Source organism: Streptomyces sp. 130, assembly GCF_007096885.1.
In the GTDB taxonomy this organism is placed as follows: domain Bacteria; phylum Actinomycetota; class Actinomycetes; order Streptomycetales; family Streptomycetaceae; genus Streptomyces.
In genome coordinates this window covers 113260-169137 of record NZ_VJNO01000007.1, presented here as the reverse complement: position 1 = coordinate 169137, position 55878 = coordinate 113260, and the positions used below count along the sequence as shown (strand labels likewise).

Here is a 55878-nt window from a genome sequence, read left to right as displayed (position 1 = left end):
GGCGGTGGCCGGGGTCAGGCCGGTGACGGTGGCGGAGGTGGCCGCGGTGGCGGAGCCGACGACCTTGCCGCCCGCCAGGATGTCGTACGAGGCCACGGGGAAGTCGCCCGCGGTGGCGGCCGTCCAGGACAGCGACGCGGTGCGGGCGGTGACATCGGTCTGCTTCAGCCCGCTCGGCGCGCCCGGGGGCGCGTCGGCGGAGCCGTCGCACTTGTCGCCGTTGATCCGGCACCCGGTCGGTGCGGTGATCGGGCCGGTGGCGACGAACCAGAAGCTGTACGGCTCGGTGCTGCTGTGCGCGGCGACCGTGCCGTTGTAGTGCGCGTTGACGGCGGTGATGTGGCTGCCCTGGGTGGTGGTGGTCCCGTTGTACGAGGACTGGATCGCGACCCCGGCGGGCAGGTCGAACTCCAGGCTCCAGCCGGTGACGGCGGTGTCCGTGTCGTTGTGCAGGACGTAGGTGCCCTTCCACCAGGGGCCGTTGTCGGCGGAGGTGAAGGTCGCCGTGAGCTTGCCCGCCGCGTGCGCGGGGACGGCCTGCAGGGACAGGAGCGCGAGGAGGAGGCCGAGGACGGCGAGCAGCGCGGTCGCCGTTCTCCGTCTGAGTGGCATGTGCTCGAACATGGTTCTCCCTTACGGCAGGGACCGGTGAGGCGGTCCTCGGGGAGGTGCGGATGTCGTGCCATGGAGCATCCGGGAAGGTAATTGGTCTGGACCAAGTCGTCAATAGGTACAGACCACTTGGGATTCGCGCGCTTTCCGGCCGCCGGCGCCCGCGCAACTGTTGGTGCAGGTGTGCGAATTGATCGACATCATGGTTAGGATCACCGACGGCAAGGCTGTAGCGCAGAGGTCGTCGCGCCCTAGCAGCTAGCTGGAGGACGTCGGTTCGAATCCGACCGGTCTTGCCGCCTTTTCGCAAACGGGGGTAACAGATGTCGCAGCCGATGCCGGTGCGCTGTCCTGCCATTGACCATCCTGACCTGCCCCTCGCCGATCCGGCGCTGCTCGGGCCGCTGCTCGACCGGCTGGTGGCCGGGGAACCTGTCGGGGCCGACGAGACGTTCCCGCTGGGCGCGCTGCGCGCCGACGGGCGCGTGGATCTCTGCAAGCAGGGCCTCGGCGCGGCCGGCGCCGCCCTGGTCATGCCCGCCGCCGCCCGTTCCCCGCACGCCACCCACGTACTCCTCGGCACCAACTCCCTCGGGGACGAGGGCGCCGCGGCCGTGGCCGCGGCGACGGCCGGGTCCGGACACGGGCTGCACACCCTCTACCTCGGCTGCAACCGCATCGGCGCCGAAGGGGCCGCCGCCCTCGCCGCCGCCCTGGCCGACGACGCCACCGTCCGGGCCCTCTGGCTCAAGCGCAATCCCCTCGGCGACGCGGGCGTCCGCGCCCTGGCCCCGATGCTGCGCCGCAACACCGCGCTGCGCACCCTCGACCTGGTCAACACCGGGGTCACTGCCGACGGACTCGCCGCCCTGCTCGACGTCCTGAGCACCCGTCCGCGCCCCGTCGAACGGCTCTTCCTCGGCGGCAACGGGCTGGGCGCCGACGCCGCGCCGCTGCTGGCCCGGCTGATCCTGGACGCGGGGGTGCGGGAGCTCTACCTGCCGTCCAACCACCTCGGCGACGCGGGCGCCGCCGTCCTCGCGGGCGCCGCCGACCCGGCCCGCCCGGTCCGGCTCGGCCTGGGCGGCAACGGCATCGGACCCGGGGGAGCCCGCGCCCTGGCCGGCGCGCTCGACGGCATCGAGGCGCTGGACCTGGGCCGCCCGCCCTCGGAGCGCTCCCTGGGCGCCCCGGCCAACGTCACCGGGGACCTCGGGGCGCAGGCGCTGGCCGAGGCGCTGCCGGGCAGCCCGCTGCGCCGCCTCGGACTCAGCCACACCGGGCTGACCGGCCGTGGTGCGAAGACCCTGCTCGCCGCCGTCGCCCCCGGGTCGCGGCTGGAGTACGTGGGCCTGGGCCCCGGACTGCCGCGCCGGGTGAAGCGCTCCTTCGCGGCGCTGCTGCGTCCGGACGGCGGGGCCCACGCCGATCTGCGCGCGGTCAGGAGCCTGTACCGGTGAACCGGCGGGACGTCCGGCTGTTCCTGTCCGCGCAGGAGGCGTCCAGTTGGCGCCAGGTCCGCCGCTACGCGGTGCCGCGCTCCATGATCGAGGAGTCGGCCGCGCGCCGGGAGGCCGGGGACTGGCGCGGGGCCTGCGCGGCGGCCGGCTTCGATGTGCGCGTCGACCCCGACCGGGTCTCCGCCACGTACGGCGCCGGGGTCGCCGAAGCCCTGCTCGCCGACCTCCGGGACCTGGTGCCGGACCTGCTGCGCTGGCACCTGCCCCGGATTCTCGCGGGCCGCTCGACCCTGGCCACCGAACGGACCGTCCTCCTCGCGGGCTACGGCTCCGCGCCGGACGCGTATCTCCAGGTGTCCACCCCGCCCATGATCGACGGCCCCCAGCGCCTCCCGCTCCGCTTCGGCCCGCTGCGGCGCCGGGCCACGCCCGACGTCACCGACGACTGGCGGTCACTGGGGCACCTGTGGCGCGCGAGCCTCGCCGGTGAGCTGCGCGCCCGGGCCGGCGGCGCGGACCGGCTGCCGTTCCTCGCGGCCGACGGCACGCCGCTTCCGGTGGACCGGCTGCCGCACGGCGACCCGGGCGCCGGCGACCAGGTGGCCCGTGCCGAGTGGCTGCATCTGCTGCACCACGAGGGCCGCGTCACGGAGGCGCTGGCGGCGGCCGGGATCGAGTGGGACCCGGAGCCCCCGCAGATGCCCTCGTACTACCGGACCGCCCCCGAGACGATCGTGGCCGGTCTCGCGCTGGACGTGCCCCGGCTGGAGACGGAGGTGCGCCGGTTCGCCGCGCTCGGCACGGCGGAACGCTTCCAGATCGGCCACGACTGGCGGGCCCGCGTCCTGCTCGGCTTCACGGGGCCCGGACTCGCCGGCCGGCTGCGGATCAAGGTCGTCAGCCGCGAGACCTCCACCGGCGCGGCCTTCCTCCCCGAGGCGCTCTGGCGCAGGCTGCCCGACCTGGACCTGCTCGGCGACGGCCTCCTGACCCCTTCGGACCTGCATCCCCTGGTGGCCCGGTCGCTCTTCCCGGACCGCACGGGGCCGTTCGGGCCGCCCGGGGTCACAGCGCCCGCTCCGGTGCGGGTGCGCTGCCGGGGCGACTGGCACGAGGTCCGCTTCCGGGACGGGATTCTCGGCTCCCCGCACACCGCGCGGGAGCGGCAGCGGGAGAGCGCGCTGCGCGCGTTCGGCGGGGCGGTGACCGGCTGCTTCGCCGTGGAGCACGCCTGCCTCACCGGCACGGGGCGGCTGCCCAGGGCGCTGGCCGCCCAGCGGCGCGACCTCTTCCTGCGCGCCCAGCACGGGGACACGGCGGGGGTCGTGGCGCTGCTGGACGCGGGCGTCGATCCGCGCATCCGGGACGGCGGCAAGCACACGCTGCTCCACGTCCTGCCCCTGCTCGACCACACCGTGCTGCTCCCCCGGCTGCTGGCGGCCGGCCTCGACCTGGAGGCCCGGGACCACCGCGAGCGCACCCCGCTGAGCGTCGCCGTCTCGGGGCGCGGGTCGGCGGCGCTCGTCCGGGACCTGGTCGACGCCGGCGCCCGGATCGACGTGAGCGACCAGACGGAACTCTCGCTGGAACAGATGATCCGCAAGTACCGGCGGACCGATCTGCGGTTCCTCGCGGAACGGGTGCTGCGGGAGCATCCGGACGCCGGCTCGGAGTGGTGGGACGAGTGGAACGAGGACGAGGGCGGCTACGACGACGAGGAAGGTGAGGACGCGTGAGCACCGTGGCCCCCGGCGCCCCCGCAGCAGCGCCGACGCATCCCCTGGACGCCGCCGACGCGCTCGGCCGGCGGCTGCGCGCCACCCGGACCGAGACGGTCGCCAGCCCGCAGCTGGAGGCGCTGGCCCTGGCGGTGACCGCCAATCAGCCGGTGCTGCTCTGGGGCGAGCCGGGCATCGGGAAGTCGGCGGGGCTGGAACAGCTCGCGGCGGGCCTCGGCCTGGACCTGGAAACCGTCATCGCCAGCGTGCACGAGCCGTCCGACTTCGCGGGGCTGCCCGTCGTCGGGGACGACCCGGCCACGACCGGGGTCCCGATGGCCCCGCCGGACTGGGCGGTCCGGCTCGCCCGGAAGGGCCAGGGGCTGCTGTTCTTCGACGAGTTGTCCTCCGCTCCCCCGGCCGTGCAGGCCGCCCTGCTGCGGGTCGTCCTGGAACGCCGGGTGGGCAGCCTGAAGCTCCCCGACTCCGTGCGCATCGTCGCGGCGGCCAATCCGCCGTCGAGCGCGGCGGACGGCTGGCACCTGAGCCCGCCGCTCGCCAACCGCTTCGTGCACCTGCAGTGGACGCACGACCCGCGCACCGTGGCACGCGGCATGGCCGGCACCTGGCCCGAGGCGCCCGTCCCCGTGGTCGATCCCGCCCGGGCCGCCGGGGCCGTGGCCCGGGCCCGGGGCGCGGTCTCCGGGTTCCTCACCGCGCGCCCGGGTCTGGTGCACCACCTCCCGGCCGACGCGGAGGGCCGGGGCAGGGCCTGGCCGTCGCCCCGGACCTGGGACATGGCGCTGCGGCTGCTCGCCACCGGCTACGCGACCGGCACCGGCCGGGACGCCGTCGCCGCCGCCCTGGCGGGGGCCGTCGGGGACGGGGCGGGCATCGAGCTCCTGTCGTACCTGGAGAATCTGGACCTGCCCGACCCGGACCGGGTGCTGGCCGATCCGGACGCCTTCGCCCTGCCCGAGCGCGGCGACCGGCAACTGGCGTTCCTGATCGCGGTGGTGGCCGCCGTCCAGGCCGAACCGACCCGATCGCGCTGGGAGGCGGGCTGGGCGGTGCTGGCGAAGGCCGTCGCGGCGGGCGTGCCGGACGTGGCGGCCCGGGCGGCGATGGACCTGGCGTCGATGCGGGACACCGACTGGCCGGTCCCGGAGGGCATCGACGCCTTCCTGGAACTCCTCCAGCTCTCCGGCGCGCTGCCGGGGAGCGCCTGAGGTCATGCCCGTACCGGAGCGGCTCCCGCTGGACCACACCAAACTGCTCGCCGCGCGATACCGGGCGGCGAGCGACCGGCCGTACCTCGCGACCGCGCTGTACGCGCTGTCGGTGGTGGCGAGCGACCGGGTGCCGACCATGGGCGTGGACCGGCACTGGCGCTGCTACGTGTCGCCCGCCTTCGCGGAGCGGACGCCGGTCGCCGAGCTGGCCGGGGTGTGGGTGCACGAAGTGGCGCATCTGCTGCGCGACCACCACGGCCGGGCCGCCCGCCTCCCGGCGGCCGACCAGCGCGACGCGCACCGGGTCAACGTCGCCCAGGACTGCGAGATCAACGACGACCTGATCGCCGACGGGCTGCGGCTGCCGGAGGGGCGGATGGAGCCCGGGCTCTTCGGGCTGCCGTCCGGCCGGCTCTTCGAGACGTACCTGCCCGCGCTGCCGCCCGGACCGCCGCCGCACAACTGCGGTTCGGGCGCGCACGGCCGCCCCGAGCCATGGGAGCTGCCCGGTGCGCAGGGGCCGTCCCCGCTGAGCGCGACGGAGGCACAGGCGCTGCGGCGGCGTACGGCCGAGTCGATGCGCGCCCACCAGCGCACCCGGGGCAGCCTTCCGGCGGGCTGGCGGCGGTGGGCCGAGGAGGTCCTGGAACCGACCGTGGACTGGCGGCAGGCGCTGGCAGGCGCGGTACGGGAGGCGGCGGCCTGGGCCTCCGGCGCGGTGGACTACACCTACCGCCGCCCGTCCCGGCGCGGCGCGGCCCTGCGCGGTGTCGTGCTGCCGACGCTGCGCCGCCCGCTGCCCCGGGTGGCCGTCGTGGTCGACACCTCGGGCTCGATGGGCGACGACGAACTCGCGGCGGCGCTGGGCGAGGTGACGGGGGTGCTGCGGGAGGTGGGCATCCGGGGGAACCGGGTCTCCGTGCTGGCCTGCGACGCGGATGTGCACGCCGTGTCGCGGGTGACCTCCGCCGACCAGGTGGAGCTGGGCGGGGGCGGCGGCACCGACATGCGGGTGGGCATCGCCCGGGCCCTGGCCGCCCCGGAGCGGCCCGGCATCGTGGTGGTCCTCACCGACGGGCACACCCCGTGGCCCGACGAGTCGCCCTCGTGCCGGGTCGTCGCCGCGCTCATCGGGGCGGACGCCCCGCAGCCACCGCCGTGGATCGAGACGGTCCGGGTCCCCCTCTGACGCGGGCTCACTTGCCGAGGACCACCGTGAGCGGCTCCGAGAAGTCGCCCCACTTGCCGTCGGGCAGCTGGGCGCGCAGCGTGATCGCGTGGCTGGTGCCGCGCGGTTCGGCGGTGGTGTACTGGTAGGTCGCCCGTTCGGTGGGCGGTTCGGCGCCCCAGGCGATGGTGGTGGTCATCTTGCCGTCCAGGTAGAGCTGGTAGGTCTTGATCTCGCCGTACGCCTTGGGCGGTGCCCACTCCAGGTCGACGGCGTACTCCTTGCCCTGGACCTCGGTCCTGGCCCGCAGGCCGGTGGGGGCGGTGCTCGCCGGGGCGCCGGGGGCGGACGCGGTGGTGAGGTGGAAGGCGTTGCTGTCGGGCGACGAGGTGTTCGCGGCGTCGCGGGCCCGCACGGTGAAGGTGTAGGCCGTGCCGGGGCGCAGCCCGGTCAGCCGGGCCGTGGTCGTCATGCCCGGCACGGTGTGGATGCGGGTGCCCTCCTGGTAGACGTCGTACGCGGTGACGCCGACGTCGTCCGTGGAGCCGCCCCAGGAGAGGGTGGCGGCCCGGTCGCCGTCGGCCTTGCCGCGCAGCTTCACCGGACGGCTGGGGGGCGCGTGGTCGGCGGGCGCGGGGGCGGGGGTGGTGACGCGGACGGCCTTGCTGGGCGCGGAGAGGTTGCCGGCGGCGTCGCGGGCGCGGACCGTGAAGGTGTAGGCGGTCGAGGCGGTGAGCCCCTCCACGTCGATCATCACCTTGGCCGCGGGGACGGCCTTGACCTTCTTGCCCTCCCGGTAGACCTCGTAGCCGGTGACGGCCGTGTCGTCGGTGGCGGCCTTCCACATCACGTGCGCGGAGGTGGCGCTGCTCGCCTGCACGGTGACCCCGCGCGGTGCGGTGGGTCTGCTGGTGTCCCCGTGGGTCTCGGAGCCGGAACCCGACCCGGAGCCGCAGGCGGTGGCGAGTGCGGCGAGGAGCAGGGCGGCGGCGCAGGCCGGCGCGCGACGCGTGTGAGGGGATCGCACGGTGTTGCCTTCCGTCCGGAAGCAATGGTCCAGACCTGTATCGCATGTGCCGGGGCCCGCCGACAAGTGCCCGGAGCCGAACCTTCCGCAATGTGCCGGTGTGCACCCGCCGTTCGGCGCGCGCGGCGCCTGACGTACCGTCTGCGGATGCTGTGCATACGAGGTGTGGTGCTGCCCGAGCGCGAGGAGCGGACCTTCTGGATCGAGGGCGAGGTGCTCCGCGAGGGCGCCCCGCCGGGCGGGTTCGCCGGGCGGCATGCCGAGACCGTGGTCGACGGCGGCTGGCTGCTGCCCGGGCTGGTCGACGTACACACGCATCCCGGGGCCACCGACCCGGGCACGCCCTTCGACGGGGAGCTGCTGCGCGAACACCTGCGGGCGCACCGGGACGCCGGGGTCCTCGCCGTCCGCACCCCGGGCACGGCCGCGCGGATGCCGGCCTGGGTCGACGAGGACCGCGAGCTGCCCCGCGTCACCTCGGCCGGCCGGTGGCTGGCCACACCCGGCAGGTTCTTCCCCGGGGCCGGCCGGGACGTGAGCGAGGCGGACCTCGTCCGGGCGGCCGTGGAGGAGTCGGCGGCCTCCTCCGGCTGGTGCAAGGTCATCGGGGACTGGCGGCTGGACGAGCCCCCGGTGCCGCTCGCGCTGCTCACCGAGGTGGTGGCCGCCGTCCATGCGGCGGGCGGCAAAGTGGCGGTGCACTGCCAGACCGCGGAGGGCTCCCGCAACGCGGTCCTCGCGGGGGCGGACAGCCTGGAGCACGGCATGCATCTGGACCCCGGGCTGCTGGACCGGATGGCGGCGCGGGGCACGGCGTTCGTGCCGACGCTGGCGGCGTTCGGCAGGGGCGTGGACGCGATGCGGGCGCGGCAGCCGAGCCGGCGCCGTGATCTGTGGCTGGCCGGCTGGGAGGCCATGTCCGGCAACGTCCGGGCCGCCCACGAGGCGGGCGTCACGGTGCTGGCCGGCACCGACTCGTTCCCCTGCGGGACGGTGGCGAGCGAGTCCGCGTGGCTGGCGCGGGCCGGGCTGCCGGCCGAGGCGGCGCTCGGGGCGGCGTCCTGGACGGCCCGGTCGTGGCTCGGCCTGCCGGGACTGGTGGACGGGGCGCCGGCCGACCTGGTCGCCTACGACACCGACCCGACCGCCGATCCGGCGGCGCTGGACCACCCCCGCCGGATCGTTCTGCGGGGACACGTGGTGCGCTGACCGATGAGACGGGGGCGGTCCGGCAGTCTGCACGGGTATGGACACACAACCGCTCGACCTCGAACCGGCCGCGCGCCGGATCACCGCCCAGCTCGACGCCGTGGACGACGGCGCGCTGGGAGCCGCGACACCCTGCCCCGGCGTGACCGTGGGCGCCCTGCTCGCCCACATCGAGGGCCTGGCCGTCGCCTTCCGCGACGCCGCCCGCAAGGAGCCGGGGCCCGCCACCGACTCGGCGCCCTCCGTGGAGTCCGGCGTCCTCGCATCCGGCTGGCGCACCACCCTGCCGGCCGCGCTCGACGCGATGGTCGCCGCCTGGCGCTCCCCCGCCGCCTGGGAGGGCATGACCAGGGCGGGCGGCGTCGACCTGCCCGGCCAGGTCGCGGGGATGGTCGCGCTCAACGAGCTGGTGCTGCACGGCTGGGACCTCGCGAAAGCCACCGGGCAGCCCTTCGACGCCGAGGAGGCGCACCTGCGCAGCACGCTCGCGCTGCTGGCGGACCAGGGCGACGGCCCCTCGGCCGACTCCCCGTTCGGACCGCCGGTGCCGGTCGCCGATGACGCGCCGCTGCTGGACCGGGCGGTGGCGCGGGGCGGGCGGCGGCCGGACTGGCGGCCCGAAGGCTGAAGGGGGCGGGCCCGGGGCGCACGCGCCGGAGCGCGCCCCGGGCCGCCCCGCCCCTCAGCTCGTGAAGAACTCCGTGATCCGCTGGGCCGTCTGCTCCGGATCGGCCTCGTGCGGACGGTGGCCGCCGCCCATCGTGACCAGGTGGCAGTCGGGGATCATCGACGCCATGTCCTGGAGGCGCGCCTGCGGCATCGTGCTGCCCGGCCCCCCGGCCAGCATCAGCGTCGGCGCCACGATCTCCCCGAGGCCCCGCGCCCAGGCCGGATCGGGGTCCGCCAGCTCGCCGTTCACCGCCGCGAGCACCGCCTCGTCGTAATCGGCGGGCCCCTCCGGCTCGACGGCCGGGCCCGCCGCCCCGGGGAACGGCGGCGGGGTCTCCACCAGCACCAGCCGCTCCACCCGGTCCGGGTGCTCCTGGGCGAGGAGGTGGGCGACGACCCCGCCCATGCCGTGGCCGACCACGCCCGCCCGGTCCAGCTCGCACTCGTCCAGGAACCCGAGCACGTCGTCGCGCATCAGCTCCAGGTCGTACTCGTCGGGCCAGTCGCTCTCGCCGTGGCCGCGCAGGTCGATTCCGTACACCCGCCACTCCCGCCCCAGCAGGCTCCCGGCCGCTTCCCAGCTCGCCGCGCTCGCGCCGAGGTCGTGCAGCAGTACGACGGGGGACCCGAACGGGTCACCCCAGCTCCGGTAAGCCAGCCGCACGTCGCCGACATCCACCACAGACTGATCATCCATGCCCCCGACGCTACCGCCGAATGCGCCGGCATCACGCCCCTGGCCTGGCAGGCTGGAGCGGTGAAACCCATCCCGCGTGCCCTGGTCACCCCGTTCGCCGCCCTCCTGATGTCCGTCACCGCGCTCACCGGCTGCGCCGAGGCCGGGGGCACCTCCGGCAAGGGGCCGCAGGGCGGGCTCGCCGCTCCGGCGAAGAAGGACATCGCCATGCGGCTGGTCTCCAGCGCGGAGAACTCCACGCTGGACTGGAAGGCGCAGTACGAGTACATCGAGGACATCGGGGACGGACGCGGCTACACGGGCGGCATCATCGGCTTCTGCTCCGGCACCGGCGACATGCTCCGGGTCGTGGAGCGGTACGCGAGCTCCCGGCCGGGCAACGCGCTGGAACGGTTCCTGCCCGCGCTGCGGCAGGTGCGGGGCAGCGACGCGCACACGGGGCTCGGCGGGCCGTTCACCCGGGCCTGGGCCGAGGCGGCGAAGGACGCGCGGTTCCGGGAGGCGCAGGACGCCGAGCGGGACGCCTCGTACTTCGATCCGGCGGTGCGCCGGGCGCAGGAGGACGGGCTGGGCACGCTGGGCCAGTTCGCCTACTACGACGCGTATGTGATGCACGGGGAGGCGGACGCGGACGGCACCACCGGTTTCCGGACGATCCGGAGCCAGGCGCTCGACGCGGCCAGGACCCCGGCGGACGGGGGTGACGAGACCGCGTATCTCGACGCCTTCCTCGACGCCCGCGTCGCCGCGATCCGCGAGGAGCCGTCGCACAGCGACACCAGCCGGGTCGAGACCGCGCAACGGGTGTTCCTGAAGAAGGGCAACCTCGACCTGGACCCGCCGCTCGACTGGAAGGTCTACGGCGACAGCTACCACATCGGCTGAACCACTCGTGGCGCGTACGGCCATCCCCGTACGCGCCACGCTGTGCCGGCCGCACGTCAGTGAGCCGCGACCTCCATCGCCTTGACCGGGTCGTGGCCGCCGGGGGCGGTCCCCGCCTCCGGGTCCGCTTTGCGGCCGAGGTGGTTGAAGGCCAGGTTGAGGACGATGGCGACCACGCAGCCGGTGGAGATGCCGGAGTCCAGGACGACCAGGAGGTCCTTCGGGAAGGCGTGGTAGAAGTCCGGCGCCGCGATCGGTATCAGGCCGACGCCGACGGCCGCCGCGACGATCAGCGCGTTCTCGCCCTTCTCCAGGGCGGCACCGGCCAGGGTCTGGATGCCGCTGGCGGCCACCGAGCCGAACAGGACGATCCCCGCGCCGCCGAGCACCGGCAGCGGCACCAGCGCGATGACGGACGCGGCCACCGGGAACAGGCCCAGCAGGATGAGGATGCCGCCGCCGGCCGCGACCACGAAGCGGCTGCGCACCTTGGTCATCGCGACGAGGCCGATGTTCTGGGCGAACGCGCTGCACATGAAGCCGTTGAACAGCGGGCTGACCGCGCTCCCGAGGGTGTCGGCGCGCAGTCCGCCCTCGATGGTCCGTTCGTCGGCGGGGCGGTCCACGATCTTGCCGAGGGCCAGCATGTCCGCCGTGGACTCGGTCATGCAGACCAGCATCACGATGCTCATCGAGACGATCGCCGCGATCTCGAACTGCGGGGCGCCGAAGTGGAAGGGGGTGGGGAAGCCGACCGCGTCGGCGTTCTCGATCGCGCCGAAGTCGGTGATGCCGACGGGGATCGCGATGAGTGTGCCGATGATCAGGCCGAGCAGGATGGCGATCTGCTGGAGGAAGCCGCGCAGCAGTTTGCGCAGGGCCAGCACGATGACGAGGGTGACCGCCGCCATGGTGATGTTGGTGGTGGAGCCGTAGTCGTGGGCGGTCGCGTTGCCGCCCTGGGACCAGTTGAAGGCGACCGGCAGCAGCGAGACGCCGATCAGGGTGATGACGGTGCCGGTGACCACGGGCGGGAAGAAGCGGACCAGTTTGCAGAAGTAGGGGGCGAGGACGAAGCCGAGGAGGCTCGCCACGATGATCGCGCCGAAGATGACGGCGATCCCGTCGTGTCCCCGGTCCTTGCCGATCGCCACCATCGGGGTCACGCCGGCGAACGAGACGCCGTTGACGAACGGCAGCCGGGCGCCTATCCGCCAGAAGCCGAGCGTCTGGAGCAGGGTGGCTATGCCCGCGGTGAAGAGACTCGCCCCCATCAGGAACGCGGTCTCCTTGGGGCTGAGGCCCACGGCGGGCCCCACGATCATGGGCGGCGCCACCACGCCCGCGTACATCGCGGCCACGTGCTGGAGGCCGCTGGTGAACATCTTCAGCGGGGGGAGGGTCTCATCGACCGGATGCTTCCGGTCGGACGGGGCCGTCACCGGCGCGCCGTCGGGGTGGGGGGTCGCACTTGCGTCGTCGCGAAACCTGGGCGTAGCTGCCACGGCGGTTCCTCCGGTCGGGTACACGTCGGCGGTGACGTGGGTGTCAGGGAGGTGGTGCCGGGGTCCGGTCCGCCGGACCGGACCCCGTGTCCTGCGGTGGTGCGGTGAGGCAGGTCGAACGGCTGGTGCGGGCAGCCGGGATCGCCGGTGCGGGTGGCGTGTGCGCGTGGGCGGCGCGCCACCCGCACCGGGTGCCGCGGACCCCGCTCGGGCCCGCGGCGGCCGGGCCGCGGGCCGTCCCCCGCGGCCGGCCGCGTTCGGGGCCGCCGGGCCGGCAGGCGCCGGCGGCGCGCTGGGCGAGGCGGCGGGCCGCGGCACGGGGGGCGCGGGCGATGGCCTCCTCGTCCGCGGTGACCAGGCGGCCGGACTCCACGACCGGCTTGCCGTCGGCCAGCGACAGGGTGACCGGGGCGGCGGCGCCGAAGACGAGCGCGGTGACCGGGTCGGCGATGGAGGCGTGGGCGAGGGTGTCCAGCTTCCAGAGGACCAGGTCGGCCAGCTTGCCGGCTTCCAGCGAGCCGGTCTGCGCGGCGCGGCCCAGGACCTGGGCGCCGCCGTAGGTGCCCAGGCGCAGTGCCTGACGGGCGTTCAGGGCGCGTTCGCGGTGCGGGCCGAGGCGGTTGATGAGGAGGGCGTTGCGCAGTTCGGTGTGGAGCTCGCCGGACTCGTTGGACGCGGTGCCGTCGACGCCGAGGCCGACCGGGACGCCGGCGGCGAGCATGTCCGGGACGCGGGCGATGCCGGCGGCGAGACGGGCGTTGGAGGACGGGCAGTGGGCGACACCGGTGCCGGTGCGGGCGAAGGCGGCGATGTCGGAGTCGTTCATGTGGACGCAGTGCGCCATCCACACGTCCTCACCGAGCCATCCGGTGGACTCGAAGTAGTCGGTGGGGCCCATGCCGAACAGCTCGTGGCAGAACTTCTCCTCCTCCACGGTCTCGGAGCCGTGGGTGTGCAGCCGCACCCCCTTGCGCCGGGCCAGTTCGGCGCCCTGGCGCATGAGTTCGGTCGAAACGGAGAAGGGCGAGCAGGGCGCGACGGCGACCTGGGTCATCGCGTCGAACGAGGCGTCGTGGTGCGCGTCGACGGTCGCCTCGGTGGCGGCGAGCGCGCCTTCCAGGGTCTCCACGGCGAAGTCCGGGGGCAGCCCGCCGTCCTTCTCGCCGCGGTCCATGGATCCCCGGGCGAGGGTGAAGCGTACGCCCAAGTCGCGGGCGGCCCCGATGATGGCGCCGGACAGGTCGCCGGAGCCCTTCGGGTGGACGTAGTGGTGGTCCATGGCGGTGGTGACGCCGCCGAGCGCCATCATGGCGAGCGAGCCCTGCGCGGCGGCGCGGACCATCGGCTCGTCGATGCGCGCCCAGGTCGGGTAGAGGGCGACCAGCCAGTTGAAGAGGTTGTGGTCGGTGGCCAGGCCCCGGGTGATCCACTGGTAGAAGTGGTGGTGCGTGTTGATCAGGCCGGGGGTGGCCAGGTGGCCGGTTCCGTCGATCCGGCGTACGACGTTCTCCAGGCCCTCGGGTGCCCGGCCGGCGCCGACGGACTCGATGCGGTTCCCGGCGACGACGACATGGCCCGAGGCGTACTCGGTGTCGGCGGCGTCGACGGTCGCGATCGAGCAGTTCTCGATGACGATGCGCTCCACCCGGTCCGGGGTTGCCGGTGCTGCCATGGTGCTTCCTTCTCTCATCTGGGATGTGGGCACGGCAGGACCCTAGGAGGATTTGAGTGCCACGGCGGTGCGGCCGTGGGTGCCGAGATGGTGGAAGAACAGGTTGAGCAGGACCGCGACGAGCGCCCCCGCACTGATCCCGGAGCCCAGGACGGTCTGGGCCCAGGACGGGAAGTCCGCGTAGAACCCGGGCGCGGCGAGCGGGACGATGCCCGCGCCGAGGGCCACGGCGACCAGGATGATGTTGGAGCTGTCGTCCAGGCCGGCCTCGGAGAGCGTACGGATGCCGCTGACGGCGATCGAGCCGAAGAGGACGATGCCGGCGCCGCCGAGCACGGGCATCGGGACGAGCGAGACGACCGCGCCGAGCACCGGGAAGAGGCCCAGGACCAGCAGGGCCGCCCCGGCCGCGGCGACCACGTAGCGGCTGCGGACCTTGGTGAGCGAGACGACGCCGACGTTCTGCGCGAACGCGCTCGTGGGGAAGCCGCCGAAGACGGGGCCGACGAGGGTGGCGATGCCGTCGGTGCGCAGGCCCCGGGTGAGGGTGCGTCCGTCGGTGCGGCGGTCGCAGATCTCGCCGACGGCCAGCATGCCGGCGGACGACTCGGTCATCAGGACGAGCATCACGATGCACAGCGAGAGGATCGCGGCCGGCTGGAACTCGGGCGCGCCGAAGGCGAACGGCGTCGGCACGGCCGCCAGCGGTGCGTCGCCCAGGGCGGAGAAGTCGGCGAGGCCGAAGGGTACGGCGGCCAGTGTGCCGATCAACAGGCCCATGAGCAGCGCGACTTGCCGCAGGAAGCCGCGGCCGAAGCGCTGGATGAGCAGGATGACGGCCAGGGTGAACGCGGCGAGCGCGAGGTACTTCATGTCGCCGAAGTCGGTGGCGTTCTTGTCGCCGCCCTGGGCCCAGGAGACCGGTACGGGCATCAGCGTGACCCCGATGAGGGTGATGACGACGCCGGTGACCAGGGGCGGGAAGAAGCGCAGGAGTCTGCCGAAGAACGGCCCGACGGCCAGACAGAACACCCCGGCGACGAGCACCGCGCCGTAGATCGCGGGGAGTTGGTGGCCCGGTGCGCTGGTCTCGGCGATGGCGAGCATCGGGGCGATCCCGGCGGAGGATGCCGCGTTGACGAACGGCAGCCGGTTGCCGGCGAGGCCGCCGATGCCGAGGGTCTGGAGGAGGGTGGCGCAGCCGGCGATGAGCAGGCTCGCCGCGATGAGCCGGGTCATGCCCGCCGCGTCGAGGCCGACGGCCTGGCCGATGATCAGCGGAGGGGTGACGACACCGGCGTACATGGCGGCGATGTGCTGGAGGGCGGCCGGCAGGAGCCGCGAGGGGGTGAGCTTCTCGTCCACCGGGTGCACCGCACGCTCCGGCGGGGTGGAACAGGGGCCTTCCGCTTCCGCGGGCCCGGATGCTGGCTGTGCCATGAGGATTCCCTCCGGCCCGGCCGGGTGCCCGGCCGCCGTCGTGGGCGGGCGGGCACCGGCGCGGCGCCGCGTCAGAGGTTGGTCATGTCGACCGGGATCTGCGGCTCGACGCCGTCCCGGAGCACGGTGCCCTCGATGAGCCCGTAGGGACGGTCGGCCGCGAAGTACACCTCGTTGTCGTTCTTGAGCCCGAACGGCTCCAAGTCCACGAGGAAGTGGTGGTTGTTCGGCAGCGAGAAGCGGATCTCGTCGATCTCGCTGCGGTTGTTGATGATGCGCGAACCCATCTGGTACAGGGTCTGCTGGAGCGAGAGCGAGTACGTCTCGGCGAAGGCGTGCAGCATGTGCTTGCGCGCCTGCTCGTACGACTTCTCCCAGTTCGGCATGCGCTGCTCGTCGCTGGTCCAGTTGTAGCGCCAGCGGGCGGAGACGTCGGTCGCGAGGATGCGGTCGTACGCCTCCTTGAGCGTCGTGTACTTGTCCTTGACGTAGCCCCAGAACTCGGAGTTGGTCGAGTTCATCACGGTCAGGTCCTTGAGCCCGGAGATGACCTGCCACTTCTCACCGTCGAAGGTGATCTGGGCGGTGCGGATCTCCTGGTTCTTGCGGACGAAGGAGTGCTTGACCTCGTCGGACCCGATGAAGCGGGAGTTGGCGTCGGAGGTGGCGATGCGCTCCCAGGCGTACTCCTCGATGCGGATGCGCGCGGTCTTGATCGGCTCCTGCGAGGTCACGAAGTGGCGGGCGAGGTGGATGCCGAACTGCTCGGCGGACTCGATCCCGTGCTCCTTGGCGAATGCGAACACCGTGTTCTTGGTGGTGTCCGTGGGCAGGACGTGCGCGTTGGAGCCGGAGTAGTGGACGTCGTCCATCTCGCCGGAGAGCGCGACCGAGACGTTCAGGTCCTTGATGTGGTGGGTGTCGCCGTCCCGCACGATCCTGACGACGCGGTTCTCTGCTTTGCCGTACTGGTTCTGGCCGAGAATCGTGGGCATGTGTCTGCTAGCTCCCTCGGTATACGGAGTAGCCGAACGGGTTGAGCAGCAGCGGTACGTGGTAGTGCTCGCCCGGGGTGACGGCGAAAGTGATCGCCACCTCGGGGAAGAACGCGCCGCTGTCCCTTACGCGGGGGGCGTCCTGCTGCGCCTCGGCTTGCTTCTTGGCTGTGAAGTAGGGCTCGGTCTCGAAGTCGAGCCGTACATGGGTGGTGCCCTCCGGCAGGGCCGGCAGGTCCTTGCAGCGCCCGTCCGCGTCGGTCGCGGAGCCCCCGAGCGTCACCCACTCGGCGTCGGCGCCCCGGCGGGCGGCGAGCGAGACGGCGACGTCGGCGGCGGGGCGGCCGATGCTGGTGTCCAGGATGTGGGTGGACACCGATGCGTTGGCGAAGGTGCTCAAGACCTTCACTCTCCTTCTGTTACGCGTCTTCCGTGACGAGGCGGGTGAGTCGGATGCGGTTGATCTTGCCCAGTTCGGTGCGCACGATCCCCCGCTCCTGCTCGGGCGAGTTCCCGATGCGGGACTTCACCGCGTCGCGCATCTGCTCACCGGTGGCGCCGGTGGCGCAGATCAGGAAGACATGTCCGAACCGCTCCTGGTAGGCCAGGTTGAGTTCGAGCATCTCGGCCTTGAGCTCCTCGGAGGCCCCGGCCATCCCCCGCTGTTCGCGGGAGGAGGTCGGGTCCCCCGGCTTCGGGCGGCCGATCGGCGGGTGACCGGCCATGGCCTCGGCCAGGTCCTCCGCGTCGAGTGCCGCCGTGGCGGTGTCGCTCGCGGAGAGCAGGGCTTCGGTGGTGGCGTACGGGCGGTGGGCGAGGATCGCTCGTCCCCATGCCGCACTGGCACACACCTCGTGCAGTGCGGCGGCCGCCTCGGCGTCCGCCTGGGTGTTGAACCGGGCGAGGCCCGGCGTGGAGCTCGAAGTCACGGGAGCCTCCGTGGCTGTTCTTCGCTGTGCGTTGGTCGGGCTGCGGATAGCTAACGCCCTCCACAACACGACGTCAACAGTTTGTTGAAATTCCGTATACAGAAAGAGCCGCCGCCCGGTGGTCCGGGCGGCGGCTTGATCGATCATGCATCGGCGGTCGGGGCGGGTGCGTCCCAACTACCCGCTCTTGGTGCCGTTTTCCCTGTTCAGGTAGTTGTACACGGTGAACCGGGAGACCCCGAGCGCCCCCGCCACGGTCTCGACCCCGTGGCGTACGGAGAAGGCACCGCGTGCCTCCAGGCGCCGGACGGCCTCCTGCTTGGCCTTGCGGTCCAGCTCGGCCAGCGGCATGCCGTGCCGGCGCTCCATCGCGGCCAGGATGTGGTCCAGCGACTCCGAGAGCTGGGGCAGCCGGACCGCCACGACGTCCTCGCCCTCCCAGGCCAGCACCACGTCGTCGGGGTGCGCCTCACCGGGACCGACGAGCTCGGCCCCCATGGCGTCCACGAGCGGCTTCACGGCGGTGACGAGGGGGTGGTCCGCCGGTGCCGTCACTTCGGGTCCTCTCCGATGACGTTGACCTGGAGCGAGACCCGGGTGGCACCCGATGCCAGCGCTTGCCGCAGCAGGCTGTCCACGGCGGTGAGCACCTGGTCGGCACCGCCCTCCGCCGTGTTGCCGAACGGGCCGACGTCGACGGCGTCCAGCTCGGCCCCCTGGATGACCTCGCGCGCCACGACCGCGTGCGCGGGCGCCTCGTCCAGGTCGAAGGGCTCGGTGGTGAACTCCACTCTCAAGCGCATGGTGCCTCCCTGATACGTCACACCGCGTCCGGTGCGACCTGCGGCTCGGGCTCGACCCTAACGCCCCCGCGCCGGCGCCTGTACCGGCAGCACGCAGACCGCCGCCGGGGCCGGGTAGGGCGTCCCGACCGAGGTCAGGGAGCCTGATGCGGCGTCCACCCGGAAGGCGGTGACCGTGCCGGACCTCTGGTTGGCGGCGAAGAGCAGGGTGCCGTCCGGCGAGAGGGCGGTGTGCCGGGGGAAGTCGCCGCCCACGGGCACGGTGCCGAGCAGGCGCAGCGCGGCCCCGCCGTCCTCGATCGCGTACCGGGTGATGCTGTTGTGGCCCCGGTTCGCGAGGTAGGCGAACCGGCCGTCCCCGGTGACCAGGAACTGCGCGGGGTAGCTGGTGCCGGAGCCGGTGCCGGTGGACTGCGGGTCCCCCGGGGTGAGCGTGCCCGTGGCGGGGTCGTAGCCGCAGACCACCGCCGTGTTGTCGAGCTCGCAGGCCAGGTAGGCGTGGCGCCCGCCGGGGTGGAAGGTGAGGTGGCGGGGGCCGGCGCCCGGCCGCAGCACGGCGTACGACACCTGCTCCAGGGTGCCGCGTGTCTCGTCCAGCCGGTATGTGTACACCGTGTCGGTCCCGAGGTCGACGGCGAGGACGTGGCCGCCGTCGGGCGAGGTGATGATCTGGTGCGCGTGCGGGCCGCCCTGCCCGGGCCCGGGGGCGGGCGAGCTGTGGACGGCCAGGTCAGTGCGCTCGCCCACCGATCCGTCGTCGGCCAGCGGGTGCACGGCGACGCTGCCGGAGGTGTAGTTGGCGCTGAGCAGCCACCGCCCGCCGGGGTGGACCGAGAGGTGGCAGGGGCCGGCGCCCCCGGTGGACCGGGTGCCGAGCACCCGGAAGGTGCCGTCCTGGGCGAGGGCGACCGCGGTGACGCCCCCGTTCTGCTGCTCGTCGACCGCGTAGAGCGTGGTGCCCGCGGGGTGGAGGGCGAGGTACGACGGGTTCTCGACGCCGGTGACGACGGTGCGGGCGGTGATGCTCCCACCAGCCCGGTCGTACGCGGCGACGCCGATGCCGGTGCCGCCCGGGCTGGTGGAGGTGTAGGTGCCGAGGTAGAGGGTGCCGGTGCCGCGGGTCGCGGGGCGGGCGGGGTGCGGCGGGTGGTGGGGGTGGCGGGGGGCGGGACGGTGCGCGGAGCGCGGGAGGCCGGGGGCGGCGGCGAGGGCGCCGCCCGCCAGAAGGGCTCCGAGCAGGGTGCGGCGGCTGGTGGTGGGGGACGTCATACGAGGCACCTCGTGGGGTCGGTCGCGTCGGATGTCGCAGCCACAGTGGCCCTGCCCCGCATCCACCGCAAGAGGCGCACCGGCCATTGCGCAGGGCGCAACACGCTTACCGCCCCTCAGTCCCCGGACTGGATGTCACCCCGCGTCGACGACGTGATCGGCTCACGCTGGGCGAAGTCGCCCGGCGGGATGCCCGGGTGGTGGCCGCCCTCGACCGGCTCGACGGCGGCGGCCGGGCCGAGGGCCAGCCGGGACACGATGCGGTAGCGGTCGCCCCGGTAGAGCGAGTGCACGTACTCGACGGGACGCCCCGTGGTGTCCGAGGTCAGCCGCTCGAAGAGCAGGGCCGGGGAGAGCTCGGGCACGTCCAGCAGGCCGGCTTCGGCCCGGGTCACCACGGTGGGCTCGATCGCCTGGACCGCTTCGTGGACGTGCACGTCGTGGCGCTCGCGCAGGTGCTCGTACAGGTCGCCGCTCTCCAGCTCCTCGGCCGACAGACCGGGCACCAGCTCGGCCCGGATGTGCAGGTGCTCGATGGCCATCGGCGCGCCGTCGACCAGCCGCAGCCGGGCCACGTACACGATGTCGGCGGCCGGTGACATGCGCAGCTTGCGGCCGACCCGGGCGCCGGCCTGGAGGGTGGTGAACTCCAGGAGCCGGCTCGACCAGGCCCCGGCCGCCCGCGGCACCGACAGGGCGAGGTCCGCCGAGATCAGCTCCTGGGTGATCTTCTCGGGCGCGACGAACATGCCCCGGCCGTGCTCCCGCACGAGGAGCCCCGTCGCGACCAGCTCGTCCACCGCGGCGCGCAGGGTGGGCCGGGAGACGCCCAGCGCGGCGCAGAGGGACCGCTCGGAGGGGATCGCGTCGCCCGGGCGCCGGGACTCGATCATCTCCAGGATGGCGTCACGGGCCCGCTCCCGTTTGAGCACCGTCCCCGATGCGTCGGCGTCCATGCGCTGCCCCCTTCTGGCGGGTTGGGTACCTGACCACTGGACCACTGGTCAGATGGATTGTAGCCGCTATCGCGAGCCGCCTTTCCCGGAAGATCGCCAAAGTCCTTTGAATACAAGGGCCTTGACGGCCTCATTGGTCCATGCCACCTTCATCCACCAACAAGAGGTGAGCTGTCCAGCGGCCTTCACTGGTCAGGTGGTCAGGTCCTGTTCTCCCAGAGGTGAACCGTGAAGTACCGCTTGCTTGCCGGTGGGTCCGCGCTCGTACTCGCCGCCGTCCTCAGCGCCTGTGGCTCGTCCGACGACTCCTCCGACTCCTCCGGTGACGGCCGGACGAGCATCGACGTCTGGCTGATGCGCGACAGCGTCTCGGCCCAGTTCCAGAAGGAGTTCGTGCGGGGCTTCGAGAAGGCGCACCCCGGAATCCGGGCCCGCATCCAGATCCAGGAGTGGGACGGCATCGGCGAGAAGATCACCGCCGCGCTCGCCAGCAACGACGCCCCGGACGTCATCGAGAGCGGCAACACCCAGGTCGCCCAGTTCGCGCAGAGCGGCGGGCTGCTCGACCTCAGCGACAAGGTGGACGAACTGAACGGCGAGGACTGGCTCAAGGGCCTCGCCGAGCCGGGGGCGTACGAGGGCAAGCAGTACGGCATCCCGTACTACGCGGCCAACCGCGTGGTCATCTACCGCACCGACCTCTTCGAGAAGGCCGGCATCGACGCGAGGGCCATCAAGACCCGCGACCAGTGGATCGCCGCCACCGAGAAGCTGAACAAGGGCGGCACGCAGGGCATCTACCTGCCGGGCCAGATGTGGTACGCCCTGGCCGGCTTCATCTGGGACGAGGGCGGCGACCTCGCCACCGAGTCCGGGGGCAAGTGGCAGGGCGCCCTGGACACCCCCCAGGCGCTGCGCGGGATGGAGTTCTACGGCAGGCTCCAGGCGCTCGGCAAGGGGCCCAAGGACGCCGACGAGGCCGACCCGCCGCAGGCCGACGTGATGGCGCAGGGCAAGGTCGCCCAGGTCATCTCGACCCCGGGCGGCGCCAACGTCGTCATCGAGAAGAACCCGGAGCTGAAGGGGAAGCTGGGCTTCTTCCCGATCCCCGGCAAGACCGCCGACACCCCGGGCGCCGTCTTCACCGGCGGCTCGGACCTGGTGATCCCCACCGCGTCCGGCAAGCAGGAGGCGGCGCTCACCTTCATCAAGGAACTCACCGGTGACACCTGGCAGAAGAAGCTGGCCGTCGCCATGAGCTACGTACCGAACCGCACGACGCTCGCCTCCGCGGTCGCCGCCGACCCGGGGGCCGCCGCGATGGCGGTCGGCGCGGCCAACGGCCACGCCACGCCCAACACCCCGGGCTGGGCGGCGGTCGAGGCGGAGAACCCGGTCAAGGACTACATGACCGCCGTCCTGACCGGCGGTGACCCGGCGAAGGAGGCGGCCGACGCGTCGGCCGACATCACCCGGGCCATGAACTCCGGCTCCTGATCCACGACCACACCCGCACCGTCGAGAGGAGGCGTGCCGTGTCGGTCATCCGGGAACGGACCGCACCCACCACCACCGGGCGCCGGGCCCTTCCCCTTCCCGGCACGTCCGGACCGCCGTCCCGCCGGCGGCGGTCCGGGGAACCGCGCGGCCTGTGGCCGTACGCCCTGATCGCCCCGGCCGTCGGCGGCATGCTCTATCTGCTGGTCTATCCGCTGCTGCGGGCGGTCCTGATCTCGCTCCAGGACTTCCGGCTGCGGCAGCTGATCACGGGTGACGCGGAGTTCGTCGGGCTGCGCAACTACCGCACGCTGCTGAGCGATCCGCGGTTCTGGGAGGTGGTCCGGCGCACCTTCCTGTTCATGGCGGTCAACGTGGTCCTGATCATGGTGATCGCGACCCTGGTGGCCCTGATGACCGAGCGTCTGGGCCGGGTCGCACGGACGGTGGTGCTGAGTTCGCTGGTGCTGGCCTGGGCCATGCCGGTGATCGCGGCCACCACGGTCTTCCAGTGGCTGTTCCACTCCGAGTTCGGCATCGTCAACCATCTGCTGACCGGTGCGGGCTTCTCCTCGTTCGACCGGTATCCGTGGTTCGCGCACGGCACCGCGGCCTTCGCCATCCTGGTCCTGCTGGTCGTGTGGCAGTCGGTGCCGTTCGCCGCGATCACCGTCTACTCCGCGCTGACCACGGTCCCGGCCGAGCTGTACGAGTCGGCGCGGCTCGACGGGGCGAGCGGTGCCCGGATCTTCCGCTCGGTCACCCTTCCGGTGCTCCGGCCCATCTTCCTGCTGGTGTTCTCGCTGGAGGTGATCTGGACGTTCAAGGCGTTCGTCCAGATCTGGGTGATGACCCGGGGCGGCCCGGGCGACGCGACGACGATCCTGCCCGTGTACGCGGTCCAGACCGCGCTCGCCGGCCAGCGTTACGACCTGGGCTCGGCCGCCTCGATGGTCACCGTGGTCCTGATGTCCGGGGTGCTCGTCCTGTACTTCCGCCAGATGCTCCGCCAGGAGGACGAGATCCGATGAGCCGTGCCCGTAGCGCCCGGCTGCGGCGGCTTCCGCTGAACGCCGCAGCCGCGCTGACCGTCCTGGTCTGCCTGTTCCCCGTCTACTGGATGATCTCCACCGCGTTCACACCGTCCAAGGACATCCAGTCCTCCGACCCCCGGCTCCTCCCCCGGACCTGGACGCTCGACCACTTCCGCACCGCCGTACAGGCCGACGGGTTCGGCATGTTCTGGCGCAACAGCGTGCTGGTGACGGTGAGTTCGATCCTGCTGGCGCTGGTCGTCGCCCTGGCCTCGGCGTACGCGGTGGCCAGGCTGCGCTGGAAGGGGCGGCGGCAGTTCATGCTCATGGTGTTCATCGCGCAGATGGCGCCCTGGGAGTCGCTGATCATCCCGGTCTACATCATCTCCCGCGACACGGACATGCTGGACCGGCTGCCGACGCTGACCCTCGTCTACTTCATGGTGACGCTGCCGTTCTCGGTGATCGTGCTGCGCGGTTTCATCGGGACGATCCCGCCGGAGCTGGAGGAGGCCGCGCAGGTCGACGGCTGCACCAGGACGGCCGCCTTCCGGAAGGTGGCCCTGCCACTGCTGGCGCCGGGGCTGATGGCCACCTCGCTGTTCGGCTTCATCACCGCCTGGAACGAGTTCGCGTACGCCAACTTCCTGATCATCAAGCACCAGGACAGCCGCACCCTGCCGGTCTGGCTGTCCTCCTTCCAGAACACCTTCGGCACCGACTGGGGCGCCACGATGGCCGCCTCCACCCTCTTCGCCCTGCCCGCGCTGGTGGTCTTCCTGCTGCTCCAGCGCCATGTCACCTCCGGCTTCGCCGCCGGCGCCGTCAAGGGTTAGGCCGTGTCCGCACCCCCTCCCGGAGGCCCCGCATGCCCGCACCCCGCCCCGAACACTCCCTCGTCCCCCGCCCCCGCAAGGTCTCCGCGCGCCCCGGCCGCTTCACGCTGACCCCCGACACCGGCATCCGCGCCTACCCCGGCGCGGAGGGCGCCGCCGACCTGCTGCGCACCCTGCTCCGGCCCGGCACCGGGCTCCCCCTGGCCCCCTCCGCCACCGGCCGCGTCGTGCTCGCCCTGGACCCGCAGCTCAGCGGCCTCGGCGAGGAGGGGTACGGGCTCACCATCGGCCCGGACACGGTGCTGCTGCGGGCCGCCCGGCTGCCCGGCCTGCTGTGCGGGGTCCAGACGCTGCGCCAGCTCCTGCCCTCCGAGGCGCTCTCGGCGGGTGCCCGGCGCGGCGGGGCCTGGACCCTGCCGTGCGTGGAGATCAGCGATGTGCCGGCGCACCCGTGGCGCGGCACGATGCTCGACGTGGCCCGGCACTTCCAGCCGGTCTCCTATCTGCGTCGTTACGTGGACCTGATGGCCCTGCACAAGCTGAACACCCTGCACCTCCACCTCACCGACGACCAGGGCTGGCGGATGCCGGTCGCCGCGTACCCGAGGCTGACGGGGATCGGCGGCCACCGGAGCCAGTCGATGGCCGGCCCGCCGGGCGGACCCGTCGAGCGCTTCGACGGCATCCCGCACTCGGGGGCGTACACCGCGCGGGAGCTGCGCGGCCTCGTCCGGTACGCGCGGGCGCGCGGGGTGCGGGTGGTGCCGGAGATCGAGATGCCCGGCCATGTCCGGGCCGCCCTGGCCGCCCATCCGGAGCTGGGCAACGACCCGTCGCGGCGGCTGGGCGTGTGGACCAGGTGGGGCGTCTGCGACACGGTGTTCGGGGTGCACGAGGAGGTCTTCGACTTCTGCCGGACGGTGCTGGACGAGGTCATGGACGTCTTCCCGTCGCCGTACATCCACGTCGGCGGCGACGAGTGCCCGACCACGGAATGGGAGAACAGCCCGGCGGCCCGGGAGCGGGCCGCCGCCGAGGGGCTGCCCGATGCGCGGGCCCTGCACGGCTGGTTCATGGGCCGCATCGGGGCGTACGTCACCGAGCGGGGCCGTATCCCGGTCGGCTGGGCGGAGACCGGGACCGGACTCCCCCCGGAATTCACGGTGATGACCTGGCGCGACCCGGCCCACGCCCGCGCCGCCGCCCGCCGCGGCCACCAGGTGGTGGCCGCCCACTACCGGGCCACCTACCTCGACTACGCGGAGTCCGAGGCCCCCGGCGAACCGCTCACGCAGCCGGGCCCGCCCGTCGAGCTGCGCACGGTGCACGGGGACCGCTCGCTGACCGACGACTGGGAGCCGGGCGACGCGACCCGGCTGCTCGGCACGCAGGCCCAGTTGTGGACCGAGTACGCGCGCACCCCGGACCGGATCGAGTACCAGACGTATCCGAGGCTGTGCGCCCTCGCGGACCGCGCCTGGTCCGGCGGCGGCGACGGCTGGCCCGGTTTCCTCGCCCGCCTCGGTCACCACCTGACCCGCCTGGACGCGCTCGGCGTCCACTACCGCCCCCTGACCCCCCGGCCGCTCACCGCGGCGCCCCCAGGAACCGCGCGGACCCGGTGACCTCCCGTCCCCCAGGAACAGCGCCGACCCCCGTGACCTCCCGTCCCCCAGGAACAGCGCCGACCCCCTGAAATCGCACTCCCCCACGACGTTCCCGAAAGGAACAGACGCATGAAGTCACACGCGAAGAGCCGGCTGCGCGCCGCCGCCGCGGCCGCCGTCACCGTGGCGCTGGGCTGCACGGCCCTGGCCGCCGTCCCCACGGCGGCGAGCGCCGCCGGCGAACCGATCGCCGTGCAGTACCGCACCGGCGCGTCGGGCGCGAGCGCCGACCAGAGCGAGCCCTGGCTGAAGGTGCGCAACACCGGCAGCGAATCCGTGCAGCTCAGCGACGTGAAGATCCGCTACTACTTCAAGGGCGACGCGGTGGGCGAGGCCTACCGGTTCGCCTGCTCCTGGGCGGTGAAGGGGTGCGGCAACATCACGGGGACGTTCGGCACGCTCGCGCACCCGACCGCCACCGCCGACCGCTACCTGGAGATCGGCTTCACCTCCGGCGCCGGCTCCCTGGCACCGGGTGCCGACACCGGTGACATGCAGCTGCGGTTCTACCGGGCGAACTGGCAGCCGCTGGTGCAGAGCGACGACTACTCGTTCGGCGCCGGCGCGACCGCGTACACCGACTGGACGAAGGTGACCGCGCAGCTCGGCGGCGCCACGGTGTGGGGCACGGCCCCGGAGGGCAACGACCCGACCGATCCCACCGATCCGACCGACCCCACGGACCCGACGGACCCGGGCGAGGACGGGCCGGCCCTCTTCGACGACTTCAACTACAGCGGTCACACCGACCCGCTGATCGCCGCGCACGGCTGGAGCGTCCGCTCCAACGCGGGCGGGCCAGGCGTGCCCGGCGCCACCTGGGCACCGGACAAGGTCACGTTCGCCACGCAGAGCGGCAACTCCGTCATGAACCTGGAGACGTCGACGGCGGGCACCGGCGAGTCGACCAAGCAGACCGAGATCCTGACCCAGTCGATGAAGTTCCGCAACGGCACCTACGCGGCGAGGGTGAAGTTCAACGACGCGCCGAAGTCCGGCCCGGACGGCGACCACCTCGTCCAGACGTTCTTCACCATCAACGACCTCAAGGCCCCGATGGCGGACGACTACGCCGAGTACGACTTCGAGTACCTGCCCAACGGCGGCTGGGGGGAGAGCGGCAACATCCTCTACACCACCTCGTGGGAGACCTACCGGCCCGACCCGTGGGAGGCCGTCAACCAGCACACCGAGTCCCGGCAGAGCTACGCGGGCTGGCACGACCTGGTGGTGACCATCGACAACAACGCGATCACGTACTACGTCGACGGGCAGCTCTTCGGCACGCACAGCGCGGCCTATCTGCCGGAGCGAGGGATGTCGATCAACTTCAACCAGTGGCTGATCGACCTCGCCGGGCAGACGAGCACCACGCCTCGCGCGTACGACCAGCAGGTGGACTACGTCCTGCATGTGAAGGACCGGGTCCTCACGCCTGCGCAGGTGAACGCGAAGGTGGCCGCGTTGCGCGCGGCGGGGACGACGTTCCAGGACACGGTTCCGGCCGGGTGACCGGATAGCCGGTACGCGGGCGGGGCGGAGGCCGACGGACCTCCGCCCCGCTTTCGCATGTCCGCAGGCGTGCTCGGAGCATGTCCGGGGCGTGCCCGGGGCAGTCCGGTGCAGTCCGGAGCTTCTGCCCGAGGCCGCCGCCACGACTCGTACGGACCTCCTGACCGGCGCGAATTCCGGACACCCCCTTGACAGCCCCGCCCCCCGCCGGGCAATCTTCCATTAAGCAGAAACAAACTTCCGCAATACGGAAGGAGCGCCGAAACCCTCATGGGCTACCCGGACCAGCGCTTCGATGTGAACCTCTCGATCCTCTTCACGGAACTCCCGCTCCTGGAACGGCCCGCGGCAGCCGCCGCGGCCGGCTTCACGGCGGTCGAGCTGTGGTGGCCCTGGATCGAGACCCCCACCCCCGAGCAGGCCGAGCTCGACGCCCTGAAGAAGGCGCTCGACGACGCCGGCACGCAGCTGGTGGGCCTGAACTTCTACGCCGGACAGCTCCCCGGCCCCGACCGCGGCGCGCTCTCCGTGCCCGGCGCGGAGTCGGAGCGCTTCCGGGCCAACATCGAGGTGGCGGCCGGCTTCGCCGCCTCGGTCGGCTGCAAGGCGCTCAACGCGCTCTACGGCAACCGGGTCGACGGCGTCGATCCCGCCGCCCAGGACGAACTCGCCCTGGACAACCTGGTGCTGGCGGCCCGGGCCGCCGACCGGATCGGCGCGGTGCTGCTGATCGAGACCCTGAACGCGCCGGAGTCGCCGCGCTATCCGCTGGTGAGCGCGCCGGCCGGGATCGAGGTGGTGGACCGGGTCAACGCGGCGACCGGCCTCGGCAACGCGAAGTTCCTGCTGGACCTGTACCACCTGTCGATGAACGGCGAGGACCTGAGCCAGGTCATCACCGAGTACGCCGGCAGGACGGGGCACGTCCAGATCGCCGACAACCCGGGCCGCGGCGCGCCCGGCACCGGCTCGCTGCCCCTGGAGCAGCTCCTCGACGAGCTGACGAAGGCGGGTTACGAGGGCTGGGTCGGGCTGGAGTACAAGCCCGGCGACCGCCCGAGCGCCGACTCCTTCGACTGGCTCCCGGCCGCCGCGCGGCCCGCCCGCTGAGGCTTCTCAGGAGCCCTGTACACGCTGATCGGAAGGCACCCTCATGAGCAACAACCTCCCCAAGGTTGCGTGGATCGGTCTCGGCATCATGGGTTCGCCCATGTCGGAGAACCTGATCAAGGCCGGTTACGACGTCACCGGTTACACCCTGGAGCAGGACAAGGTCGACCGGCTGGCCGCGGCCGGCGGCACCGGCGCCTCCTCGATCGCCGAGGCGGTCAGGGACGCGGACGTGGTCATCACGATGGTGCCCGCGTCCCCGCAGGTCGAGGCCGTCGCGTACGGCCCCGACGGCATCCTGGAGAACGCGAAGCGCGGGGCGCTGCTGATCGACATGTCCTCGATCACCCCGCAGACCTCCGTGGACCTCGCGAAGAACGCCGCCGAGAAGGGCATCCGGGTCCTGGACGCCCCCGTCTCCGGCGGCGAGGCCGGCGCGATCGAGGCCGTCCTCTCCATCATGGTGGGCGGTGAGCAGGCGGACTTCGACGCGGCGAAGCCGGTGCTCGAAGCGCTCGGCAAGACCATCGTGCTGTGCGGCCCGCACGGCTCCGGCCAGACGGTGAAGGCCGCGAACCAGCTGATCGTCGCGGTGAACATCCAGGCGTGCGCCGAGGCCGTGGTCTTCCTGGAGAAGTCCGGCGTGGACCTCGCCGCCGCGCTGGACGTCCTGAACGGCGGCCTGGCCGGTTCGACCGTGCTGACCCGCAAGAAGGACAACTTCCTCAACCGGGACTTCGCCCCGGGCTTCCGGATCGACCTGCACCACAAGGACATGGGCATCGTCACGGACGCCGCCCGCAACGTCGGTGCCGCGCTGCCGGTCGGCGGTGTGGTCGCCCAGCTCGTCGCCTCGCTGCGTGCGCAGGGCGACGGCGGCCTGGACCACTCTGCGCTGCTGCGCTCGGTCGAGCGCCTGTCGGGCCTGCCCGTCCAGGGCTGATCCGGGCCGCTGCCCACCCTCCCCCAGCCTTCCGGACGGTGCCGTCGCTGACACCTGTCCTGTCGCGCCCAGGCGCCGGCACCGTCCGGAACACCCTCTCACCACGAATTTCAACAAACTGTTGACGTCAGGTTCGGAGCGTACCTACGCTCCTGGAGCCCCGAGCCGTCGCAGTTCAGCAGCTCCCGTACGGAAGGTCGCCCCGACACCATGACGCAGCGCGTGCTTACGACCGAGTCCGGCGCCCCGGTCGCCGACAACCAGAACTCCGCCACCGCGGGTGCCGGAGGCCCGATCCTCCTCCAGGACGGCCACCTCCTGGAGAAGCTCGCCCGCTTCAACCGGGAGCGCATCCCGGAGCGCGTGGTGCACGCCCGGGGCTCCGGCGCGTACGGCTACTTCGAGGTGACCGACGACGTCACCGCGTACACCCGCGCCGACTTCCTCTCCGAGGTGGGCCGCCGCACCGAGACGTTCCTCCGCTTCTCCACCGTCGCCGACTCGCTGGGCGGTGCGGACGCGGTGCGCGACCCGCGCGGTTTCGCGGTCAAGTTCTATACGAACGAGGGCAATTACGACCTCGTCGGGAACAACACCCCGGTGTTCTTCATCAAGGACCCGATCAAGTTCCCCGACTTCATCCACTCCCAGAAGCGCGACCCGTTCACGGGGCGTCAGGAGCCGGACAACGTCTGGGACTTCTGGGCGAACTCCCCCGAGGCCACGCACCAGATCACCTGGCTGATGGGCGACCGCGGCATCCCGGCCTCGTACCGCCACATGAACGGCTTCGGCTCGCACACCTACCAGTGGACGAACGCCGCGGGTGACGCGTACTTCGTGAAGTACCACTTCAAGACCAACCAGGGCGTGCGCTCCCTCTCCGCCGACCAGGCCGCCGAGCTCGTCGGCAAGGACGCCAACTCGCACCAGACGGACCTGCTCCAGGCCATCGAGCGCGGCATGAACCCGTCCTGGACGCTGTACGTGCAGCTGATGCCGGCCGCGGAGGCGGCGGACTACCGCTTCAACCCGTTCGACGTCACCAAGGTGTGGCCGCACGCGGACTACCCGCTCCAGCGGGTGGGCCGGCTGGTGCTGGACCGCAACCCGGACAACGTCTTCGCCGAGGTCGAGCAGGCGGCGTTCTCGCCGAACAACTTCGTGCCCGGCATCGGCCCGTCCCCGGACAAGATGCTCCAGGGCCGCCTGTTCGCCTACGCGGACGCGCAGCGCTACCGCCTGGGCATCAACCACACGCAGCTCCCGGTCAACGCCCCGCGCGCCACGACCGCGGACAACTACGGCCGCGACGGCCTCCACGCCACGCGGTACGGCTCGCGCCACGACAAGAACTACGAGCCCAACTCGTACGCGGGCCCCGCCCAGACGGACGCGGCCCACTCGGCCCCGCTCCCCGTCCAGGGCTGGACCGGCACCCACGAGGCGCCCGCCCACACCAAGGACGACGACTTCTTCCAGGCCGGCGAGCTGTACCGGCTGATGTCGGCCGACGAGAAGGACCGCCTGATCGCGAACATCGCGGGCGGCCTGTCCCAGGTCTCCCGGGACGACGTCATCGAGAAGAACCTCGCCCACTTCCACGCCGCCGACCCCGAGTACGGCAAGCGCGTGGAGGAGGCGGTCCGCGCCCTCCGCGAGGACTGACCTCACCCCCCTGAACCCTGCCCGCGCCGACGCGTCCACCCGGATGAGGGGTTGTTGCGCGGTGCGGGCAGGACGAGGGGGTGTCTGGCGGATCCGCGCAGGAGAAGGAGCGGTGTCTGGTGCGTGCGATCGCAAGGCGCCGGGAAGTCCTCGTAGCGGCGCTACTAGGACTTTTCGGCAACGCCGCGAGCGTGCGTACCAGGCGCCGCGACGCTGCGCGTATCTGCCAGACACCCCCTGGGGCCGCGGCGGTGGCGCGATGCCAGTGCGGTGGTACGCGGGAGGGCGGCCCGGTCACCAGACCTGAAGGGCCCGTGCAGCCCCCCTTCGCGCCACTGCCGCGGCCCCTGTTCCTCCCTGAACCAGGGCGCGGAGTACGGATACGGTCCCGTACTCCGCGCCCTTTCCATGACCTCCGGCAGGACGGCGGTGCTCACGTCACGGTCGTGACGGTGGAGACGACATGGCCGGGCTTGCTCGGGCCGTCGTCCGCGGCATGCCGGACCTGTCCCTTCACCCCGTCCTGCGGGGCGAAGGCCGTGGCGGCGACGCGATACTCGTGGTCCAGCACCTGCCACACCTCTTCCAGGAGCTGATCGGCGTCCCCGGCACCGACCAGGACGTCCAGGTGGCGGCGGGCGGTCGCGACCTGGAGCCCGTCCGACTCGTAGGTGGAGAGCAGGACTCCGTGGCCGACCGGCAGCGCGCCCAGCGCCGTGACGGTGGTGTCGGTGCTCTCCCGGCCGTTCTCGGGCCGCCGCGCGGCACCCAGCCATGCCTTCCCGTCGGCCCGCTCGACCACGACGGTGATCCGGGGCGTGAAGATCGGCGGGTCCGGCTCGTACTCCAGCCCGTGCAGCGCCTCGGCCGGCGACTGCCCCCCGGTCAGCCGGGCCGCCACCTCGGCGACCTGCTCGCCGTTCCCGTAGACGGTCCAGGGACCCGCCACGCAGGCGGCGACGTAGTGGCGCAGCGCGTCGCTGTCCTGCGCCCCCACGGGCACGACGGCGAGCTCCCCGGCCACGGCCCCGTCCAGGCGACGGGCACGGGACGCCTCGCTGCGGCCGGTCAGCGCGTAGGCGGCGGTGAGTACGCCGTCGTGCGTACGACACAGCACGACCAGCCGACCGGGGTACCGATTGGCGCGGAGCGCTTCGCCGAGATGTTTCATGTGCCAGTCCTCTTACTCGTCGCGGGTCCGGGTGCCTGGTCCGGCCGGCGCGGGTGGGCCGGGCCTTCGAGCCGGAACAGGGCAGTGAGCGGGCAGCCGATGCGTACGGGCGCTTCGGCAGCACCCGGTCGCCGGTCAAGTATGACGAACGCGCCTGCGCCCGACCGCTGTTGACGCCACAGCCCAAGGACCGCCCGAAGGGAGCGCTTTGCCCGCGTCGCGGACCGAGGCGTCCAGGCCGGTCAGGTGCCCCGCAGCTGACGGGGCCCGGGGGCGGGGCGGGGGCCGCAATCCGAAAGGAGAACGGACGTACCGCCTGCGGTCGATCAGCGTGCGCCCACGTTCACCGGCATGGGCGAGAAAGACACCGACCTGGCAGTTCTCCGTCCGCCCCGCCGTCCCGCATTGCTGCCGTTGGACGCCGGCCGAGCGGACGCCATATAGGCCAGTGCTGACTCACGCGGCTCCGACCGGGCGAACCGGTGCATGAAACGCTCATGAACCTCACCCAGACCCGCCACCCACTTCCTGACATCACCTGGGTCCCCACCCATGACCGGCCCTGGACACCAGTCACGCCAACCGCGGTTGCAGTATCAGCCGGGCAGCCCCAGGAGAGAGAGCAATTGCTGGCTGGCCTGGAACCCACTGCCCACCGTCTGAAGAAAGCGCTGGATATGGCCCACCGATTCGTCGCGGGCCACGGCATCCCCTGCTGCGAGCGCCGCTTCCAGACTCTGCGCGTGGCTCTGGGCTGTGTCCGCGATCACCGGGAGTGCATCCGCGGCGTCTTCCCGGAGCCGCTGCGCCAGCTCCAGGTGCACGTTGCGACTTTCCCCCTGATGGGATTGGTTCAGCGAGGCGTTACCGGAGCCGAGGGACGTAGCGGCGAAGTTGTTGCCGTGTGTCGTGTACTGGTTGAGGCTGACATTTGAGGAGTATGCGCTGCGACCAGAATTTGCCATGTTCTCCCTCACTCCACTCTCTGTCGCTCGATAGCGATACAGGCTGAAGGGGTGCTCGGCACTCACTTCTTGGTGAGCAAAATCCAGGCCGCCGAGTCGGCCCATGATGTGATGGACATCGGCATCGTTCCAGCCACGCCATGCGAAGTAGTCTTTCATGTCCACATAGACTCCCGCAGTGCTGTTGCTGCGCGCGCACAACACGTCCAGGGCTTCGAGTGCCCGAGCGTTCAGATCGGCCGACGCCACCGAGGGGGGCGGCAACGCAGCCAGGAACGCTTCCTCGCGCCGTACACGGGCATCAACCGTCAGGCGTCTGCGGCGGGAGACCACGGCGAGCAGTATCACCAGGCCGAAGACGAGGAAGAAGGGAAGCAGAGTAACGACACTCACGGGCACGGCCTTCCACCTCGACGCGTAGCAAGGAAAGTGGAGATGAACCGTAACTGCGGCGACCGGCGCGAGCAAGCCTCATTTCAGACACACCCAACGCCGGCACATCTTGCTCAAGGCCGCCCGCAAGAGAAAGGCGCTTGATCTTTTCGACTTCCAGAAGCCGAGGGCGCCGACAGCGAGCACAGGAGCACACATGCAGCAAAATCGCGGGCTGGCGCCGGCACGCCTGGACGTTCTTGACCGCTTGTCATCCCGTATTCGGCCGGTGCGGTCGGCTGGCATGCGGGACCAGCCGCTCACCATCATCGACGGCCGCGAGGATCTCGTGATGACGTCCGTTGCGCTGACGGAAGCGACCAGCGTGCCTTCCGTCGGACGGGCCGGCATCCCCCGGCTGCTCTGGCAACGCGTGCTCGGACACACACCACCAGAAACTGCCCACCCATCAGGCCGAAGACCGTGGCAGTACCAGCCGTCAGGCAGGGCGCTGAGCCGACAGCAACACGCCCTCGCCGCCATCGAAACCAACGCCCTGGATGGACGGGGCGCGGCGCACTTCGGTGAAACCGAGGGCCTGGTGCAGGTCGAGCGACGTCTGGTTGCGTGCTGAGGCGAAACACCACGACACGTCACTGCGCTCCCACGTCCAGGCCATGCGCCACCGGGTCAAGGCCTCTCCGATTCCCCGTCGCCGCCAAGGTGGAGCCACGGTCACCCCGGTGAGGTAGTAGCCTCCGGGCGCGCCGTCCAGCGGGTGTTCAGGCAGGAACGCGACGTTCCCGTAGCCGACGGTCTCGCCCTCCACACGCGCGAGTACGACTGCGCTCCGCGCGCCTGAGACGACGCGCTCGATGCGCTCGGCCCACGGTGCGACCGGACCGCCGCGCACCGCGGTCTGAAGCACGGCCAGCGCTTGAGCATCCTCGATGGACGCCCTGGCTAGATCCGCCCTAGCCGGTTGCCGGCGCGTCCCGGAGAGGGGGTCGTACGTCGCGAAGTGGGTTGCCGCTTCGGTGCGGCCGGGGTCCCCGCAGCTGGACGACCACGACATGTGGCGATCCTTTCACTCGCAGGACGATGACACGACGCACACAGGACGGAAGCCCGACCCACCTCGCCGCCGATGGCACACGAAGTCTTCCCCGCGCCGCACTCTGGGCGCGGGGGGAAGCGGACGCGGTCCCCGCGTTGATTCCACGCCCTTGGACACATGGTGCGATCGCGTGTTGGCCGGTGCCACCCAGGACGGAATAGTGATCGGCCGGCGACTCCGCGAAGCGCCGGTCCTGCCGGGTACCTCCGGCCATCCCGCCCAGCGCACAGGCCGTGACCTGGAAGCCGTCCCGATGGTGGAACTCGGCGCCCCACGCACCCAGCCGCACAAAGGCAACGTCCTCCGGGCAGGAGTGGCGGCGGCCTCCCACGGTCGCGACACCGTTGTGGTCGAACCGTACACGCACCTTGCTCACCTGTGGGGCTTCCCCTGGCTCTGAGCCGTACCCCCGAGAGGTAGCACCGCCCATCCTCGGAAACGGCCCTTCCATCGAGTCTGCACGCATCCTGACGGGGCGGCAGCCCGAGGAGCACCCGCGGGTGTCCGCCGGTGCTCCTCGGGGGCCGGGCCGCGGGCCCTAGGGGTCAGGCTCCGACGAAGGGCCGGATCGCCGTCGGGGCGTGCGTCGGGTCCGTCGCCACGTCTTCGAACTCGTTGACCGAGGCGATGTCCGTGCCGCTCATCGCGATGTTCGTGACGCGTTCCAGGATCGCCTCGACCACCACCGGGACGCGGTGTTCCGCGGCCAGCTTCTTCGCTTCCTCGAAGGCCGGGAGGAGGGCGTCCGGTTCCGTCACGCGGATGGCCTTGCAGCCCAGGCCCTCGACCACCTTGACGTGGTCCACGCCGTAGACGCCCAGTTCCGGGGAGTTGAGGTTCTCGAACTCCAGGTTGACCTGGAAGTCGATGTCGAAGTTGCGCTGGGCCTGGCGGATCAGGCCGAGGTACGAGTTGTTGACGAGGACGTGCACGTACGGGATGCGGTGCTGGGCGCCCACCGCCAGCTCCTCCAGCATGAACTGGAAGTCGTAGTCGCCCGAGAGCGCGACCACCGAGCCGTCCGGGTCGGCCGTGGCGACGCCCAGCGCGGCCGGGATCGTCCAGCCCAGGGGGCCCGCCTGGCCGCAGTTGATCCAGTGGCGCGGGCGGTAGACGTGGAGCATCTGGGCGCCCGCGATCTGGGAGAGGCCGATCGTCGTGACGTACCGGGTCTCCGGGCCGAAGGCGCGGTTCATCTCCTCGTACACCCGCTGCGGCTTCAGCGGGACGTTGTCGAAGTGCGTACGGCGCTGCAGGGTCGCCCGGCGCTCCTGGGTGGACGCCGCCCAGGCCGAGCGGTCCGCGAGCGTGCCCGCCGCCTTCCGTTCGCGGGCCACCTCCACGAGCAGTTCCAGCGCCGCCTTCGCGTCGGAGACGATGCCGAGGTCCGGGGCGAAGATCTTGCCGATCTGCGTGGGCGCGATGTCGACGTGGACGAAGGTGCGGCCCTCCGTGTAGACGTCCAGCTTGCCCGTGTGGCGGTTGGCCCAGCGGTTGCCGATGCCGAGGACGAAGTCGGACTCCAGGAAGTTCGCGTTGCCGTAGCGGTGCGAGGTCTGGAGGCCGACCATGCCGGCGTTCAGCTCGTGGTCGTCGGGGATGATGCCCCAGCCCATCAGGGTCGGGACGACCGGGACGCCGGTCAACTCGGCGAATTCGACCAGGAGTTCCGCAGCATCGGCGTTGATGATGCCGCCGCCCGCGACGAGCAGCGGGCGCTCCGAGGCGTTGAGCATGTCGAGAGCGCGCTCGATCTGCTTGCGGGACGCGGCCGGCTTGTGCACCGGCAGCGGCTCGTACAGGTCGGGGTCGAACTCGATCTCGGTGAGCTGCACGTCGATCGGCAGGTCGATGAGGACGGGGCCGGGGCGGCCCGTGCGCATCAGGTGGAACGCCTGCTGGAAGACGCCCGGGACCTGCGCGGCCTCCAGGACGGTCGTCGCGGCCTTGGTCACCGGGGCGGCGATCGAGGCGATGTCGACGGCCTGGAAGTCCTCCTTGTGCAGGACGGCGGTCGGCGCCTGGCCGGTGATGCACAGGATCGGGATCGAGTCCGCGATCGCGGAGTACAGGCCGGTGATCATGTCGGTGCCGGCGGGCCCCGACGTACCGATGCAGACGCCGATGTTGCCCGGACGCGCCCGGGTGTAGCCCTCCGCCATGTGAGAGGCGCCCTCGACGTGGCGGGCGAGCGTGTGCTGGACGCCACCGGCCGCCTTGAGGGCCGCGTAGAAGGGGTTGATCGCGGCGCCGGGCACACCGAACGCGTTGCTGACGCCTTCGCGCTTGAGGATCTCGACTGCCGCGCGGGCAGCGGTCATACGAGGCATTGAGTGCTCCTGCTCGTCCCTGTGTGGAGTCGGGGGTGGAGTCGGGCTCTGTCGCGCCACCTGAGAGCACCAAATCACCAATTCCGCATAGCGGAAACTGTCTTCTGTTATGTGGAAGCAAATCTAAGCCGCCTCCTGACCGACGTCAAGGGAGGCGGGAAGGGTGGGGGGAAGGGTGGGGGGAAGGGGCTCAGCCGCCGGGCCGCGCCGCGGACGTGGCGGCCCAGGAGGCGAGCAGGCGCAGGCCCTCTGCGGAGGGCGAGGCGGGTTCGGCGGTGTAGATCGTGAGGGTGAGGCCGGGTTCGGCGGCCATTTCCAGGCCCTCGTAGGCGAGGACGAGTTCGCCGACCGCCGCGTGCCGGTAGCGCTTGAAGCCGGTGCCGTGGCGGCGGACGTCGTGGGCGCCCCAGCGGACGCGGAAGGCGTCGCTGCGGGTGGAGAGCTCGCCGACGAGGTCGTGGAGGTCCTTGTCGTGGGGGTTCCGGCCGGCTTCGGTGCGCAGGATGGCGACGGTGATGTCGGCGGCCTGGTCCCAGTCCGGGTAGAAGCGCCGGGCGTCCGGACTGAGGAAGGTGAAGCGGGCCAGGTTCTCCTGGTTGTGGGGATCGGCGTAGACGTCGGAGTAGAAGGCGCGGGCGAGCCGGTTGACGGCCAGGAGGTCCATGCGGCCGTTACGGACGAACGCCGCGCCCTCGGTCACCGCGTCCAGGGTCCACTGCAGGCTCGGGTGCGGCTGCCACCGCCGGGCGGTGCGGCGGCGGGGCCGGGTGAGGGCGTCGGAGCCGTCGGCGGCCTGGGCCAGGTGGAGCAGGTGGGCGCGTTCCGCGTCGTCGAGCTGGAGGGCCCGGGCGACGGCCTCCAACACGGCCGGTGACACGCCGGCGAGGCTGCCGCGCTCCAGTTTGGCGTAGTACTCCACGCTCACATCGGCCAGGGCCGCGACCTCGCTGCGGCGCAGGCCCGGCACGCGTCGGCGGCTGCCCGTCGGCAGGCCCGCCCGCTCGGGGGTGATCTTCGCGCGCCGCGAGGTGAGGAACTCGCGGACCTCTGCCTGGTTGTCCACGCCTTCGACCGTACGTCCCGGACACCGCCATGGGGATGTACTGCCAGTACACCCCTTGATGGTGTCTCGCTCCGGGCGCCGTGAGCGGGTTACCTGGATGACGTGGTCGTTCTCCGCCCGTCGCCGCCATGACGGGCGCGCAACCGGCCCCGCACCCGGCGCCGGCCCCCCGGACATCCGGTGGCCGCCGCCTCGGCACGTACACGTACACGCATACGTAAAGGAAACCCTCATGCGCGGCGCAGTGATGCACGCCCCTGGTGACGTCCGCTTCGAGAACCTGGACGATCCCAAGATCATCGAGCCCACCGACGCGGTCATCCGGACGGCCGTGACCTGTGTGTGCGGCTCCGACCTGTGGCCGTACCGCGGCGCCGAACCGGTCGGCGACCCGCACCCGATGGGCCACGAGTACGTCGGGTTCGTGGAGGAGGTCGGCTCCGGGGTCACCTCGGTGAAGCCGGGCCAGTTCGTCGTCGGCTCGTTCGCCACCTCGGACAACACCTGCGCGAACTGCCGCAACGGCTTCACGTCGAACTGCCTGCACCGCGAGTTCATGTCGACCTGCCAGGCGGAGTACGTACGCATCCCGAACGCCCAGGGCACTCTGGTCGCCACCGACGCGGTGCCGGACGAGGAGTTCTGGCCCGGTCTGCTCGCCGTCTCCGACGTGATGGGCACCGGCTGGTGGGCCGCTGACGCCGCCGAGGTGCGGCCCGGCTCGACCGCCGTGGTCGTCGGCGACGGCGCGGTCGGCCTGTGCGGTGTGATCGCGGCGAAGGAGATGGGCGCGGAGCGGATCATCGCCATGTCGCGACACGAGTCCCGGCAGAAGCTGGCCCGCGTGTTCGGCGCCACCGACATCGTCAGCGAACGCGGCCAGGAGGGCATCGACCGCGTCAAGGAGATGACGGACGGGATCGGCGCGGACTGCGTCCTGGAATGCGTCGGCACCGCCCAGGCCATGCGGCAGGCCCTCCACACCGCCCGCCCCGGCGGGAACGTCGGTTTCGTCGGGGTCCCGCACGAGGTCGCGATCGACGGACAGGAGCTGTTCTTCTCCCACGTCGGCCTGCGCGGCGGCCCCGCCCCCGTACGCCGCTACCTGCCCGACCTGATCGACCGCGTCCTCACCCGCCGGATCGACCCGGGCAAGGTCTTCGACCTCACCCTCCCCCTCGCCCAGGTGGCCGAGGGCTACCGGGCCATGGACGAGCGCCGCGCCGTCAAGACGCTCCTCACGCCCTGACCCCTCCCCCCGACAAGGAGCGACCCCATGCGGATCACCCGCAGCTCGATCGACACCGTGAAGGGCCCGGCCGACTGGTTCACCGGTGACGTCTACATCGACGCCGTCGCCGCCGCGCCCGCCCCCTCCCGGGTCACCGCCGGCCTGGTGCACTTCATGCCCGGCTCCCGCACCCACTGGCACCGCCACCCGCTGGGCCAGACCGTCTTCGTCACCGAGGGGGTCGGCCTGTGCCAGCGCCGGGGCGGGCCGGTCGAGGTCATCCGGCCCGGGGACCGCGTCCTGTTCGAGGCCGACGAGGAGCACTGGCACGGCGCGGCCCCGAACCGGCTGATGGTTCACCTGGCCATCAACGAGGGCGACGACACCCACGACGCCGTGCACTGGCTGACCCCCGTCACCGACGCCGAGTACGGCGCCGCCCCGGCCGTCTGATCCCCGGGGCCGCCGCCTCGGCCGTCTGCACCCCGGGGCACGCCCCTGCGACTGTGCCCGCACGGCGGTCGCGGGGACGGGCCCGCCCCTTCGCCGCAGCGATGGCCGTCGGCGTCTTGCCCCGCGCACCCCCGAGTGACGCGATTCCCCACCCGGCGGCGCGCTCTTGGGGGAGCATGGAGGGATTACGGAAGTGGTACGGAGGGAGCACGCGGTGGAGTCAGTGCCGGTACGGTGCCCGGCCTGCCGCCGCGACCACGCGTACGTGACCCCCGTCTACCCGTGCCCGTGCGGAGCGCCGACCGCCCCGCCGCTGCTGCTCGGCGCACCGGTGGTCCCGATCACCCACCGCACCTGGAACGACGACTGGGTGACCGTGCGGTGCCGGGGCTGCGGGCGGCACGACCAGTGGCCGCAGCCCGAGCTGTGCTGCCCGTGCGGGGCGGTGCTGCGGGTGCCGGTGCGGCCGGTGGCGTCCGCCGGGGCGGTCCGGCCCGCGCACATACCGCTGCCGCGCACGGCGGCGGCGCCGCGTCCGGCGTTCCGCCCGCTGACCATCCGTACCGGGCGCGACGCGGTCGCGGCGGCGGCGCTCTATCTGGCCTGGCTGGGCTTCCGGGACGTGACGCACCCGGTGCACCGGCCGGCCTCGCGGATCGACCTGCGGGCGGCCGGGCTGATCGCCGAGGTCGACTCCACGACCCGGCCGACCGGGCTCCGGGACGTCGAGTGCCTGTGGCTCAACGCGCTCAACGGCTCCGTGCGCGGGGTGCTGTTCTCGCTCGCGGGCTACACGCCGGAGGCCCGTGAGCGCGCGGACTCCCTGGGCGTGCCGCTGTTCGTCCTGGACCTCACCGGCACGCCGCAACCGGTCAACGGCGCGGCGGACGAGCTCGTCAGCACCGGCGCCTGACCCCGCGCACCGACCGGAACAGGACACGCGGGCCGGGCGACGTGTCGTGCCTCACAGAAACCGCCCGGCCACCCTGCGTGTGATCCGTCACGTTCTGGCCAACGGCCCCCGATCTGCGGTGCGTTGTCAGTGGCGGGCCCTACAGTGGAGCGCATGGTCTCGATTCCACGGACTTCACCACCTTCGAACACGCCCGCGCACGCCCCCGCGCTCTCGGGCCGCGCCGCCCTGCAGGCCAATGAGGCGATACGGGCGTTCGTGGACGCCCGCGCGGGGCACGACTGGTCCCCCGTGGAGTCCGCCGCCTACGAGGTGCTGCTCATCGAGTGGGCGGCCGCGACGCGCGGGACGGCGGCGGGGGACGTCATCGAGGCCGCCTGACGCGCGCTATCTCCGGTAGCCCTCGCGCAGTTCGACCTTGCGGACCTTGCCGCTGACCGTCATCGGGAAGGCCTCCAGGATCTGGAGCAGGCGCGGGATCTTGTAGTGGGCCAACTGCCCTTCGCAGAAAGCCCGTACGTCGTCCAGGGCCGGCGGGTCGGCCGGGTCGGCGGGGATGACGCAGGCCAGCACCTCTTCCCCGTACCGCTCGTCGGGGACCCCGACCACCTGCACATCGGCGATCTTCGGGTGGCGGTACAGGAACTCCTCGATCTCGCGCGGATAGATGTTCTCGCCGCCCCGGATGATCACGTCCTTGATGCGGCCGACGATCTGCACGTAGCCGTCCTCGCGCATCACCGCGAGGTCCCCGGTGTGCATCCAGCGCCCCGCGTCGATGGCCTCGGCGGTCCGCTCGGGCTGGTCCCAGTAGCCCAGCATCACGCTGTAGCCCCGGGTGCACAGCTCGCCGGACTGCCCGCGCTCCAGGGTCACACCCGTCGCCGGGTCGATGACCTTGACCTCGATGTGCGGCATGACGCGGCCGACCGTGCCGGTGCGGCGCTCCAGGTCGTCGTCGCGGCGGGTCTGCGTGGAGACCGGGGAGGTCTCCGTCATGCCGTAGCAGATGGACACCTCGTCCATGTGCATCTCGGCCACCACCCGCTTCATCACCTCGACCGGGCACGGCGACCCGGCCATGATCCCGGTGCGCAGCGAGGACAGGTCGTACGAGGCGAAGTCCGGCAGGTTCAGCTCGGCGATGAACATCGTGGGCACCCCGTAGAGCGAGGTGCAGCGCTCCTGCTGCACGGCGCTCAGCACGGCGGCCGGTTCGAAAGAGGGGCAGGGGATCACGATGCACGCGCCGTGCGAGGTGATGCCGAGGTTGCCCATCACCATGCCGAAGCAGTGGTAGAACGGGACGGGCAGGCAGACCCGGTCCTGCTCGGTGTAGGCGACCAACTCCCCGACGAAATAGCCGTTGTTGAGGATGTTGTGGTGAGAGAGCGTCGCCCCCTTGGGGAAGCCCGTGGTGCCCGAGGTGTACTGGATGTTGATGGGGTCGTCGCAGGACAGCTCCGCCTCACGGGCCGCCAGCTGATCAGCCGTCACCTGGCCTGCGGCCGACAGCAGTTCGTTCCAGGAATCGTCACCGATGTAGTGCACCGCCCGCAGGTCCGGGCAGTCGGCGCGGACCTGCTCGACCAGGGCCCGGTAGTCGCTGGTGCGGTGCGTCAGCGTGGCGGCGAGGAGTGATATCCCGGCCTGCTTCAGCACGTACTCCAACTCGTGCGCCCGGTAGGCGGGGTTGATGTTGACCATGACGGCGCCGATGCGGGCGGTGGCGTACTGCACGAGGACCCACTCGGGGCAGTTGACCGCCCAGATGCCGACCCGGTCGCCCTTGGCCACGCCGGACGCCATCAGCGCCCGCGCCAGCTCGTCCACGGCCGCGCCGAACTCGGCGTACGTCCAGCGCCGCCCGGACGGGACGTCGACCAGCGCCTCGCGGCCGGGCCAGGCGGCGACGGCCCGGTCCAGGTTGCGTCCGATGGTGTCGCCGAGCAGGGCGGTGGTGCCCGTGCCGTGCGCGTACGAGAGCTCGGTCATGCCAGGTCCCCTTCGGCGTACTCGGTGCCGCCGCCCTGGGCGGTGCGCTCGCGCAGTTCGATCCGGCGGATCTTGCCGGAGACGGTCTTGGGCAGCTCCGCGAACTCCAGTCGCCGCACCCGCTTGTACGGTGCGAGCACGGACCTGGAGTGCGCGAAGAGCACCTTGGCGGTGTCGGGCCCGGGCTCCCAGCCCTCGGCGAGCACCACGTACGCCTTCGGGACGGAGAGGCGGACCTCGTCGGGGGCCGGGACGACGGCGGCCTCGACCACCGCCTCGTGCTCCAGCAGGGCGCTCTCCAGCTCGAACGGGGAGATCTTGTAGTCCGAGGACTTGAAGACGTCGTCGGCCCGCCCCACGTACGTGATGTAGCCGTCCTCGTCGCGGGAGCCGATGTCACCGGTGCGGTAGTAGCCGCCGGCCATGGCCTCGGCGGTGCGCTCCGGGTCGCCGTGGTAGCCGGTCATCAGGCCCACCGGGTGCTCCGACAGGTCGAGCGAGATCTCCCCCTCGACCGCGCCGGGCTCCCCGCTCACCGGGTCGAGCAGGACCACCCGGAAGCCGGGGCTCGGCCGCCCCATCGAGCCGGGCTTGAGGGCCTGGCCCGGGGTGTTGGCGACCTGGACGGCGGTCTCCGTCTGGCCGAAGCCGTCCCGGATGGTGACGCCCCAGGCACGCCGGACCGCCTCGATGACCTCGGGGTTCAGCGGTTCGCCGGCGGCGACCACCTCGCGCGGCGGGGTCTTCAGCTGGGTCAGGTCCGCCTGGATGAGCATGCGCCACACGGTGGGCGGGGCGCAGAAGCTGGTGATGCCGGAGCGGTCCATCTCGGCCATCAGGCGGCCGGCGTCGAAGCGGGTGTAGTTGAAGATGAAGACCGTCGCCTCGGCGCTCCACGGCGCGAAGAGGTTGGACCAGGCGTGTTTGGCCCAGCCGGGCGAGGAGATGTTGAGGTGGACGTCGCCGGGCTTGAGCCCGATCCAGTACATCGTCGCCAAGTGGCCCACCGGGTACGAGACATGGGTGTGCTCGACCAGCTTGGGGCTGGCGGTCGTGCCGGAGGTGAAGTAGAGCATCAGCGGTTCGTCCGCGTCGGTCTCGCGGTCCGGCGTGAAGACGCGCGGGGCCCCGGCGGCGTCCGCGTAGTCGAGCCAGCCCTCGGCCGGGGCGCCCACGCAGATACGGGTGTAGCGGCCGGGCACCTCGTCGAACTTCGCGGTGTCGGTGTCGCGGACCAGGACGTGCCGGACCCGGCCGCGCTCGACCCGGTCGCGCAGGTCGGCGGGGCCGAGCAGCGGGGTCGCCGGGATGACCACGGCGCGCAGCTTCATCGCGGCGAGCGCGGTCTCCCACAGCTCGGCCTGGTTGCCGAGCATGACCAGGACGCGGTCGCCCTCCCGCACCCCCTGGGCGCGCAGCCAGTTCGCGGCCCGGTCGGAGCGGGCGGACATCTCGGCGAACGACACCTCGGTGCGGGTGCCGTCCTCCTCCACGATGTGCAGGGCCGTGCGGTCGTTGTCCCGGGCGATGACGTCGAACCAGTCGAGCGCCCAGTTGAAGTGGTCGCTGCGGGGCCAGCGGAAGCCCTCGTAGGCGGCGGTGTAGTCCTCGCGGTGCCGGAGCAGGAAGTCCCGGGCCGCCCGGAACGTCTCCGTCGCACTCGTTTCCGGCATGTGCCCTCCTCTTTACCGACCCGGCCGGTTCTTCGGCTCCTCACATGATGTAAACAGTGACCCAGGTCTCACCACCCCCGGACGGGGGTGTCGGAGGCCGCCATTCCATCGGGGCCGGACAGAGAGGCGGCAGGGTGCCGGAATCCGTCGAGGCGGTCGAGATGCAAGCGGCGCTGCTGCGGCTGCGCCGGACGAGCGGGCTGCCGGTGGCCTTCGGCGGGCTGCTCTCGGACAGCCGGCACACCAGGATCGCCGAGGTGAACGGGGCGCGGACGGCGGCGCTGCGAGGTCTGGTGATCTCGTCGGGCAGCGGCCTGGGCGGCAAGTCCATGGCCCTGTCGAGGCCGTGCGCGGTGACCGACTACCACTCATCGCGCCGCATCAGCCACGAGTACGACACGGCCGTCGCGGCCGAGGGGCTGCGCTCGGTGGTCGCCGTCCCCGTCGTGGTGCGGCGCGAGGTGCGAGGGGTGCTGTACGGGGCGCTGCGCGAGCCGCTCACGCTGGGGGACCGCACGTTCGACGCGGCGGTGGCCGCCGCACGTGACGTGGAGCAGGCGCTGGTGGTCCGGGACGAGGTGCGGCGGCTGCTGGCGGCGAGCCGCCCGGAGCCGGACGCTCCCGGGGCGGCGGAGGCGGCTGGGGCGGCGGCCTGGGAGGACGTCCGGGAGGCGCACCGCGAGCTGCGCGCCCTGATGCCGAAGGTGCTCGACCCGGCGCTGCGGGACGAGCTGCTCGCGGTGTGCGGGCGGCTGGCCTCGGCCACGGGCGCCCGGGAGCCCGGGGCGCCGGAGGTCCGGCTCGCTCCGCGCGAGATCGATGTGCTGGCGTGCGTGGCGGCGGGCGCCACGAACGCGGTGGCGGCGGACCGGCTGGGGCTGCGCCCGGAGACGGTGAAGGGCTATCTGCGGTCCGCGATGCGGCGGCTGGGGGCGCACACCCGGCTGGAGGCGGTGGTGGAGGCCCGACGGGCGGGGCTGCTGCCGTAACGGCCACCTACACCGTCCCCGGCACCCCGACGGGCGGGGCCGCCGCCGCAACAGCCACCGACACCAGACCCGGCGCCCCAACGGGCCGGGCTACTGCCGCAACAGCCACCGACACCAGACCCGGCGCCCCCGGGCGCAGGCCCCGTGCGCCCTGGCGCGCCGCCGCGTGCCCCCGGCGGCACTGGTCAGCGGGCCAGGTCCACGAACCGGCCGAAGCGGACGTCGTGCTCCGCTGCCGGGGTCATCGCCGTGATCAGGTCCGCCGCCTCCGCCGTCACGGCGTCGCGCTCGGCGGGGGTCAGCGGGCGCACCTCCTGCACGGTGACGACGGCCGGGGCGTCGCGCGGGGCGTCCAGCCGCCAGACCGCCGCGAAGAACCCGTCCACCAGCACACTGCCCCAGGTCTGGTTGCCCACCCCGTTGAGGCCCTTGAGGGGCGCGGGGATGACGCGGGTGCGGTCGGCGTGGCCGAGCAGGACGTTGTCGAACTCGGGCAGGAATCGGGGCGGGGCGGGGGTGTCCTCGGCGGGGCGCGGGGCGTCGGGCAGGTCGAAGAGTTCGACGCCGTGCTCGTCGCGGAAGGTGGTGAGCCGGGGCCGCAGCCGCTCGAAGACCTCCTTCAGACGGGTCAGCCCGGCCCAGCTCTGCATGTCCTTGACCGATGCGGGCCCGAAGGCGCCGAAGTAGCGCAGCACGGCGCGCTCGATGTCGGGCGCCCCCTCCCCCGCGTGACCGAGCCAGCGCTCGACGGTGGTGAGCGTGACGCCTCCGCTGATGCCCCAGAGGCCGCGCGGGGTCGCCTGGACCAGGGGCAGCAGGCAGCGGGCGGCGACGCCGAGGGCCTGCGGGTCCGCGTCGGGCCACTCGGTGAGCAGCCGGGTGCGGATCTCCTTCGGGGTGCGCGGCGCCTCCTCCACGTACGCCCGGCTCAGCTCCCGCACCCGGTCCAGGTCCACGCCGGGGAGCCGCTTGCGGAACATGTTGAGCTCGCGGTCGATGGCGGGCTGCACCAGGGGGCGCAGGGTCAGGGCGTCGTCGGCGGTGTGGGTGTGGATGGTGGAGCGCAGGGTGACGATGCGGACGACCTCGCGGGACTCCATCAGCACCGACAGGTCGGCGGGCCGGAAGCCCTGGAGCCGGGCCAGCAGCTGGTAGTACGGCGGCCTGGTGTTCTGCGCCTGGAGGCCGACGAGGTGGGCGACGGCGTCCTTCGCGCTCATCCCGGCCCGGCGCAGCAGGAGCTGGCGCTCCAGGGTCGCCCGGCCGAGGGCCCTGGGGGTGAGCACGGGGGCGGCACCGGCGGCGGTCTTCTTCTTCACGGCCATGACGGCACGCTACGCGGCCGGCGGGCCGGGTTCCGTCCTCTTGCGATGATCTCCCCGGCCGCCATGCCGTGGTCCGGCCAAGCCGGGGTCACGGCCGGGTCTGCCCGCATCATGGTCCCGTGATCGCCGTCCTGTTCGCCGTCCTGACCGCTCTCAGCAATGGTTCCGCCTCCGTGCTCCAGCGCCGGGCCGCCCTCGAAGTGCCGCAGACCGAGGCCATGCGGGTGTCGCTCATCGGGCATCTGCTGCGCCAGAAGGTGTGGCTCGCGGGGATCGCCCTGGTGATCGTCGCCGCCGTCTGCCAGGCCGTGGCGCTGGCCACCGGACCGATCTCCGTGGTGCAGCCGATCTTCGTGATCGAGCTCCCGGCGACCCTGCTCCTGGCCGGCCTGATGATGCGGGCACGTGTGCCCCGGGCGGTGTGGCTGGGGGTCGCCGCCGTGACGGCCGGGCTGGCCCTCGGGATGGCGACGGCCGCGCCGGGCGGCGGCAGCGACGCCGTGCACGGGGCCGCGTGGGTGCCGGCGCTGATCCTGACGGGCGTGTTCGAGGCGCTGCTGATCGCGGGCGCGCTGACCGCCCGGGGCAATGTCCGGGCCGCTTTGCTGGCCACGGCCGCCGCCTGCGGTTACGCGCTGACCGCCGCGCTGATGAAGGACGCGATGGCGCGGCTGGACGAGGGCGGGGCGGGGGCGCTGTTCGGCTCCTGGCAGCTGTACGCGACGGCGGCGGCGGGGGTCGGCGCGCTGTTCCTCCTCCAGAACGCCCTTCAGGCGGGCACGCTCGTCGCCGTACAGCCGTGTCTGACCCTGGGGGACGCCCTGATCAGCGTCCTGTACGGGGTGACGCTGTTCGGCGAGGAGGTACGCACCGGCTGGTGGGTGCTGCCCGAGCTGCTGGCCCTGGGGCTGATCGCGGCGGGGTGCGTGGAGCTGGCGCGGTCGCCGCTGGCCGCCGGGAACCCGACGGCCCCGGCCCGCGCGCGCCGGGTCGACTGACCTGGCGGTTACGGACCGGGGCCGGGCCCGGCACGTATTACTTGCTGATCGCGAAACGCATCAGGGCGTGCTCGTCGCCCTGCTTGATCTTGCCGGTCTCGTTGATCACCTGGAGCTTCCAGCCGGCACCGACGCGCATGGCCTTCGCCACGGCGCAGCCGTTGTCGCTGGTGAGCAGGGACGGCCAGATGTCGGCGACCTGCTGGCTGCTGCCGCCGGTGGCGTCGTAGACCTTGATGCTGACGTTGCGGGCGCTCTGGAAGGAGCTGCCCTTCTTGTACGCGGCGGCGACGAAGACGATCGCCGTGACGTTCGAGGGGACCTTGGCGAAGTCGACGGTCACCGTCTCGTCGTCGCCGTCGCCCTTGCCGGTCTGGTTGTCACCGCTGTGGACCAGCGAGCCGTTGCCCAGCGGGTCCAGGGAGTCCAGTCCGGCCAGCCGCACCGGGTCCGCGCCCTGCATCGCGATGGCGATCAGGTCGAGGTCGGTGCCCTTCTTCTGCTTCAGCTTCCCCAACAGCCCGCCACTGCTGCCGACGGTGGGGTCCCAGGAGACGCCGATGGAGAGGTGGGTCACCCCGTCCAGGTCCGCCGGGCCGTCTTCCTTCTTCAACGTGATCATGCGTGATCCTCTTCGTGGCGAGATTCCTACAGGGTGAGTCTGCCTGGTGCACTCCCGCTACCCCTCACCAGGGGCAAAATTTCGACCAAGTGTGGGAGGCGTGCGGCCGGATTGTCCTGCCTCGGCATGATGTACGGGCACGTTTCCCCGTGATACGGGCACGCGAACGACGCCCGGTCCGGGGTGCGGGCCGGGCGTCGGTTGTCAGCCGTCTCAGGCGGCTTCCTCGCGCACCACCACCGGCGTCCCCAAGTGCTGGTGGCCGCCGCTGGCGAGCATGCGCACCTCCGCGTGATCACTGATCTCGGCGCGGACGATTCCCGTGTCGTCCTCGTAGACGGGGTGTCCGCCCGCACCGCTCTGTGCCGTCCGGTGGACGGTCACGGCGTCGTCCTCCACTGCCGCGGACTGGAAGACGAGCTCGTAGCTCTCCGGGTACTTCATGACGGCTCTCCAGACGACTCTCCGGGCCGGCCCCTTGCACTGTCCATGGTCGCGCAGACCCGTGCCGGACGCAGGGGCGCGCGCCCTGCGGGCCGTGGCGGGGGCTGCCTATGCTGAAGGGGAGCCCCGCCGCGGGAAGGGAAGCGCCATGGACGAGGCCGGTCTGGGCGACGACGTCTATCAGCCCCAGCAGGAGTCGGAGGCATCCGATCCGGTCGAGCAGCTCGACACGGAGGAGACCTTGGACGATCCGGACGTGGAAGACGTGCTGGACCGCGGCTACTCGCCTCCCGAGCGCCCCTACGCCGTGGAGGACCTGGGCACCACCGCCGCCGAGCAGCACCGGGGCGAGTCCCTGGAGAGCCGGCTGGCGCGCGAGCGGCCCGAGGACGACGGCCCGCCCGGGGACGGGGTGGGCGACGTCGTGGACGGGGACGGCGAGCCGTGGGACGGCGAGGTGGGCACGGTACGCGCCGGGCGGCTCACCCGGGACCTGGACATCGACGAGCCGGACAGCACGGCGGGCGAGGACGTCGGGATCGACGGCGCCGCCGCCTCCGCCGAGGAGGCCGCGGTGCACGTCATCGCGGACGAGGTGTAGACCGGGCCCCTCCCCCTTACCCCGGAGGTAATCGACGCCCCGCGCGCCGTCGGACACCGTGGTCCCCACGAGCACGGCGCTCCCGGCCCACCGGCCGGAAGCCCTACCGGAGGGACCCGCCATGACCACGTACGACGACGCCGTGCGGCGCTACTTCGCCGCCTGGAACGCCGGGGCCGATGAGCTGGGGAAGGCCGTCGCCGCGGCGTTCACCGACGAGGCCACGTACACCGATCCGCTGGCCGACGTACGCGGCCACGAGCAGCTGACGAGCGCCATCGCCGGGGCGCGGCAGCAGTTCCCGGGGTTCACCTTCCGCCCGGCCGGTGCGGTCGACGGGCACCACGCGCTCGTCCGCTTCGGGTGGGAGCTGGTCGCACCCGACGGCTCGGCGCCGGTCGCGGGCTTCGACGTGGCCACGCTCGCCGAGGACGGCCGGATCGCCTCGGTCAGCGGCTTCCTGGACCGGGTGCCGGCCGTGTGAGGCGGCGGTACGGGGTATGGTCGCCGGCGCGCGGCCCGGACGACGCGCGCCGCCGGCCCGTCACCGGCCCCGCACCACCGAACGTTTCGCGGAATTCATCTCTGATGTCTTGTCATGGGCTGTTCTACGCGCATAGCTTGTGCTCCCTCACCACACTCTGAGGGGCCTTTCCGTGCGCATATCCACCACCCGTTCCGCCCTGCTGGCCGGCGCGGTAGCCGTGACGCTCTCGGCGACCGCGCTGCCCGCCGCCTTCGCCGCCCCGTCCGCGACCGCGGTGATCTCCGAGGTGTACGGCGGCGGCGGCAATTCCGGTGCGACGCTGACCCGTGACTTCATCGAGCTGGCCAACGCCGGCTCGGCCGCGTACGCCCTCGACGGGCTCAGCGTCCAGTACCTGCCGGGCGCCCCCTCGGCGGGCTCGCTGTGGCAGGTGTCCGCGCTGACCGGCTCCGTCGCGCCCGGTGCCCGCTATCTCGTCGCGGAGGCGGCGGGCGCCGGCGGCACGGTCGCCCTGCCGGCCCCGGACGCGACCGGCAACGTGGCCATGTCCGCCACGAGCGGCACCGTCGCCCTGGTCTCCGGGACGGCCCCGCTGACCTGCAAGACGGCCGCCGACTGCGCCGCCGACACCCGGATCGTGGACCTGGTCGGCTACGGCACCGCGGTCGTCCGGGAAGGCAGCGGACCGGCGAAGGGCACCTCGGCCACCGCCTCCGTGGCGCGCGCGGCCTCGCTCGCGGACACCGACGACAACGCGGCCGACCTCACCGCGGCGTCCCCCTCCCCGGTCAACGCGGCCGGCGAGTCCGCGGGCGGCGGCGAGGACCCGGGCGGCCCGGGCAATCCCACCGAGCCCGGCACCGTACGGGTCCACGACATCCAGGGCACCACCCGTGTCTCCCCGCTGGACGGCAGGGCGGTCACCGGGGTCCCCGGCGTCGTCACGGCGGTGCGCGCCACCGGTTCGCGCGGCTTCTGGATCCAGGACACCGCCCCGGACGCCGACCCGCGCACCGGCGAGGGCGTCTTCGTGTACACCGGCTCCACCGCCCCGGCCGTGAAGGTGGGCGACTCGGTGCTGGTCAGCGGCACCGTGGACGAGTACTACCCGTCGTCCACCACCCAGTCGGTCACCGAGATCACCGCCCCGAAGGTCACGGTCGTCTCGTCCGGCAACGCACTGCCCGCGCCGGTGGTGCTGGACGCGCAGGCCGTCCCCGGGCAGTACGTGCCCTCGGCCGAGGGCGGCTCGATCGACGCGCTGCCGCTGGAGCCCTCGACGTACGCGCTGGACCTGTACGAGTCCCTGGAGGGCACCCGGGTCCAGATCGCCGACACCCGGGTGACCGGCGCGACGACCGCGTACCACGAGGTCTGGGTGACGGTCGAGCCGCGGCAGAACCCGACCCGGCGCGGCGGCACGCTCTACGCCTCGTACACCGACCAGAACTCCGGCCGGATCAAGGTCATGTCGCTGGACCCGGCCGCGCCGGTGCCGGCCGCGAACGTGGGTGACGTGCTGTCCGGCACCACCTCGGGCGTCCTGGACTACGACTCGTACGGCGGCTACAACCTCCAGGCCACCGCGCTCGGCGAGGTCACCGACCACCATCTGCGGCGCGAGGTCACGCGCGAGCAGAAGGGCAAGGAGCTCGCGGTCGCCACGTACAACGTGGAGAACCTCGACGCGCTCGACGACCAGGCGAAGTTCGACACGCTGGCCGAGGGCGTCGCGGTCAACCTCTCCTCGCCCGACATCGTGTCCCTGGAGGAGATCCAGGACGACAACGGCGCGGTCGACGACGGCACGGTCGGCTCCGAGGCGACGCTGCAGCGGTTCACGGACGCGATCGTCGCGGCGGGCGGGCCCCGCTACTCCTGGCGCTGTGTCGCCCCGCAGGACAAGAAGGACGGCGGCGAGCCCGGCGGCAACATCCGCAACGTGTTCCTCTTCAACCCCGAGCGGGTGGACTTCGTGGACCGTGCGGGCGGCAACGCGACGACCCCGGTCGCGGCCGTGAAGACGAAGAAGGGCGTGGCTCTGTCGGTGTCGCCGGGCCGGATCGCCCCGTCCAGTGCGGCCTGGGACGACAGCCGCAAGCCGCTCGTCGGCGAGTTCCGCTTCCACGGGAGGTCCGTCTTCGTCGTCGGCAACCACTTCGCGTCCAAGGGCGGCGACCAGCCCCTGCACGGCCGCTACCAGGAGCCGGTGCGCGGCTCGGAGACCAAGCGCGTGCAGCAGGCGAAGGAGGTCAACACCTTCGTCAAGTCGCTGCTCGCGGCGGACGGGTCGGCGCGGGTCGTGGTCCTCGGCGACCTCAACGACTTCGCGTTCTCGCCGACCGTGGCCGCGCTGACCGACGGCAAGGTGCTCAAGCCGCTGATCACCACGCTGCCGCAGAACGAGCAGTACAGCTATGTGTACGAGGGCAACTCGCAGACCCTCGACCACATCCTGACCAGTCCGGGAGTGCGCCGCTTCGACTACGACGTGGTGCACATCAACGCGGAGTTCGCCGACCAGGCGAGCGACCACGACCCGCAGATCGTGCGCATCGACGTGAACGCGCCGGAACACGGGAAGGGGAACGGGCACCGCTGACCCGTCCGCCGCGGGCGGGCGGGTCAGCCGCCCGCCCGCGGCGCCGCCGCGCCGGCCGCCTCCGCACGCGGGCGCGGCAGCGCGGCGAGCGGCAGCAGCGCGGGGGCGGACTCCAGCGGCCGGTCGGTGACGAAGCGGGCCACCAGGTCCGCCACGTCGTCGGGGCGCTGGAGGACGACCCAGTGGTCCGACTCGCCGATGGTCAGGAAGCGGCTGCCCTCGATCGTCGCCGCGAAGGCCCGCTGGTGGTCCGGCGACGTCACGGTGTCGTGCTCGCCCGCGAAGACGAGCGCGGGCACCCCGGTCAGCCCGCCGGAGAAGTCCGGGCGGTGCTCCAGCGACCTGCGCAGCGAGCCCTCCGTGTGCGGGGAGTGCGTGAGGGCGTGCAGGAACGACCGGCGTACGTAGCGCAGGGCGAGGTCCCTGCGGTGGACGGGGCGCTCCGGGTCCAGGCACATCAGCGCCTCGGCGGTGAGCCGGGCCAGCCCCTCGGCGTCCCCGGCGTCCAGCCGGCCGACGGCCCGCGCCCAGCCGTCGCGCTGGGCCTCGCTGATGTGCGACGGTACGCCGCCGAGGATTAGGCGGGCGATCCGGCCGGGGTCGCGCCGGGCGCAGCCGAAGGCGATGGACGTGCCGTAGGAGAAGCCGAAGAGGTTGACCCGTTCGGCGCCCAGGTCGTCCATGACGCCGGTGACGGCGGCGCACAGGAGGTCGTCCCCGGTGCCGGGCGGCAGCGGGTCGGCGCCGCCCATGCCGGGCAGGTCCAGGGTGACCACGGAGGCGTGCGGGCCGAGGTGGTCGTCCATGTGCGGCCAGCCGTGCATCCCCTGGAGCGCGCCGCCGAGGAGGACGACCGGTTCGGTGCGGGGCGCGGGCCGCGGCAGGACGCGGTAGCGGTAGCGCAGGCCGTCGACGGTGAGGGTGCGGATGATCTCGTCGGTCATGAGCTCTGGTCCTCGGCCCCGGTCACCTGGTGAGGACGAGAGCGGCGTTGTGGCCCCCGAAGCCGAGCGAGGTCTTGACGGCCGCGTCGAACGCCGCGGGCCTGGCCTCCTTGCTCACCACCTCGACCGGGATCTCCGGGTCGGGGGCGTCGAGATTGACGGTGGGCGGGACCAGCTGGTGCTGGAGGGCGAGGACGGTGAGCGCGGTCTCGATGCCGCCGGCGGCGCCGAGGGTGTGGCCGGTCATCGCCTTGGTGGAGGTGACGAGGGGGTGTTCGCCCAGGACCCGGCGGAGCATGGCCGTCTCGATCAGGTCGTTGGCGACGGTGGAGGTGCCGTGCGCGTTGACGTGGCCGATGGCGGCGGCGTCGGTCCCGGCGTCCGCGAGGGCGGCGCGCAGCGCGCGTTCGATGCCGCGCCCGTCGGGGTCGGGGGCGACGGCGGAGTAGGCGTCGCTGGAGGCGCCGTAGCCGGTGACGTGGGCGCGGACGGCGGCGCCCCGGGCGCGGGCGTGTTCGGGGCGTTCCAGGACGAGGAGCCCGGCGCCCTCGCCGACGACGAAGCCGTCGCGGTGGGTGTCGAAGGGGCGGCAGGCGGCCCGGGGGTCGTCGCGGCGGGTGGAGACGGCCTTGAGGCGGCAGGCGCTGGCGATCAGGAGCCGGGAGCAGACGGACTCGGCGCCTCCGGCGATCACGATGTCGCAGGCGCCGGTGCGCAGCAGCTGGTGGGCGGTGCCGATGGCGACGGTGCCGGAGGAGCAGGCGGTGGAGACGGCCTGGCTGGGTCCGTGCGCGCCGAGGTCGGTGGCGACGCTGCTGGCGGCGCCGTTGACGACGGTGAGCGGGGCGAGCTTGGGCGAGACGCGGCGGGCGCCGCGTTCGGTGAGGGCGGTGTGCTGTTCGTCGTAGAAGGGCAGGCCGCCGTGGGCGGAGCCGATGACGACGGCGACCCGGCCGCTGTCCCAGACGGCGGGGTCCAGCCCCGCGTCGGCGACGGCCTCGCGGGCGGCGATGACGGCGAGGTGCGAGAAGCGGTCCATCAGCCGGTGTGCGGCGACCCCGAGGACGGCCCGGGTGTCGAGGCCGGTCACGCTGTACATGAAGTCGCAGGGCAGACCGGCCAGTTCCGGCCGGTGCGGCACGCAGGGGGCGGTCGCGGGGTCGTTCACCGCGCGCCAGGTGGCCTCGGCTCCGACGCCCGCCGAGGTGACGAGGCCGATGCCGGTGACGGCCGCGGCGAACGGCGGCAGCCGGTGGGGGGCCGTCACGCGGCGGCCTTGCGGTGCACGGCGTCGACCAGCTGGCCGACGGTGTCGCGCGAGGTGAGTTCGACGTCGTCCAGGTCGACGTCGAGGCGGTCCTCGATGAGGAGCCGCAGCTCCTCCAGTGCCAGCGAGTCCAGCCGGAGCTGCCTGAGCGGCACGTCGGGGCGGATCGCCACGGGGTCGGTTCCGAAGTTCGCGGTCAGCAGGGTGCTGATCTCGTCTGCCGTGCTCATGCTCATCGGGCTCCGCTGTCGTACGCGGTGACGCCTTGCCGCGTGAGATGTGAGTGCCATCGGGGACGCCGGCCGGTCCGGAGTTCTCTGTTATACGCCCTGGCGGCGGCGGGTCCGGTCCGCGTTCCCCCGTGCGGTGGGCTGCCGTCCAGGTGTACGAATTCCTGGCGGCGCGCGCCCGCTCGCGGGCCGTCAACTCCTCTGGAGTAGCGGTGGCTCGACACGCGCACGGGCAGATTGTCATACCTTCGGTGGCTCTCTATCGTGAGCAGGCTTCACGGGTGCCCGGCCCCGTGCGCCCTCCCCCCACAGAGCAGGAGCGGGTATGCCCACACGCACCTCCGTCCTGGCGGCCCTCGCCGCCGCCGTCCTCGCCTCGACCGCGTGCCCGGCCCTCGCGGCGGCGGACCCCGGGCGCCCGATGGACCGGGCGTTCGCACGGGCCGCCGAGGCGTTCGACGTACCGCGCGATCTGCTCGCCGCCGTCGGGTACGGCGAGACCCACCTGGACGGCCACGCCGGACGGCCCAGCCAGGCGGGCGGCTTCGGTGTGATGCACCTGGTCAGCAACCCGGCGCGGCACACCCTGGAACGGGCCGCCGCCCTCACCGGGGAACCCGTCGCCGCCCTGCGCACCGACACCGCCGCCAACATCCTGGGCGGCGCGGCGGTGCTGCGCGGCTACGCCGACGGGCTGGGCCTCGACGCGGCGGACCGCGACGACATCGACGCCTGGTACCCGGCCGTCGCCCGCTACAGCGGTACGCGGGGCACGGCCGCCGCGCTCTACGCCGACGCGGTCTACACCTTCCTGGCCGACGGGATCGCCGCGCTCACCCCGGACGGCGAGCGGATCACGGTGACCGGGCGGCCGGTCTCCCCGGAGCGGGACGGGGTCCCGGCCGCCGGCTCCGGAGCCCGCAGCGCCGACTACCCGGCCGCGCTCTGGGTCCCGGCCGACCCGAACAACTACACCACCGGCCGGACCGCGAAGATCGACAAGATCGTCGTCCACGTCACCCAGGGCTCGTACGCGGGCTCGATCAGCTGGTTCCAGGACCCCGTGTCCGAGGTGAGCGCGCACTACGTGGTGCGGTCGTCGGACGGGCAGATCACCCAGATGGTGCGGGACGCCGACACCGCGTACCACGCGCGCAGCGCCAACGCCTCGTCGCTGGGCGTCGAGCACGAGGGCTTCGTCGACGACCCCACCTGGTTCACGGACGCGATGTACCGCTCGTCGGCCGCCCTGACCGCCTCGCTGTGCGACACGTACGGCATCCCCAAGGACCGGGCGCACATCATCGGGCACAGCGAGGCCCCGGGCAACGACCACACCGACCCCGGCCCGTACTGGGACTGGGCCCGCTACATGGCGCTGGTGACCGCCACCGGGACGGGCGGCGGGACCGGGACCGGGACGGGCTGAGCGGGCGTCACCGCCCGGCGGGCTCGTAGCGCAGTTCCACGACCCCGTTGCCGAAGGTCCGGGTGCCGGTGAGGCGGAGGGGCCGCACGGTCTCCTCCGCCGGGAACATCGGCTTGCCCCGGCCGATGAGGACCGGCTGCACGT

General features: G+C 72.5%; 50 protein-coding genes, 1 tRNA gene and 4 pseudogenes (2 of these 55 cut by a window edge). 27 read left to right on the top strand and 28 right to left on the bottom strand.

Translation table 11 applies throughout. From position 1 onward, the window contains the following. Positions 1-624: the 5' portion of a glycosyl hydrolase family 18 protein gene (locus tag FKN01_RS09100; RefSeq protein ID WP_143618310.1), read on the bottom strand. 1665 nt of this gene lie to the left of the window's left edge; 624 of the gene's 2289 nt are visible here — the first part of the coding sequence; it begins with the start codon at positions 622-624; the stop codon falls past the left edge of the window. 211 nt (positions 625-835) lie between these two features. Here FKN01_RS09100 and FKN01_RS32495 point away from each other — a divergent pair. The 5 genes from FKN01_RS32495 to FKN01_RS09080 all read left to right on the top strand — a co-directional run bounded on the left by FKN01_RS32495 (position 836) and on the right by FKN01_RS09080 (position 6211). Further along, positions 836-908: transfer RNA gene (locus FKN01_RS32495), tRNA-Ser, on the top strand. A gap of 27 nt (positions 909-935) precedes the next feature. Further along, positions 936-2072: a gala protein gene (locus FKN01_RS09095; protein ID WP_143618308.1), complete on the top strand. Its 1137-nt coding sequence runs from the start codon at positions 936-938 to the stop codon at positions 2070-2072. After that, a complete protein-coding gene (locus FKN01_RS09090) occupies positions 2069-3808 on the top strand; it encodes an ankyrin repeat domain-containing protein (RefSeq protein WP_143618306.1) in 1740 nt (579 codons plus the stop codon). The genes FKN01_RS09095 and FKN01_RS09090 overlap by 4 nt, the downstream gene beginning before the upstream one ends. After that, positions 3805-5019 carry an AAA family ATPase gene (locus FKN01_RS09085; protein ID WP_143618304.1) on the top strand — a complete coding sequence of 405 codons (1215 nt, stop codon included), beginning with the start codon at positions 3805-3807 and terminating at the stop codon, positions 5017-5019. The genes FKN01_RS09090 and FKN01_RS09085 overlap by 4 nt, the downstream gene beginning before the upstream one ends. 4 nt (positions 5020-5023) lie before the next feature. Continuing rightward, entirely contained in the window at positions 5024-6211 is a 1188-nt protein-coding gene (locus FKN01_RS09080; RefSeq protein ID WP_143618302.1) for a DUF2201 family putative metallopeptidase, read from the top strand. Between the two features lie 7 nt (positions 6212-6218). Here FKN01_RS09080 and FKN01_RS09075 read toward each other — a convergent pair whose 3' ends face one another. After that, on the bottom strand, positions 6219-7217 hold the full coding sequence (locus FKN01_RS09075; protein WP_260696825.1) for a fibronectin type III domain-containing protein: 999 nt from the start codon (positions 7215-7217) through the stop codon (positions 6219-6221). A gap of 147 nt (positions 7218-7364) precedes the next feature. Between FKN01_RS09075 and FKN01_RS09070 the strand changes: the two genes are divergently transcribed. Together FKN01_RS09070 and FKN01_RS09065 are read left to right on the top strand one after the other, a co-directional pair. Further along, positions 7365-8426 (top strand): amidohydrolase family protein, encoded by a 1062-nt coding sequence (locus tag FKN01_RS09070; protein ID WP_260696824.1) that lies wholly within the window; start codon positions 7365-7367, stop codon positions 8424-8426. 37 nt (positions 8427-8463) lie between these two features. Further along, the gene (locus FKN01_RS09065) at positions 8464-9054 is read left to right on the top strand and encodes a TIGR03086 family metal-binding protein (protein ID WP_143618298.1); all 591 of its coding nucleotides are present in this window, start codon (positions 8464-8466) and stop codon (positions 9052-9054) included. A 54-nt stretch (positions 9055-9108) separates the two neighbouring features. Here FKN01_RS09065 and FKN01_RS09060 read toward each other — a convergent pair whose 3' ends face one another. Then, on the bottom strand, positions 9109-9792 hold the full coding sequence (locus FKN01_RS09060) for an alpha/beta fold hydrolase (RefSeq protein ID WP_185992797.1): 684 nt from the start codon (positions 9790-9792) through the stop codon (positions 9109-9111). Positions 9793-9900: 108 nt separating this feature from the next. Between FKN01_RS09060 and FKN01_RS09055 the strand changes: the two genes are divergently transcribed. Then, complete coding sequence (locus FKN01_RS09055; protein WP_398931639.1) at positions 9901-10677, top strand: chitosanase; 777 nt, start codon at positions 9901-9903, stop codon at positions 10675-10677. 56 nt (positions 10678-10733) lie between these two features. Here FKN01_RS09055 and FKN01_RS09050 read toward each other — a convergent pair whose 3' ends face one another. From FKN01_RS09050 to FKN01_RS09005, 10 genes and pseudogenes are all read right to left on the bottom strand, one after another. Further along, positions 10734-12182, bottom strand: coding sequence for a nucleobase:cation symporter-2 family protein (locus FKN01_RS09050; RefSeq protein ID WP_398931590.1), 1449 nt, complete (start codon positions 12180-12182; stop codon positions 10734-10736). A 277-nt stretch (positions 12183-12459) separates the two neighbouring features. Next, positions 12460-13854: pseudogene (locus tag FKN01_RS09045) on the bottom strand (8-oxoguanine deaminase); the annotation flags it as partial. Positions 13855-13896: 42 nt separating this feature from the next. Further along, the gene (locus FKN01_RS09040; RefSeq protein WP_143618293.1) at positions 13897-15294 is read right to left on the bottom strand and encodes a nucleobase:cation symporter-2 family protein; all 1398 of its coding nucleotides are present in this window, start codon (positions 15292-15294) and stop codon (positions 13897-13899) included. Between the two features lie 71 nt (positions 15295-15365). After that, positions 15366-16289 (bottom strand): factor-independent urate hydroxylase, encoded by a 924-nt coding sequence (pucL, locus tag FKN01_RS09035; protein ID WP_143618291.1) that lies wholly within the window; start codon positions 16287-16289, stop codon positions 15366-15368. Between the two features lie 7 nt (positions 16290-16296). Beyond that, a complete protein-coding gene (uraH, locus tag FKN01_RS09030; RefSeq protein WP_143618289.1) occupies positions 16297-16689 on the bottom strand; it encodes a hydroxyisourate hydrolase in 393 nt (130 codons plus the stop codon). A gap of 19 nt (positions 16690-16708) precedes the next feature. Beyond that, the gene (gene uraD / locus FKN01_RS09025; RefSeq protein ID WP_073965993.1) at positions 16709-17218 is read right to left on the bottom strand and encodes a 2-oxo-4-hydroxy-4-carboxy-5-ureidoimidazoline decarboxylase; all 510 of its coding nucleotides are present in this window, start codon (positions 17216-17218) and stop codon (positions 16709-16711) included. Between the two features lie 177 nt (positions 17219-17395). After that, positions 17396-17773 (bottom strand): helix-turn-helix domain-containing protein, encoded by a 378-nt coding sequence (locus FKN01_RS09020; protein WP_143618287.1) that lies wholly within the window; start codon positions 17771-17773, stop codon positions 17396-17398. Then, positions 17770-18021 carry a hypothetical protein gene (locus tag FKN01_RS09015; protein WP_143618285.1) on the bottom strand — a complete coding sequence of 84 codons (252 nt, stop codon included), beginning with the start codon at positions 18019-18021 and terminating at the stop codon, positions 17770-17772. The genes FKN01_RS09020 and FKN01_RS09015 overlap by 4 nt, the downstream gene beginning before the upstream one ends. Positions 18022-18078: 57 nt before the next feature. After that, complete coding sequence (locus FKN01_RS09010) at positions 18079-19290, bottom strand: lactonase family protein (RefSeq protein ID WP_143618283.1); 1212 nt, start codon at positions 19288-19290, stop codon at positions 18079-18081. Positions 19291-19406: 116 nt separating this feature from the next. Then, the gene (locus tag FKN01_RS09005) at positions 19407-20246 is read right to left on the bottom strand and encodes a GntR family transcriptional regulator (protein WP_143618281.1); all 840 of its coding nucleotides are present in this window, start codon (positions 20244-20246) and stop codon (positions 19407-19409) included. Positions 20247-20474: 228 nt separating this feature from the next. Here FKN01_RS09005 and FKN01_RS09000 point away from each other — a divergent pair, with 228 nt between their 5' ends. The 8 genes from FKN01_RS09000 to FKN01_RS08965 all read left to right on the top strand — a co-directional run bounded on the left by FKN01_RS09000 (position 20475) and on the right by FKN01_RS08965 (position 30513). Continuing rightward, positions 20475-21743, top strand: a complete 1269-nt coding sequence (locus FKN01_RS09000; RefSeq protein ID WP_143618279.1) for an extracellular solute-binding protein — start codon at positions 20475-20477, stop codon at positions 21741-21743. 38 nt (positions 21744-21781) lie between these two features. Beyond that, a complete protein-coding gene (locus FKN01_RS08995) occupies positions 21782-22774 on the top strand; it encodes a carbohydrate ABC transporter permease (protein ID WP_143618277.1) in 993 nt (330 codons plus the stop codon). Continuing rightward, entirely contained in the window at positions 22771-23613 is an 843-nt protein-coding gene (locus tag FKN01_RS08990; RefSeq protein ID WP_143618275.1) for a carbohydrate ABC transporter permease, read from the top strand. Before FKN01_RS08995 ends, FKN01_RS08990 begins: the two co-directional genes overlap by 4 nt. Before the next feature lie 32 nt (positions 23614-23645). Next, positions 23646-25238, top strand: coding sequence for a beta-N-acetylhexosaminidase (locus tag FKN01_RS08985; protein ID WP_143618273.1), 1593 nt, complete (start codon positions 23646-23648; stop codon positions 25236-25238). A gap of 111 nt (positions 25239-25349) precedes the next feature. Then, entirely contained in the window at positions 25350-26792 is a 1443-nt protein-coding gene (locus FKN01_RS08980) for a cellulose binding domain-containing protein (RefSeq protein WP_143618271.1), read from the top strand. Positions 26793-27062: 270 nt separating this feature from the next. Next, positions 27063-27902 carry a TIM barrel protein gene (locus FKN01_RS08975; protein ID WP_143618269.1) on the top strand — a complete coding sequence of 280 codons (840 nt, stop codon included), beginning with the start codon at positions 27063-27065 and terminating at the stop codon, positions 27900-27902. A 43-nt stretch (positions 27903-27945) separates the two neighbouring features. Continuing rightward, positions 27946-28845, top strand: coding sequence for a 2-hydroxy-3-oxopropionate reductase (locus FKN01_RS08970; protein WP_143618267.1), 900 nt, complete (start codon positions 27946-27948; stop codon positions 28843-28845). A gap of 210 nt (positions 28846-29055) precedes the next feature. Continuing rightward, positions 29056-30513, top strand: a complete 1458-nt coding sequence (locus FKN01_RS08965) for a catalase (protein ID WP_143618265.1) — start codon at positions 29056-29058, stop codon at positions 30511-30513. A gap of 433 nt (positions 30514-30946) precedes the next feature. Here the strand turns inward: FKN01_RS08965 and FKN01_RS08960 are convergent, their stop codons facing one another. The 3 genes and pseudogenes from FKN01_RS08960 to FKN01_RS08950 all read right to left on the bottom strand — a co-directional run bounded on the left by FKN01_RS08960 (position 30947) and on the right by FKN01_RS08950 (position 33042). Further along, entirely contained in the window at positions 30947-31684 is a 738-nt protein-coding gene (locus tag FKN01_RS08960) for an IMP cyclohydrolase (protein WP_143618263.1), read from the bottom strand. A gap of 306 nt (positions 31685-31990) precedes the next feature. Continuing rightward, positions 31991-32238, bottom strand: a pseudogene (locus FKN01_RS08955) (transposase); the annotation flags it as partial. 42 nt (positions 32239-32280) lie between these two features. Further along, a complete protein-coding gene (locus FKN01_RS08950) occupies positions 32281-33042 on the bottom strand; it encodes a hypothetical protein (RefSeq protein ID WP_143618261.1) in 762 nt (253 codons plus the stop codon). Between the two features lie 196 nt (positions 33043-33238). On the opposite strand from FKN01_RS08950, the gene FKN01_RS33045 reads away from it, so the two are divergent. Continuing rightward, entirely contained in the window at positions 33239-33655 is a 417-nt protein-coding gene (locus tag FKN01_RS33045; protein WP_260696829.1) for a hypothetical protein, read from the top strand. A gap of 6 nt (positions 33656-33661) precedes the next feature. Here the strand turns inward: FKN01_RS33045 and FKN01_RS08940 are convergent. From FKN01_RS08940 to FKN01_RS08925, 3 genes and pseudogenes are all read right to left on the bottom strand, one after another. Then, a pseudogene (locus tag FKN01_RS08940) lies at positions 33662-34096 on the bottom strand (GNAT family N-acetyltransferase); the annotation flags it as partial. 587 nt (positions 34097-34683) lie between these two features. Then, positions 34684-36468 (bottom strand): glyoxylate carboligase, encoded by a 1785-nt coding sequence (gene gcl / locus FKN01_RS08930; protein WP_185992796.1) that lies wholly within the window; start codon positions 36466-36468, stop codon positions 34684-34686. A gap of 190 nt (positions 36469-36658) precedes the next feature. Further along, positions 36659-37531, bottom strand: coding sequence for a helix-turn-helix transcriptional regulator (locus FKN01_RS08925; RefSeq protein ID WP_143618253.1), 873 nt, complete (start codon positions 37529-37531; stop codon positions 36659-36661). A gap of 232 nt (positions 37532-37763) precedes the next feature. Here FKN01_RS08925 and FKN01_RS08920 point away from each other — a divergent pair, with 232 nt between their 5' ends. The 4 genes from FKN01_RS08920 (at position 37764) to FKN01_RS08905 (ending at position 40509) form a co-directional block, all read left to right on the top strand. Continuing rightward, complete coding sequence (locus FKN01_RS08920; protein ID WP_143618250.1) at positions 37764-38780, top strand: zinc-dependent alcohol dehydrogenase family protein; 1017 nt, start codon at positions 37764-37766, stop codon at positions 38778-38780. Positions 38781-38807: 27 nt separating this feature from the next. Further along, positions 38808-39215: a cupin domain-containing protein gene (locus FKN01_RS08915; RefSeq protein WP_143618248.1), complete on the top strand. Its 408-nt coding sequence runs from the start codon at positions 38808-38810 to the stop codon at positions 39213-39215. A gap of 214 nt (positions 39216-39429) precedes the next feature. Then, positions 39430-40128 (top strand): hypothetical protein, encoded by a 699-nt coding sequence (locus FKN01_RS08910; protein WP_143618246.1) that lies wholly within the window; start codon positions 39430-39432, stop codon positions 40126-40128. Positions 40129-40281: 153 nt separating this feature from the next. Beyond that, on the top strand, positions 40282-40509 hold the full coding sequence (locus FKN01_RS08905; RefSeq protein ID WP_143618244.1) for a hypothetical protein: 228 nt from the start codon (positions 40282-40284) through the stop codon (positions 40507-40509). 6 nt (positions 40510-40515) lie between these two features. On the opposite strand, the gene FKN01_RS08900 is transcribed toward FKN01_RS08905, so the two are convergent. Next, on the bottom strand, positions 40516-42123 hold the full coding sequence (locus FKN01_RS08900; protein ID WP_143618241.1) for an AMP-binding protein: 1608 nt from the start codon (positions 42121-42123) through the stop codon (positions 40516-40518). Then, positions 42120-43796, bottom strand: coding sequence for an AMP-binding protein (locus FKN01_RS08895; RefSeq protein ID WP_143618239.1), 1677 nt, complete (start codon positions 43794-43796; stop codon positions 42120-42122). The genes FKN01_RS08900 and FKN01_RS08895 overlap by 4 nt, the downstream gene beginning before the upstream one ends. A 134-nt stretch (positions 43797-43930) precedes the next feature. Between FKN01_RS08895 and FKN01_RS08890 the strand changes: the two genes are divergently transcribed. After that, positions 43931-44785, top strand: a complete 855-nt coding sequence (locus tag FKN01_RS08890; protein WP_185992795.1) for a LuxR C-terminal-related transcriptional regulator — start codon at positions 43931-43933, stop codon at positions 44783-44785. 185 nt (positions 44786-44970) lie between these two features. On the opposite strand, the gene FKN01_RS08885 is transcribed toward FKN01_RS08890, so the two are convergent. After that, positions 44971-46110, bottom strand: coding sequence for a winged helix DNA-binding domain-containing protein (locus FKN01_RS08885; protein ID WP_143618237.1), 1140 nt, complete (start codon positions 46108-46110; stop codon positions 44971-44973). 119 nt (positions 46111-46229) lie between these two features. On the opposite strand from FKN01_RS08885, the gene FKN01_RS08880 reads away from it, so the two are divergent. Further along, a complete protein-coding gene (locus FKN01_RS08880; RefSeq protein WP_143618235.1) occupies positions 46230-47108 on the top strand; it encodes a DMT family transporter in 879 nt (292 codons plus the stop codon). Between the two features lie 37 nt (positions 47109-47145). Here FKN01_RS08880 and FKN01_RS08875 read toward each other — a convergent pair whose 3' ends face one another. Continuing rightward, on the bottom strand, positions 47146-47730 hold the full coding sequence (locus tag FKN01_RS08875) for a TerD family protein (RefSeq protein ID WP_143618233.1): 585 nt from the start codon (positions 47728-47730) through the stop codon (positions 47146-47148). Between the two features lie 213 nt (positions 47731-47943). Continuing rightward, positions 47944-48174, bottom strand: a complete 231-nt coding sequence (locus FKN01_RS08870) for a DUF6296 family protein (protein ID WP_143618231.1) — start codon at positions 48172-48174, stop codon at positions 47944-47946. A gap of 148 nt (positions 48175-48322) precedes the next feature. Between FKN01_RS08870 and FKN01_RS08865 the strand changes: the two genes are divergently transcribed. From FKN01_RS08865 to FKN01_RS08855, 3 genes are all read left to right on the top strand, one after another. Further along, on the top strand, positions 48323-48775 hold the full coding sequence (locus FKN01_RS08865) for a DUF5709 domain-containing protein (protein WP_143618229.1): 453 nt from the start codon (positions 48323-48325) through the stop codon (positions 48773-48775). 121 nt (positions 48776-48896) lie between these two features. Continuing rightward, positions 48897-49259: a nuclear transport factor 2 family protein gene (locus FKN01_RS08860; RefSeq protein ID WP_143618227.1), complete on the top strand. Its 363-nt coding sequence runs from the start codon at positions 48897-48899 to the stop codon at positions 49257-49259. Positions 49260-49431: 172 nt separating this feature from the next. Then, positions 49432-51864 (top strand): endonuclease/exonuclease/phosphatase family protein, encoded by a 2433-nt coding sequence (locus tag FKN01_RS08855; protein WP_143618225.1) that lies wholly within the window; start codon positions 49432-49434, stop codon positions 51862-51864. Positions 51865-51887: 23 nt separating this feature from the next. On the opposite strand, the gene FKN01_RS08850 is transcribed toward FKN01_RS08855, so the two are convergent. From FKN01_RS08850 to FKN01_RS08840, 3 genes are read right to left on the bottom strand one after another with little or no spacing between them, the layout of a single operon-like run. Continuing rightward, a complete protein-coding gene (locus FKN01_RS08850; RefSeq protein WP_143618223.1) occupies positions 51888-52808 on the bottom strand; it encodes an alpha/beta fold hydrolase in 921 nt (306 codons plus the stop codon). Positions 52809-52830: 22 nt separating this feature from the next. Continuing rightward, positions 52831-54075 (bottom strand): beta-ketoacyl synthase, encoded by a 1245-nt coding sequence (locus tag FKN01_RS08845; protein WP_143618220.1) that lies wholly within the window; start codon positions 54073-54075, stop codon positions 52831-52833. Beyond that, the gene (locus FKN01_RS08840) at positions 54072-54305 is read right to left on the bottom strand and encodes a phosphopantetheine-binding protein (protein ID WP_185992794.1); all 234 of its coding nucleotides are present in this window, start codon (positions 54303-54305) and stop codon (positions 54072-54074) included. Before FKN01_RS08840 ends, FKN01_RS08845 begins: the two co-directional genes overlap by 4 nt. Before the next feature lie 325 nt (positions 54306-54630). On the opposite strand from FKN01_RS08840, the pseudogene FKN01_RS08835 reads away from it, so the two are divergent. Continuing rightward, positions 54631-55725 (top strand): annotated as a pseudogene (locus FKN01_RS08835) (N-acetylmuramoyl-L-alanine amidase); the annotation flags it as partial. 16 nt (positions 55726-55741) lie between these two features. Here the strand turns inward: FKN01_RS08835 and FKN01_RS08830 are convergent. After that, a protein-coding gene (locus FKN01_RS08830; RefSeq protein ID WP_143618214.1) for a dihydrofolate reductase family protein crosses the window boundary here: on the bottom strand, positions 55742-55878 show its final stretch. Its footprint extends 430 nt past the window's final position; only the last 137 of its 567 coding nucleotides appear in the window; its start codon lies off the right edge, out of view; the stop codon is at positions 55742-55744.

What these genes read in the sequence shown, in the direction of transcription:
- FKN01_RS09095 (WP_143618308.1), top strand. Translation starts at nt 936, where the DNA reads ATGTCGCAGCCGATGCCGGTGCGCTGTCCTGCCATTGACCATCCTGAC.
- FKN01_RS09080 (WP_143618302.1), top strand. Translation starts at nt 5,024, where the DNA reads ATGCCCGTACCGGAGCGGCTCCCGCTGGACCACACCAAACTGCTCGCC.
- FKN01_RS09070 (WP_260696824.1), top strand. Translation starts at nt 7,365, where the DNA reads ATGCTGTGCATACGAGGTGTGGTGCTGCCCGAGCGCGAGGAGCGGACC.
- FKN01_RS09065 (WP_143618298.1), top strand. Translation starts at nt 8,464, where the DNA reads ATGGACACACAACCGCTCGACCTCGAACCGGCCGCGCGCCGGATCACC.
- FKN01_RS09060 (WP_185992797.1), bottom strand. Translation starts at nt 9,792, where the DNA reads ATGGATGATCAGTCTGTGGTGGATGTCGGCGACGTGCGGCTGGCTTAC.
- FKN01_RS09055 (WP_398931639.1), top strand. Translation starts at nt 9,901, where the DNA reads ATGTCCGTCACCGCGCTCACCGGCTGCGCCGAGGCCGGGGGCACCTCC.
- FKN01_RS09040 (WP_143618293.1), bottom strand. Translation starts at nt 15,294, where the DNA reads ATGGCACAGCCAGCATCCGGGCCCGCGGAAGCGGAAGGCCCCTGTTCC.
- pucL (WP_143618291.1), bottom strand. Translation starts at nt 16,289, where the DNA reads ATGCCCACGATTCTCGGCCAGAACCAGTACGGCAAAGCAGAGAACCGC.
- FKN01_RS09015 (WP_143618285.1), bottom strand. Translation starts at nt 18,021, where the DNA reads ATGCGCTTGAGAGTGGAGTTCACCACCGAGCCCTTCGACCTGGACGAG.
- FKN01_RS09010 (WP_143618283.1), bottom strand. Translation starts at nt 19,290, where the DNA reads ATGACGTCCCCCACCACCAGCCGCCGCACCCTGCTCGGAGCCCTTCTG.
- FKN01_RS09005 (WP_143618281.1), bottom strand. Translation starts at nt 20,246, where the DNA reads ATGGACGCCGACGCATCGGGGACGGTGCTCAAACGGGAGCGGGCCCGT.
- FKN01_RS08990 (WP_143618275.1), top strand. Translation starts at nt 22,771, where the DNA reads ATGAGCCGTGCCCGTAGCGCCCGGCTGCGGCGGCTTCCGCTGAACGCC.
- FKN01_RS08985 (WP_143618273.1), top strand. Translation starts at nt 23,646, where the DNA reads ATGCCCGCACCCCGCCCCGAACACTCCCTCGTCCCCCGCCCCCGCAAG.
- FKN01_RS08980 (WP_143618271.1), top strand. Translation starts at nt 25,350, where the DNA reads ATGAAGTCACACGCGAAGAGCCGGCTGCGCGCCGCCGCCGCGGCCGCC.
- FKN01_RS08975 (WP_143618269.1), top strand. Translation starts at nt 27,063, where the DNA reads ATGGGCTACCCGGACCAGCGCTTCGATGTGAACCTCTCGATCCTCTTC.
- FKN01_RS08970 (WP_143618267.1), top strand. Translation starts at nt 27,946, where the DNA reads ATGAGCAACAACCTCCCCAAGGTTGCGTGGATCGGTCTCGGCATCATG.
- FKN01_RS08965 (WP_143618265.1), top strand. Translation starts at nt 29,056, where the DNA reads ATGACGCAGCGCGTGCTTACGACCGAGTCCGGCGCCCCGGTCGCCGAC.
- FKN01_RS08960 (WP_143618263.1), bottom strand. Translation starts at nt 31,684, where the DNA reads ATGAAACATCTCGGCGAAGCGCTCCGCGCCAATCGGTACCCCGGTCGG.
- FKN01_RS33045 (WP_260696829.1), top strand. Translation starts at nt 33,239, where the DNA reads ATGCAGCAAAATCGCGGGCTGGCGCCGGCACGCCTGGACGTTCTTGAC.
- gcl (WP_185992796.1), bottom strand. Translation starts at nt 36,468, where the DNA reads ATGCCTCGTATGACCGCTGCCCGCGCGGCAGTCGAGATCCTCAAGCGC.
- FKN01_RS08920 (WP_143618250.1), top strand. Translation starts at nt 37,764, where the DNA reads ATGCGCGGCGCAGTGATGCACGCCCCTGGTGACGTCCGCTTCGAGAAC.
- FKN01_RS08915 (WP_143618248.1), top strand. Translation starts at nt 38,808, where the DNA reads ATGCGGATCACCCGCAGCTCGATCGACACCGTGAAGGGCCCGGCCGAC.
- FKN01_RS08905 (WP_143618244.1), top strand. Translation starts at nt 40,282, where the DNA reads ATGGTCTCGATTCCACGGACTTCACCACCTTCGAACACGCCCGCGCAC.
- FKN01_RS08900 (WP_143618241.1), bottom strand. Translation starts at nt 42,123, where the DNA reads ATGACCGAGCTCTCGTACGCGCACGGCACGGGCACCACCGCCCTGCTC.
- FKN01_RS08895 (WP_143618239.1), bottom strand. Translation starts at nt 43,796, where the DNA reads ATGCCGGAAACGAGTGCGACGGAGACGTTCCGGGCGGCCCGGGACTTC.
- FKN01_RS08885 (WP_143618237.1), bottom strand. Translation starts at nt 46,110, where the DNA reads ATGGCCGTGAAGAAGAAGACCGCCGCCGGTGCCGCCCCCGTGCTCACC.
- FKN01_RS08875 (WP_143618233.1), bottom strand. Translation starts at nt 47,730, where the DNA reads ATGATCACGTTGAAGAAGGAAGACGGCCCGGCGGACCTGGACGGGGTG.
- FKN01_RS08870 (WP_143618231.1), bottom strand. Translation starts at nt 48,174, where the DNA reads ATGAAGTACCCGGAGAGCTACGAGCTCGTCTTCCAGTCCGCGGCAGTG.
- FKN01_RS08865 (WP_143618229.1), top strand. Translation starts at nt 48,323, where the DNA reads ATGGACGAGGCCGGTCTGGGCGACGACGTCTATCAGCCCCAGCAGGAG.
- FKN01_RS08860 (WP_143618227.1), top strand. Translation starts at nt 48,897, where the DNA reads ATGACCACGTACGACGACGCCGTGCGGCGCTACTTCGCCGCCTGGAAC.
- FKN01_RS08850 (WP_143618223.1), bottom strand. Translation starts at nt 52,808, where the DNA reads ATGACCGACGAGATCATCCGCACCCTCACCGTCGACGGCCTGCGCTAC.
- FKN01_RS08840 (WP_185992794.1), bottom strand. Translation starts at nt 54,305, where the DNA reads ATGAGCACGGCAGACGAGATCAGCACCCTGCTGACCGCGAACTTCGGA.